Source organism: Thermodesulfobacteriota bacterium, from assembly GCA_040753795.1.
Classification (GTDB): Bacteria; Desulfobacterota; Desulfobacteria; order Desulfobacterales; family Desulfosudaceae; genus JBFMDX01.
The window spans coordinates 1-53560 of sequence record JBFMDX010000026.1 but is presented as its reverse complement, the minus strand read 5'-3'; the positions used below and the strand labels follow the sequence as shown (position 1 = coordinate 53560).

General features: G+C 56.3%; 48 protein-coding genes and 1 riboswitch. Of the genes, 26 read left to right on the top strand and 22 right to left on the bottom strand.

The features are described 5' to 3' along the window. A partial coding sequence (locus AB1724_19175) for an Ig-like domain-containing protein (GenBank protein ID MEW6079938.1) occupies positions 1-1728 on the bottom strand: 1728 nt, incomplete at its 3' end. 40 nt (positions 1729-1768) lie between these two features. Then, on the bottom strand, positions 1769-2659 hold the full coding sequence (locus AB1724_19170) for a transglutaminase domain-containing protein (GenBank protein MEW6079937.1): 891 nt from the start codon (positions 2657-2659) through the stop codon (positions 1769-1771). A gap of 338 nt (positions 2660-2997) precedes the next feature. Then, positions 2998-3077: riboswitch (cyclic di-GMP riboswitch) on the bottom strand. A 529-nt stretch (positions 3078-3606) separates the two neighbouring features. On the opposite strand from AB1724_19170, the gene AB1724_19165 reads away from it, so the two are divergent. Beyond that, on the top strand, positions 3607-4017 hold the full coding sequence (locus AB1724_19165; GenBank protein MEW6079936.1) for a pyridoxamine 5'-phosphate oxidase family protein: 411 nt from the start codon (positions 3607-3609) through the stop codon (positions 4015-4017). Positions 4018-4038: 21 nt separating this feature from the next. Here the strand turns inward: AB1724_19165 and AB1724_19160 are convergent, their stop codons facing one another. Next, positions 4039-4347 carry a hypothetical protein gene (locus AB1724_19160; GenBank protein ID MEW6079935.1) on the bottom strand — a complete coding sequence of 103 codons (309 nt, stop codon included), beginning with the start codon at positions 4345-4347 and terminating at the stop codon, positions 4039-4041. A gap of 189 nt (positions 4348-4536) precedes the next feature. On the opposite strand from AB1724_19160, the gene AB1724_19155 reads away from it, so the two are divergent. Further along, positions 4537-5700 (top strand): glycosyltransferase family 2 protein, encoded by a 1164-nt coding sequence (locus AB1724_19155; GenBank protein ID MEW6079934.1) that lies wholly within the window; start codon positions 4537-4539, stop codon positions 5698-5700. On the opposite strand, the gene AB1724_19150 is transcribed toward AB1724_19155, so the two are convergent. Together AB1724_19150 and AB1724_19145 are read right to left on the bottom strand one after the other, a co-directional pair. Continuing rightward, positions 5687-7369 (bottom strand): hypothetical protein, encoded by a 1683-nt coding sequence (locus tag AB1724_19150; protein ID MEW6079933.1) that lies wholly within the window; start codon positions 7367-7369, stop codon positions 5687-5689. The genes AB1724_19155 and AB1724_19150 overlap by 14 nt on opposite strands. A gap of 75 nt (positions 7370-7444) precedes the next feature. Further along, positions 7445-8146, bottom strand: a complete 702-nt coding sequence (locus AB1724_19145) for a DUF4349 domain-containing protein (GenBank protein ID MEW6079932.1) — start codon at positions 8144-8146, stop codon at positions 7445-7447. An 841-nt stretch (positions 8147-8987) separates the two neighbouring features. Here AB1724_19145 and uvsE point away from each other — a divergent pair. Beyond that, entirely contained in the window at positions 8988-9893 is a 906-nt protein-coding gene (uvsE, locus tag AB1724_19140; GenBank protein ID MEW6079931.1) for a UV DNA damage repair endonuclease UvsE, read from the top strand. Between the two features lie 9 nt (positions 9894-9902). Here the strand turns inward: uvsE and AB1724_19135 are convergent, their stop codons facing one another. The 3 genes from AB1724_19135 to AB1724_19125 all read right to left on the bottom strand — a co-directional run bounded on the left by AB1724_19135 (position 9903) and on the right by AB1724_19125 (position 12388). Then, positions 9903-10334 carry a pyridoxamine 5'-phosphate oxidase family protein gene (locus AB1724_19135; protein MEW6079930.1) on the bottom strand — a complete coding sequence of 144 codons (432 nt, stop codon included), beginning with the start codon at positions 10332-10334 and terminating at the stop codon, positions 9903-9905. Between the two features lie 31 nt (positions 10335-10365). After that, positions 10366-11298, bottom strand: a complete 933-nt coding sequence (locus AB1724_19130) for a hypothetical protein (protein ID MEW6079929.1) — start codon at positions 11296-11298, stop codon at positions 10366-10368. A 121-nt stretch (positions 11299-11419) separates the two neighbouring features. After that, positions 11420-12388: an asparagine synthase-related protein gene (locus AB1724_19125; protein ID MEW6079928.1), complete on the bottom strand. Its 969-nt coding sequence runs from the start codon at positions 12386-12388 to the stop codon at positions 11420-11422. Between the two features lie 218 nt (positions 12389-12606). On the opposite strand from AB1724_19125, the gene AB1724_19120 reads away from it, so the two are divergent. Continuing rightward, complete coding sequence (locus AB1724_19120; GenBank protein ID MEW6079927.1) at positions 12607-14022, top strand: DEAD/DEAH box helicase; 1416 nt, start codon at positions 12607-12609, stop codon at positions 14020-14022. On the opposite strand, the gene AB1724_19115 is transcribed toward AB1724_19120, so the two are convergent. The 3 genes from AB1724_19115 to AB1724_19105 form a co-directional block, all read right to left on the bottom strand. Beyond that, a complete protein-coding gene (locus AB1724_19115) occupies positions 13985-15598 on the bottom strand; it encodes a peptide chain release factor 3 (GenBank protein ID MEW6079926.1) in 1614 nt (537 codons plus the stop codon). The two genes, AB1724_19120 and AB1724_19115, sit on opposite strands and share 38 nt — an antisense overlap. 156 nt (positions 15599-15754) lie before the next feature. After that, positions 15755-16429 (bottom strand): phosphatase PAP2 family protein, encoded by a 675-nt coding sequence (locus AB1724_19110; GenBank protein ID MEW6079925.1) that lies wholly within the window; start codon positions 16427-16429, stop codon positions 15755-15757. Positions 16430-16457: 28 nt separating this feature from the next. Next, complete coding sequence (locus AB1724_19105) at positions 16458-17588, bottom strand: spore photoproduct lyase family protein (protein ID MEW6079924.1); 1131 nt, start codon at positions 17586-17588, stop codon at positions 16458-16460. Between the two features lie 57 nt (positions 17589-17645). On the opposite strand from AB1724_19105, the gene AB1724_19100 reads away from it, so the two are divergent. Then, the gene (locus AB1724_19100; protein MEW6079923.1) at positions 17646-18317 is read left to right on the top strand and encodes an MBL fold metallo-hydrolase; all 672 of its coding nucleotides are present in this window, start codon (positions 17646-17648) and stop codon (positions 18315-18317) included. A gap of 40 nt (positions 18318-18357) precedes the next feature. Here the strand turns inward: AB1724_19100 and AB1724_19095 are convergent, their stop codons facing one another. From AB1724_19095 to AB1724_19060, 8 genes are all read right to left on the bottom strand, one after another. Then, positions 18358-19458, bottom strand: a complete 1101-nt coding sequence (locus AB1724_19095; protein MEW6079922.1) for a GGDEF domain-containing protein — start codon at positions 19456-19458, stop codon at positions 18358-18360. Positions 19459-19537: 79 nt separating this feature from the next. Beyond that, positions 19538-21226, bottom strand: a complete 1689-nt coding sequence (locus AB1724_19090; GenBank protein MEW6079921.1) for a hypothetical protein — start codon at positions 21224-21226, stop codon at positions 19538-19540. 44 nt (positions 21227-21270) lie between these two features. Beyond that, positions 21271-23142: an aldehyde ferredoxin oxidoreductase family protein gene (locus AB1724_19085; protein MEW6079920.1), complete on the bottom strand. Its 1872-nt coding sequence runs from the start codon at positions 23140-23142 to the stop codon at positions 21271-21273. Positions 23143-23226: 84 nt separating this feature from the next. After that, a complete protein-coding gene (locus AB1724_19080) occupies positions 23227-23841 on the bottom strand; it encodes a TetR/AcrR family transcriptional regulator (GenBank protein ID MEW6079919.1) in 615 nt (204 codons plus the stop codon). 179 nt (positions 23842-24020) lie between these two features. After that, the gene (locus AB1724_19075) at positions 24021-24419 is read right to left on the bottom strand and encodes an NINE protein (GenBank protein ID MEW6079918.1); all 399 of its coding nucleotides are present in this window, start codon (positions 24417-24419) and stop codon (positions 24021-24023) included. A gap of 30 nt (positions 24420-24449) precedes the next feature. Continuing rightward, positions 24450-25940, bottom strand: a complete 1491-nt coding sequence (locus tag AB1724_19070; protein ID MEW6079917.1) for a 30S ribosomal protein S1 — start codon at positions 25938-25940, stop codon at positions 24450-24452. A 196-nt stretch (positions 25941-26136) separates the two neighbouring features. Continuing rightward, the gene (locus AB1724_19065) at positions 26137-27117 is read right to left on the bottom strand and encodes a radical SAM protein (GenBank protein ID MEW6079916.1); all 981 of its coding nucleotides are present in this window, start codon (positions 27115-27117) and stop codon (positions 26137-26139) included. A gap of 8 nt (positions 27118-27125) precedes the next feature. Continuing rightward, positions 27126-27683 carry a DUF1566 domain-containing protein gene (locus AB1724_19060; GenBank protein ID MEW6079915.1) on the bottom strand — a complete coding sequence of 186 codons (558 nt, stop codon included), beginning with the start codon at positions 27681-27683 and terminating at the stop codon, positions 27126-27128. Positions 27684-27865: 182 nt separating this feature from the next. On the opposite strand from AB1724_19060, the gene AB1724_19055 reads away from it, so the two are divergent. Then, on the top strand, positions 27866-28261 hold the full coding sequence (locus AB1724_19055; protein MEW6079914.1) for a DUF1284 domain-containing protein: 396 nt from the start codon (positions 27866-27868) through the stop codon (positions 28259-28261). 10 nt (positions 28262-28271) lie between these two features. On the opposite strand, the gene dctP is transcribed toward AB1724_19055, so the two are convergent. After that, complete coding sequence (gene dctP, locus AB1724_19050) at positions 28272-29684, bottom strand: TRAP transporter substrate-binding protein DctP (GenBank protein MEW6079913.1); 1413 nt, start codon at positions 29682-29684, stop codon at positions 28272-28274. 219 nt (positions 29685-29903) lie between these two features. On the opposite strand from dctP, the gene recJ reads away from it, so the two are divergent. The 13 genes from recJ (at position 29904) to AB1724_18985 (ending at position 44572) form a co-directional block, all read left to right on the top strand. Then, entirely contained in the window at positions 29904-31634 is a 1731-nt protein-coding gene (recJ, locus tag AB1724_19045) for a single-stranded-DNA-specific exonuclease RecJ (GenBank protein MEW6079912.1), read from the top strand. A 9-nt stretch (positions 31635-31643) separates the two neighbouring features. Beyond that, entirely contained in the window at positions 31644-32177 is a 534-nt protein-coding gene (locus AB1724_19040; protein MEW6079911.1) for a gamma carbonic anhydrase family protein, read from the top strand. 165 nt (positions 32178-32342) lie between these two features. Next, positions 32343-33665 (top strand): hypothetical protein, encoded by a 1323-nt coding sequence (locus AB1724_19035; GenBank protein MEW6079910.1) that lies wholly within the window; start codon positions 32343-32345, stop codon positions 33663-33665. Next, positions 33655-34791 (top strand): 2-hydroxyacyl-CoA dehydratase family protein, encoded by a 1137-nt coding sequence (locus tag AB1724_19030; GenBank protein MEW6079909.1) that lies wholly within the window; start codon positions 33655-33657, stop codon positions 34789-34791. Before AB1724_19035 ends, AB1724_19030 begins: the two co-directional genes overlap by 11 nt. A 2-nt stretch (positions 34792-34793) precedes the next feature. Beyond that, on the top strand, positions 34794-36197 hold the full coding sequence (locus tag AB1724_19025; protein ID MEW6079908.1) for a 2-hydroxyacyl-CoA dehydratase family protein: 1404 nt from the start codon (positions 34794-34796) through the stop codon (positions 36195-36197). Then, positions 36197-36970 (top strand): AAA family ATPase, encoded by a 774-nt coding sequence (locus AB1724_19020; GenBank protein MEW6079907.1) that lies wholly within the window; start codon positions 36197-36199, stop codon positions 36968-36970. Before AB1724_19025 ends, AB1724_19020 begins: the two co-directional genes overlap by 1 nt. A gap of 222 nt (positions 36971-37192) precedes the next feature. Then, a complete protein-coding gene (locus AB1724_19015; GenBank protein MEW6079906.1) occupies positions 37193-37522 on the top strand; it encodes a hypothetical protein in 330 nt (109 codons plus the stop codon). Between the two features lie 176 nt (positions 37523-37698). Next, complete coding sequence (locus AB1724_19010; protein MEW6079905.1) at positions 37699-38214, top strand: hypothetical protein; 516 nt, start codon at positions 37699-37701, stop codon at positions 38212-38214. 157 nt (positions 38215-38371) lie between these two features. Further along, positions 38372-38806 carry a hypothetical protein gene (locus AB1724_19005; GenBank protein MEW6079904.1) on the top strand — a complete coding sequence of 145 codons (435 nt, stop codon included), beginning with the start codon at positions 38372-38374 and terminating at the stop codon, positions 38804-38806. Positions 38807-38939: 133 nt separating this feature from the next. After that, a complete protein-coding gene (locus tag AB1724_19000) occupies positions 38940-40256 on the top strand; it encodes a GMC family oxidoreductase N-terminal domain-containing protein (GenBank protein ID MEW6079903.1) in 1317 nt (438 codons plus the stop codon). Between the two features lie 156 nt (positions 40257-40412). Continuing rightward, entirely contained in the window at positions 40413-43925 is a 3513-nt protein-coding gene (locus tag AB1724_18995) for a response regulator (GenBank protein ID MEW6079902.1), read from the top strand. After that, positions 43922-44335: a response regulator gene (locus AB1724_18990; protein MEW6079901.1), complete on the top strand. Its 414-nt coding sequence runs from the start codon at positions 43922-43924 to the stop codon at positions 44333-44335. Before AB1724_18995 ends, AB1724_18990 begins: the two co-directional genes overlap by 4 nt. Positions 44336-44419: 84 nt before the next feature. After that, positions 44420-44572 (top strand): rubredoxin-like domain-containing protein, encoded by a 153-nt coding sequence (locus AB1724_18985; GenBank protein MEW6079900.1) that lies wholly within the window; start codon positions 44420-44422, stop codon positions 44570-44572. Between the two features lie 107 nt (positions 44573-44679). On the opposite strand, the gene pal is transcribed toward AB1724_18985, so the two are convergent. Continuing rightward, positions 44680-45603 carry a peptidoglycan-associated lipoprotein Pal gene (gene pal, locus AB1724_18980; protein ID MEW6079899.1) on the bottom strand — a complete coding sequence of 308 codons (924 nt, stop codon included), beginning with the start codon at positions 45601-45603 and terminating at the stop codon, positions 44680-44682. Positions 45604-45997: 394 nt separating this feature from the next. On the opposite strand from pal, the gene AB1724_18975 reads away from it, so the two are divergent. The 5 genes from AB1724_18975 to AB1724_18955 all read left to right on the top strand — a co-directional run bounded on the left by AB1724_18975 (position 45998) and on the right by AB1724_18955 (position 50518). Beyond that, the gene (locus AB1724_18975) at positions 45998-46780 is read left to right on the top strand and encodes a thioredoxin domain-containing protein (GenBank protein MEW6079898.1); all 783 of its coding nucleotides are present in this window, start codon (positions 45998-46000) and stop codon (positions 46778-46780) included. Between the two features lie 13 nt (positions 46781-46793). Further along, on the top strand, positions 46794-47444 hold the full coding sequence (locus AB1724_18970) for a hypothetical protein (GenBank protein MEW6079897.1): 651 nt from the start codon (positions 46794-46796) through the stop codon (positions 47442-47444). A gap of 68 nt (positions 47445-47512) precedes the next feature. Then, entirely contained in the window at positions 47513-49036 is a 1524-nt protein-coding gene (locus AB1724_18965) for a hypothetical protein (protein MEW6079896.1), read from the top strand. Then, the gene (locus AB1724_18960; GenBank protein MEW6079895.1) at positions 49029-49736 is read left to right on the top strand and encodes a TIGR04282 family arsenosugar biosynthesis glycosyltransferase; all 708 of its coding nucleotides are present in this window, start codon (positions 49029-49031) and stop codon (positions 49734-49736) included. The genes AB1724_18965 and AB1724_18960 overlap by 8 nt, the downstream gene beginning before the upstream one ends. Next, on the top strand, positions 49733-50518 hold the full coding sequence (locus tag AB1724_18955) for a DUF3047 domain-containing protein (protein MEW6079894.1): 786 nt from the start codon (positions 49733-49735) through the stop codon (positions 50516-50518). The genes AB1724_18960 and AB1724_18955 overlap by 4 nt, the downstream gene beginning before the upstream one ends. Before the next feature lie 8 nt (positions 50519-50526). Here AB1724_18955 and AB1724_18950 read toward each other — a convergent pair whose 3' ends face one another. After that, complete coding sequence (locus AB1724_18950; protein MEW6079893.1) at positions 50527-51639, bottom strand: FAD-dependent oxidoreductase; 1113 nt, start codon at positions 51637-51639, stop codon at positions 50527-50529. 413 nt (positions 51640-52052) lie between these two features. Between AB1724_18950 and AB1724_18945 the strand changes: the two genes are divergently transcribed. Then, positions 52053-53084, top strand: coding sequence for a 2-hydroxyacyl-CoA dehydratase family protein (locus AB1724_18945; protein MEW6079892.1), 1032 nt, complete (start codon positions 52053-52055; stop codon positions 53082-53084). 5 nt (positions 53085-53089) lie between these two features. Then, positions 53090-53560, top strand: a 471-nt coding sequence (locus AB1724_18940) for a 2-hydroxyacyl-CoA dehydratase family protein (protein MEW6079891.1), incomplete at its 3' end; no start/stop codon positions are given.

Here is a 53560-nt window from a genome sequence, read left to right as displayed (position 1 = left end):
ATCGCCGCTGCCATCCCGGTCCAGATTTCCGAAATGCTCCAATTCCCAGTTATCATCCATGCCGTCGCCGTCGCTGTCATTGCCCGCGGAAATGGTCACCGGCACAATCTGCATGGTGATCAGTTCGTCGTCGGAGGCCCGGAAGGAAAGCATGTAAGAACCGGCCTGACCCGGGGCAGGCATCCATGTGAAGGTTCCGCTGCCGTCGCCATTGTCCGTAAAACTGGCGCCGTCCGGAAGATTTGAGATAGACAGATGCGGCATCAATCCTTCCGGATCGGTGGCCTGGATATCAAATGACAACAACTGACCTTCGACGCCGTTCTGCGCCATCACCAGATCGATAACCGGCGGCTGATTTGCGGAGGCCGTACCAAAAACGACGGTATATCCACCGGTAGAGGCGACGTCAAAGACGTTTATATAGTAATCCCAACCCGCGGACGGCGGGTCTTTTCTTTCTTTTGAGAGCCAGGCATTGGCTGCCTTTATCCGTTTGCCATCACCGCGGATGACTTCCGTGATGGTTTTCTGCCCACTGAACGGGTCCGTTGCCCGGGCATATACGAATTCACTGGCTCCGGGGCTGAAAGAAAAAGTATAGTTATTACCAGACCCCGAAAAAGTGGCGACATCGGAATAATCAATAACGACGGTATCCCATATGGAACTTACGGCCTCGGATTCATATACCCGCAAGGTATCGCCGTCTTTTGCCAGAAAATCACAGTTTGCGTCCCGGCCGGGCAGGTCCACCAGGACGTCCCGGACAAGAAAATGGGTCTGGGGATTGCCGTCGATTATCGAGGTCAATTGTCCGCCAAGCTCATCGGCGTGCGTTACCGTGGCGCTGAATTCGGTGAAGATACCGGACAGGCTGCAGATCATCTGCCAGCGTCCGACCGCGGCCTCATTGGGCGCCACATCCCCGAAAGAAACCAGCAGGCTGTTTTCAGTGGTCACGCCATTGACCTCACTGCCGATAATGGAAAATCCGATCAGGAGGTTGTGCTCATTCTCGATAATTTTCGGCTGGGCGGAATCTATTTCTAAATCATAAGCGGTGTTATGACCCGTATTTTTGACCCGCACCCCGAGGGTAAACGGCACCGACGGCTCTGTTGCAGGAGTAAAAGCATCATCTCCATATACGTTCTGGGATAAGAAATAATCCAGCATCAACAAAGGCAAAGGTTTGACGAAAATATAATCCGGCGAGACTTCGGTGACATGTTCTTCGCCGCCCATGGTATAGGTCAGTCTGGCGCCGACATAATACAGTTTACCCTCGGGATTCTCATCCGCCGAACCCGGCGCGGGAATAATAAGCCAGTGGAGATCGGACGATGAGGCCGGAGCGACATCGTCTACCGGCCAGCAGTCGTCAGAAGAATTATAGGCGTCGATATTGCCGGAATCGGCCCTGATGAAAAAACTGGCCGTGGTGTTGCTGGGGTCATTGGAGGCTTCAACGACATTCCCCTCTTCATCCGTGAAAGAGACAACCACATTGATATCGGTAAGCGCAATGTTCGTCAGGCCGTTGTTGATGCGCATATGGGCGTCAAAGGCCTGACGCTCAAGGGTTAATTCCTGCCGGATTTCAATCTTGACCGTGGCGCAGTAGGAGCCTTCCGCCATGGCCATGGTCGTCCAGGCACCCGTTACACAGAAAACAGCGGCTATCAGAAAGGAAACCCCTTGTTTCAATCGATTGATCGTACTCATCCCTTCCCCCATGATGGTGGTTTTATCGTAAGAAGTCCTCTTACATATCCATTTTAACGGTCAGGCCTTCTCCCCGTACATGAAAGCGGTTGGAGCCCTGCATATCATTTGCCACGGCATCGCTTATAATTCTCATGGCGACATAATTTTCGGCATTTTTCATGAAAACCCGGTTTTGCGGGTCCGCCAGATACCATCGACGACTATGATAAAACTCGGCCCAGTTATGAAATTCGGAAGCCGAAAGAACGGCGTTACCGGGACAAACATATCCCCCGACTCTTCGGGTCGGAATCTTCGCCGCCCGGCACAAGGCCGTGAACAGATCCATATACTCGGTGCAGTCCCCCTTTTTAGCGGTCAGGGCATAAAGCGCACCTCTCTCATTGCGCACATAACCATCGCTCTGGATGTTATCGGCAACCCACTTGAACACATTTTCCGCCGTACGGAGGGCGCGCCAGTTTTTAAACGCTCGCGCCTGTGACGCAATCGCCGGCTGATCGCATTCAACATACTTCTCCGGCTGTAAAAAAAGGTCGCGGTCTTTCCTGCTGACGGCCCGCCGGACGGGCTTGTCCGCAAACAGCAGGTCGGCCTTGATGGTGATTATTTTCGTCGCAAAAGGAGGATATTCGCTGAAGGAAAACGTCAGGATCTGATTGCCAAGGGTGTCGACTACCAGTTCATGAGGATATGAGGTTTCGATCGCCGTGCATAACTGGGCGGATGTCTGCTTTACCGGCGCGTAGACCGACAGAACGCCGTCTTTGATCACCTGATTGGTGATATTCTGAACGGTGAAACTGTACCGGATTTGTTTAGGGAGTGTATACGAATCGGCTTGTTTCGTAAGATAAAACCATACGAATAGCCCAATTCCCAGCAGCAGGCCAAGCGCCAGCGCGTATCGCGGCCACTTCTTTTTCATAGACCGATTCTTACAAAACAAACGGCGATTTTAAAATTAATGCGCTGATATAAAAGGAAATATCAGAACCCCCGCCTTCTCCACAAACTTCTACCCGGCTTGATACGATAAAATCGTATCACCAAAAAATCTTCATCCCTGAAGTTACAACATTGTTAAATACGGCTGTGTTTCGCAGACTGCGGACCGGTTTTAAACCGGCGTACAGGCATCTGGCTGAAAAAGTTATCGCGAAGATGGAATGATAATTTTTTTCAAGTTCCGCCTGCCCCTTCCCCAAACAAAAAAACCGGGTCATCTTATTTAAGAAAGACAATCCGGCTTGATATTTCTGCCCTCATGGCGGCCCGGCTGCCTTTCCAGTGAAAGACCCGTTGCTTTCCGTCCCCCGGTTACCCGGGGTTTGGCTTTAGCATGAGATTGATTTTGATTGAGCTTTGTACTACGTCATTTTTATCAATGTCAACAAGAATCTTGTGATATCGGATAGGATTGTTGAGAGGCTCAAGGCAACAGAGAGCCACCAAGAAAGGCCTGACACAATATTAATGTCAAGCCTCTTTATTATCTTGTCAGTGAAATTCCGTGTGGGACTTTTGTGGGACTTTTATTCCAAAATCTGCCAAAATGGCACAAAATCGGAAAATATGTAGGACATAGAAACCATGTACCTACAGTAAGTTACAAAAAATTTAGGGGGTTAGGAAGCTCAGAGGTAGTTTCTGAAAATCCCTGTGTCGGCGGTTCAATTCCGTCCCTCGGCACCAAATAAAAGCATGTCAGATTGGGGGGTTATCCGGTTCACCGGGCAACCCCTTTTTCGTGGGGAAGTGCCTGTTAAGACGCTTGTAAAGAGTTGACAGCACCTGTCGGCATTGTGTTATAGCTATCAAACGGAACGAAAAATTTCTCTACCCATTTCTTAATCAGCAGAAGGAGGTCAGGTTATGGCAAAAATGACGGAGCGTATGCGTAAACTGTTTGAAACCGTTCCCACGGCGGTTCTTTCAACGGCAACGGGTGACGGTATGCCCAATGCCGTGCCGGTGGGAGCAAAAAAAGTGATCGATGATGAAACCATCCTGATATCCGATCAGTTTTTCAACAAGACCCTGGCCAACCTGAAAGCCAACCCCAGGGCGGCGGTCTCTTTCTGGGAAGGTCATGAAGGGTATCAGTTGAAAGGCACGGTTACCATAGAAACCAGCGGCCCACGGTACGAGGAAATCGCCCGCTGGATCGAGGATCTGGGCAATAAGGTCGGCGTCCCGCTGAAGTCAAAAGGCGTGGTCATCCTGAAGATTGATGAAATTTACGGTCTGGCTCCCGGACCCGGCGCCGGTAAAAAACTGGCTTGAAAATTCAGATAAAGTCGGCCATCATCCGGTCGCGGAGGCCGGATCAATCTTCAGCAGCACATGGCCTTCCTTGTCCAGCATGAAGATCATAAAACCGTTGACGGCGGCGTCCCCTGCCAGGGCTTCGAACAGAACCGCCTGGACTTCATATTTTTTCCCCTTTTCCCGGGGAAGGTTGATCAAACAGTCTTGGGCCGCGTCTTTATCATAAAAAGCCGGTATATAAAAAACGTTTGAAGGCGCATCCCGGTATCCCGCGTATCCTTCACTGTTACCGGCACTCTCTATGGCCACATACACCCAGTCTTCTTTTTTCGGCTGTTCCGCCATCTTGTCATTCTCCTGCTGATAAAAAATATTTTGACATGAAAATATCCGGTTGCCGCGAAAAAATCCACCTCAAAAACCGGCGGCCGGGAATCATTGCCGAAATGCCAGGCGCTATCCCCCCAACCCGCCAAAAACATTGACACCCCGGGCCGGTCTTGTTAGAAAAAGACAATCATAACAGAGATGCTGATGCCGCCATCCGACAATAAAATTGAACTCTCCATTGTCATGCCCTGCCTCAATGAAGCCGAAACCATTGCCGGCTGCGTCGAGCAGGCCCGGCGATACCTGTCGGAAACAGGTATCAACGGAGAAATTGTCGTCGCCGATAACGGCAGCACCGACCAATCCCGGGCCATCGCGGCGGCAGCCGGCGCCCGGGTAGTGGAGATAACGGAAAAAGGTTACGGCAGCGCCCTGGCGGGCGGCATTACCGCGGCCGTCGGCGAATGGGTCATCATGGGCGACGCCGACGGAAGCTACGACTTTTCCGGGCTGACCCCGTTTATCGACAAGCTGCGCCAGGGATTCGACCTGGTCATCGGTAACCGCTTCGAGGGAGGGATCTTCCCCCAGGCCATGCCATTCCTCCACAAATACCTGGGCAACCCCGTGCTGACCGGCATCGGCCGGCTCTTCTTCAAGGCGCCGGTGGGTGACTTTCACTGTGGCCTGAGAGGGTTCCGCAAGGCGGCCATCGCGGCCCTGGACCTGCGCACCACCGGAATGGAATTTGCCAGCGAAATGATCATCAAGGCCAGGCTGCAAAACCTGCGCATCGTGGAAGTGCCCACGACGCTCTCCCCGGACGGGCGAAGCCGGAAACCGCACCTGCGAACCTGGCGTGACGGCTGGCGGCATCTGCGGTTCATGCTGATCTACAGCCCCAAATGGCTTTTCTTCTATCCCGGCCTGTCGCTGCTTGCCGTTGGTCTGGCGCTGGGAGCCTGGCTCCTGCCCGGTCCCCGCACCGTGGCCGGGGTGACCCTGGACATCCACACCCTGCTCTACTGCTCGGCCGCGGTGTTTATCGGATTCCAATCGATCCTGTTCGCCGCCTTCTATAAAATCTTCGCCCTGACGGAGAATCTCCAGCCCCCGGACCCGGTCTTTAACCGCCTGTTCACCGTCTTTACCCTGGAACGCGGGCTCATCGCCGGCTGTCTTCTTTTTCTCCTGGGCCTGGCCGGATCCCTTTACGCCGTGGGTGTCTGGGAAAGCGTTTCCTTTGGCAACCTGGATCCCCAGCAGACCCTGCGGCTGGTCGTTCCCTCGGTCCTGGCCATGATCCTGGGATGCCAGATCGTCCTGTCCAGCTTTTTCTTAAGCATTCTGGGGATCAATCGGAAATAAGGCGATAGATGCTCTTCATCCCGTCCGCATACAACAGCTGAAAATCCGGCATTCCCGCCAGTTGTCCGGACAGACCGTCATTCAGGATGTTCTTATCAATGATCAGATAGGCGACCCCGATGTCGCGCAGGCAGGCCAGACTGGCCGGATCCGGGAAACGCTTCATTTTCTCCTTCACCTCCAGATACCCCGCCGGCCGAAAGGTCGACATACCGTTAACCAGCGGCTTGCCATGATCCAGGGCATGGATCATGCCGACCACAATCGGCAGATAATTGTAATCCACCCGCAGGTCTTCGGCAGCCATGGGGAGCATCAGGGCGGGACCGGCCGGCTGTGTCTTGAGAAAATCGGACCAGGCCGCCGAGAACGAGTCATCCGGGACCGGACGAATCTGCGTAACGGGCAGGACTTCCAGGATGCTTAGCAGCATGATCAGCGGCAGCAGCAGTTTTCCCCGGTTCTCTTTTAAATGATAAATCTTTTCAAGAGTAAAACCGATCAGGCCGACCAGAAAAATCTGAACAAAACCGCCGAATCGGAAGGCGTTTCGCAGCTGTTTGAATCCCGGATAAAATTGCTGAAGCAGCTCCAGTAAATTCCGGCCGGCGATCTCGATATTGCCCGCCATGCTCAGGATCATCGCCAGAACGGCGCCCAGGGCGCAGAACAGGACCCATCGAGGGGCCCGGTTCCGGCCAAACCAAAGGCCGCCAAGTGCCAGGAGCAGCAGGCCGGTCCCCGGATACATGGGACGGACCGCGTCCCTGGACCCCAGCCACGGCATGGCACCGGCGCCCCGGAATAACGGCGACAGGGCCAGGTAATCGGCCGGCCGGCAGCTGTTCATATGAAAAATCGCGGAACCATGGCTGAACCGGGATGTAATCAGATACTGGGGAAGCAGGACCGGCAGGGTTAGAAGAACGGCCAGGCCGATACCAGCGAGCAGATAAAAAACGGCCCGGCCGGAAATCATCTTTCGATTAAAAAAACAGACCGCCCCCAGAACGGCAAAGACCGACAGAAATAGACCGTAGTAACTGCAGCACAGCGCCAGGATCGCGGCCCACAATCCCATCAGCAGGGCCTGCTTCAGTTCCGGCTGACGGCTGAATTGATATAGCCGGGCAAAAAAATAAAATACGGGAAAGAGAACGATCAACTGGCAGACGCCCAGTTCAGTAGCCGCGTAGGGCAGCGCCACGGCGAACAGGCCGGTCAGCATGGCTGGCAGACCACTGACGCCGAGGACGCGGGACAGGCTGAAGGCGGCCAGACCGTTTAAGGACAGGCACACCAGGAGCATGAGGTTGTAAACCGGCAGCGGATCTCCGGAAAGAATCAGCCCGGCCGCCAGAAAGAGACCCTGGGGAAGCATGGTCTCGCAAAAAGCAAACGTCCCCCTGGTCGGATAAAAGATCGGCGCGTCCCAGTAGCCTTGGAACAGATGCCCGGCCCGGTCGGCGTCCCAGAGCAGGGACCAGAGGCCGAACAGCGGAATGGTGGTGGTCCGCTCGGTGCCGATGGGCAGGCAGGTGCGACTGTAAAGCAGCAGGGGCCAGGTGAGGATAACGGCAAAAACGAAAAACAGGAAAACCGGCAGCACTGCATTTAAACCGTTCTTGCCTCTATCCACTCCCCGCTCCCCGACAAATAAAACAGACATAAAAATATCGTGAAAAAATATCCCGGCTACCCGTTATATTCCCAATCAAACCACGGCGTGTATCACCGGGGATTCTTACCGGATGACGAACAGCTTCTCGATGCCCCACCACAGCCCCTTGAACAGGTACCCCAGAGGCCCGAGAATCTTCTGCCGCTGAAAGGTGACATTCACGGTGGCGTAATCGACCTGCCCTTTGAGCGATTTGATTTTTCCCTCCATGGCGTCGATATCGGACTGTACCCGGTTAAGTTCCGTTTCAATGGCGACAATATCCTTGACGTCAACGGCCTTGGCAAGGAGCTGCCGCAAACGGTCGCGAAGCTCGATCCGGTTCTTCAGACGGGCTTCCACGTCGATAAACTGCTCCGTCACATCCTCGCCGGCCATGGTCCGGTCCTTGACCTTGCCCAGAGACTCGACGGCGCCGACGGCGTTTTTAAGCCGGTCCGCCGGAACCCGCAGCCGGAGGGATGCGGATTCTTCGCCGCTGTCGGACTTGTATTCCACGTATCCGGAAAATTCCTCGGCGATGGCCACGGCCTTGTTCACGGCTTCGGCGATATCATAGACCTCAACGGTCAGAGAGGCCCGCCAGATCATCATCCGGTCAGCCCGGAAGTCCGCCGCCTGTTCCGGGGCCATTGCCCGGGTCATGGACTCCGCCCGCGCGGCCGCCGGCGCCGTTCCGAACATTTGTCTTTTGGCACATCCGGTAAAAACAAAACCAAGACATACGCAGATTACGACCGCAAACGTAACATTAAAATTCTTCATCAAAATCCTCCGTAAAAAGTCAGGCCCGGGGCTCGGGGATCCATATCGGCGGCAACCAAAGCAGCCAGGGCTTCCACCGAATTTCGTAAAGATGGTTAATAGAAACGCGCCCGCCCTGGCTGTCTTCTTTGCGTTGCATGGTTCTGTGTCCCAAAAAATTATTCAAGTGGACAGACAGTGCGTTTTCATCTCCGTTCCCAAAAACTTACTCATAATATCTCCTAACTACAAGTAATTTTTACGAGGGCGCTCTGTCTGGGAAGCTCAGGCGCCGCATGAGGCCGGGCATGATGGAGAGGATCGGCCGGGATGATTTTAGGAGCGACATTGATCGTTTCCGGGGAATAATTCAGAAAAGGGCTGAGCGCATACCGATTTCAAATCAAAGATGATCTCAAGGCGGCCAGGAGGAGGCGACGCAGGCGTATTGGCAATACGCCGAGGAGCCGACGACGCAGCCAACGAAGAGAGCGCTTTGATTTGGAATCGGTATAGAGGATTTCTCGCTGTCCGAGGGCGCAGCCCGAGTTCGAGAAATCCAGCGAAGGACTTGGCTGAATCCCGGAAACGATCCGTCGCGACAAAATTATCCCCGGCCGATCCTCATTCCAGACTCCGGGTTCCGCTCCCTCTTCGGGGTTCACGGGCTTAAACAGAGAGATAATAATGAAAATATAGCCCGGGGATGACAAGTTGTATTATGATGTTCCAGTGGCTATCTATTGTTTCTGAAAACCGCCTTTTGGCCCGATGTCGGCGTTGTGCTCGAAATGGCCCGGGCAAACGGCTTTTATGAAAGCCTCAAAAAGTTCAAGCCTGAAAACAAAGGACAGACACCTCCATGATCAGACTCGGCCTGTGCTGCATATTCAAGGACCAGCCCATCTCCTTCAGGCGGACGACCGCCCGTTTCCTGTCCGGCCTTCCCGCCCGGGACCGGCGACGCCGCCTGTCGGACATATGCCTGTCCAACGCGGACAGCCTGAAAAAGTCCCTGGAATACTGCCATGCCGCGGGCATCGGTGATTTCCGCGTCAACAGCCAGATCCTGCCGTTAAAGACGCATCCGGATGTCGGGTACGATATCGCCGACCTGCCGGACGCGGAGCAAATCGTCAAGGCCTTCAAATCCTGCGGTACGTTCGCAAAAATACACCATATCCGGACCACCTTTCACCCTGACCAGTTCATTATTTTGTCCTCACCCGATCCAACGGTGGTGGCCCGTTCCATCGCCGACCTGAACTACCAGGCCCAAGTTGCCGGCTGGGTCCACGCCGACGTGATCAACATCCATGCCGGCGGGGTTTACGGGGACAAGACGTCCGCCCTGGCCCGCCTCATGAATACCATCCGCGGGCTGGCCCCGGCCGTGAGAAAACGGCTGACCCTTGAAAACGACGACATCAGCTATTCACCGGCGGATCTGCTGCCGGTCTGCGAAAAAATGAAAATTCCCCTGGTGTACGACGTCCATCACCACCGCTGCCTGCCGGACGGCCTGACCGTTGAGGAAGCGACCGGCCGGGCAATCCGCACCTGGAACCGGGAGCCCCTGTTTCACGTCTCGTCCCCCAAAAACGGCTGGCGGTCCGCGGACATCCGCCCGCACCATGACTTCATCAACTGGAAAGATTTTCCGGCAAGCTGGCTGGCCCTGGACCTGACCGTGGAGGTGGAGGCCAAGGCCAAGGAACTGGCGGTATTAAAACTCAAAAAAGACTTGCGAAAGAGATATCCGGGCTGAAAAAAGCTTTCAGATTTCCGATCCGCCGATGGCTTCATAGTGGGCGTCCGTCAATCCGTCCAGAAAGACCACCTGACCGGCCGCGACGCAAATAACAGCCGCGTCCGGATGACGGATAAACTTCTCCAGGGAGGGATGCGCGGCCAGAAGCAGGCCGACGGCCTCCTCCCGTTCCGCCGCTGCCGTGACTTCCCGGGCCGTTCCCACAATGGTCAGGGCCTGGGGCCGGGACGTGCCCCGGGAATCGATCAGCAGGCTCACCCGGGGGTTATTGATAATGTTGAAAAACTTGCGGGTATTCCGCAGGGTTACCATGTAAATCCGGCGGCAGGTCTCATCAGAGGCATAGGACATCAGGGAACAGTAAGGCGCGCCATCGGCGGCCGTGGCCAGGACGCAGTGCCGGCCAACCTGAATCATGTTTTTAATATCTTCCCGCATCAATGCCTCCCGTCGCGTCGGATCGATTCGCTTACCAGGTCCATTCCACAATGCCCAGGCGGACCCGCCATCCGTCCAGCCTGGCGCTGACCGAATCGATCGTCATCAGGTCCGCCGAGAACGGGATGGCGTTTTCCGCCATCAGGGTGGTGACCAGGGCGTTGCCATTCAGACTGCCACGGATGTGGACATCGTCTTCCACCCGGCCGGTTCCGTACCCCAGGGCCAGGGACGAGGCCAGGCCCGGCTTCCAGCGATACCGCATACCGGCCATCAGGGACATGAGCCAGCCGGTATCTTCCAGTTCGGCCTTGCCATGGTAGGACGCCTCGGCCTGCCCGTTGACCAGGGGAGTGGTCACGGAACCGTCCAGGTCGACATCGATGTCCAGACCGCCTTTATAAAACAGCGGACCGCCGGAAACCGCTCCGAAAAAGGACAGCGGATTTTCCGAGCGGGTTTCATACCGAACGCCGACCTGGAGCGGGACATAATAATCCAGATACTGGTCCACCCGCAGCCGCATCTGGCCACTGATATCGACAAAAGGAATATCCCAGGCGTCCATGTATTCGGGAAAGACGGCGATATCGTCCTGATCATAGCTCTGGTCATAATCATCTCCCCCCAGCGTGCCCGGGGAACCGGTCGAACCACCCAGCGACACAAAAGGCTCCCACCCGCCCCATTGCTGAGGACGGGCCGCCCGGAATTCGACACCGATCAGCAACAGTTGCTGGAACAGCTCAAGGTCTTCGTACCCCCGAAGCCAGCCGCCGAGGACGTCATTGACCTCGTCAAAGATCTCCTCGCCGCCGCCCGTGTCGGTCAGATACTGATATTCGATAAACGGCGCCACGGTGAACAGCGTTTCTTTTTCATCCGCCGCGGTAATCACCGGCTGCCAGATCAACGCGGAAAGGATCAGCGTCATTGTCACCATCAATCGCTTTTGTTTTATCATGTCAATCCATCCAAAATAAATGATCTGTTCCGCTGTCTCAAAAAAATCACTTCCATAAAGAACAGCTTGTTCCATATCAAATGCCGGGGAGTAACATAAAAAAATATCTGCCCCTTTCGTCCTAAACCGCCTCAATAGTTGAGGTGGGTTTGGACGTAATGTTATAGGTCACGCTGACCACTTCCGGTATGTCTCTGGTGATTCTGGCGGCGATACGTTCCAGAACCGGATAAGGCAGCCGGGTCGGTCTGGCCTTGCGCGCGTCCAGGCTGTCCCAGCAGCGGATTTCAATCTGGTTGCCGAAAACGCGGCGGTTGTCCCGCATGCCGGTGACCCGGTCTTCGTGCAGAATGGCCAGGCATTGAAACGCCTTTACATCCTTGAGGGCCGCTTCGGCAATGGCGGTCGCTTTTCTGACCAGGGCGATGCGGGCGGGCGTGGCTTCGCCGATGACGCGGGCCGCCAGGGCCGGACCGGGAAAGGGCATCCGGGTGAAAATGCTTTCCGGCAGGCCCAGGCCGCGTCCGACTTTGCGCACGCCGTCCTTGCGCAACTCGATGATGGGCTCCAGTATTTTGTAACCAAAGACCTTCTGCGGATCAATGCCCAGTTGGGCGAAAACGTTATGCTGCCGCTTGATGCCCGCCACGGTTTCATCCACATCAGTCAGAATGGTGCCCTGCAACAGATATCGGGCCTTGCTTTTGACCACCAGCTTGCCGAAGACTTTCTTGTAAAAGGTCTGGGTAATGGCCTCTCTCTTATCTTCCGGATCGGTAACCCCCTTGAGGGCCGCGAAAAACGCTTTTGACGCGTCGATGACCTCGACCGGGATATCCATCTTCTTGAACGCGGCCACGACTTTGGCCGGTTCGCCTTCCCGCATGATGCCGTTGTCGATAAAAACAGTTTTCAGGTTCTTCCCCAGGGCCCGGTGTCCCAGGGCGGTGACGACCGAAGAATCGACCCCCCCGGACAGGGCGTTGATGGCCAGACCGTCGCCGACCGCTTCCTGAATCTCCCGGACTTTGTCGGCGATAAACCGGTTCACGTTCATATTATTTGCTTTGATTTCTTTGATGCTGGCCATGGCGGTTCCTCTCCAAAGATATGATGGTTGATAAGAGAATGTGCCTTAAAATTTCTGCAATAGTAGCATAATACAAAATGACCGCACCAGATAAAACGGCTCCGTTGCCAAAATAAAAGACGCTGATTTCAATATTATGCTATAATTAAATAATAGAGAGAAAAGCAGGTGTAAGATTAAGATAAACCTACAGGCGAATGAATCGAGGTTTTCAGGCAATGACCGAGGAACAGAACAACGACAGTGCATCTCCGGCGGAAGAACCTGATTCGACGGATCAGCCCGCCGAGGCGGATTCCGATTCCGATGCCGACCCGTGGCGGCTTTCACAATTCAAGGTTCCGGCCGAGCCGGGGAAAACCCGTTTTCATGATTTTGATCTTCCCGAAACCCTGATGCATGCCATTTATGACCTGGGATTTGCCTACTGTACACCTATCCAGGCCGCCATTCTGCCCAGCACCCTGGACGGGCAGGACGCTTTCGGCCGGGCCCAGACCGGAACCGGCAAGACGGCCGCCTTTCTGATTACTATCCTGACCCGACTGCGAAACAACCCCATCCCGGGTAAACGAAAACCGGGAACTCCCCGGGCCCTGATCCTGGCCCCCACCCGGGAACTGGTTGTGCAGATTTCCGAAGAGGCGCGGCAACTGGCGAAATATGAACGGATCAACATCTTCCCGGTGTTCGGCGGCATGGATTTTAAACAGCAGCGGAAGCAACTCACCGGGCAGCCGGCGGACATCATCGTGGCCACGCCGGGCCGGTTGCTGGATTTTTTCCAGCGCCGCCTGCTGATGCTCGACAGGGTGGAAATCCTGGTCATCGACGAAGCCGACCGGATGCTGGACATGGGGTTCATTCCCGACGTCCGCCGGATCATCTACGCCACCCCCCGGAAAGACATCCGCCAGACCATGCTGTTCAGCGCCACGCTGACCGACGCCGTCACCCGGCTGGCCGCCAACTGGACCCGCGACCCGGTCCAGGTGTCCATCGAACCGGAGCAGGTGGCGGTCGACTCCGTCGACCAGATCGTATACATCGTCACCAGCGACAACAAATTCGCCCTGCTGTACAATATCATCGTCCAGCAGGATCTGAAGCGGGTACTGGTTTTCTGCAACCGCAAGGACACGGTCGTGCGGCTGGCCGACAGACTGAAGCGGCATGGACTGAAATGCGAAACACTTACCGGCGACGTGCCCCAGGAAAAGCGATCCCGGCGGCTGGCGGAATTCAAGTCCGGCCGGATCCGCGTGCTGGTGGCCACCGATGTCGTGGCCCGGGGCATCCACATCGAGGACATGGACCACGTCATCAACTTCAACCTGCCCCAGGATCCGGAGGACTATGTCCACCGCATCGGCCGGACCGGCCGGGCCGGGTCGGCCGGCACATCGATCAGTTTCGCCGACGAACGGGAGTCCTTTTATATTGTCGATATCGAGGATTTCATGGCCCGCCCCCTGCCCTGCATCGAGCCGGATGAAAACTGGCTGGAGCTGCCCGAACCCAACGCCCCTAAAAAACGGGCCGGGCGAAAGCGAAGGTCCCGGGGCCGCGGCGCCGACGCCGAAAAGCGCGGCGGTCCTAATCAGCGTCCGGCAGGTGAATCTCCCGGGTCTTGAAAAACTTTAGTTCCGGCCACTGCTTGATCAGATAATCCATCTGCCATTCGCTCCGGGAGAGGCAGGTGAGGTTGCCCTCCAGGTCCAGGGCCAGGTCGGAGCGACGCTCACTTTCAAAATCGGCCAGCCGGGACTTGTCGTCGCTTTCCACCCAGCGGGCGGTGGTGTACTCCACCGCCTCATAATCGGCGTCCACGCCATATTCGTCCTTAAGGCGGGCCATGGTGACGTCGAACTGCAACAGGCCCACCGCCCCCAGGATGATATCGTTGCCGATCAGGGGCCGGAACATCTGCACCGCCCCCTCCTCCACCAGCTGGGTGATTCCCTTGCGCAGCTGTTTGGCCTTGAGGGGGGATTTGAGCCGTACGCGGCGGAAAAGCTCCGGGGCGAATTTCGGTATCCCCGTAAACGTCAGCGGCTCCTTTTCCGTGAAGGTGTCGCCGATCATGATGGTGCCGTGGTTATGAATGCCGATGATGTCGCCGGGCCAGGCCTCCTCCACCAGGGAACGGCTGCGGGCCATGAAGGTGATGGGGTTGGCGATGCACAGGTCCTTGCCGGTTCGATGATGACGCACCCACATGCCCCGCTGGAAACGACCGGAACAAACGCGCAGAAAGGCGATGCGATCCCGGTGGGCCGGGTCCATGTTGGCCTGGACCTTGAAGACAAAGCCGGAAAAAGCCTTTTCGTCGGGATGGACGGTGCGGGAGTGAGTCGGGCGCGGCAGGGGTCCGGGGGCCACCTCCACGAAGGTATCCAATAGTTCCTGAACGCCGAAATTGTTGATGGCGCTGCCGAAGAACACCGGCGTCTGGCTGCCCTTGAGAAAGTCTTCCATGTTAAACGGGTCGGTGGCGCCCTCCAGCAGGGCGACATCTTCCCGCAGTTCTTCGGCCTGACTTCCCAGGATCTCGTCCAGGCGGGGATCGGCCAGGTCGTCGATGCGCAATCCTCCGCCGGCGACGGGTTTCTGGCCGGCGTCATACAGGGTCAGCGTTTTTTCATAGAGGTTATAAATCCCCCGGAAACTGGCGCCCATGCCGATGGGCCAGGTCAGGGGGGCGCACTCGATCTGCAGGGTTTCCTCGATGTCCGCCATGATGTCCAGGGGCTTTATGCCCTCCCGGTCCAGCTTATTGATGAAGGTCAGGATCGGCGTGTTGCGCATGCGGCAGACCGCCATCAGTTTCCGGGTCTGGGTCTCCACGCCCTTGCCGCTGTCGATGACCATGACGGCGCTGTCCACGGCCGTCAGCACCCGGTAGGTGTCTTCGGAGAAATCCTGGTGACCGGGCGTGTCCAGCAAGTTGAGGGCAAAATCCCGGTAATCAAACTGCATCACCGAACTGGTTACGGAAATGCCCCTCTCCCGCTCGATCTGCATCCAGTCGCTGGTGGCGTAGCGGTTGGCCTTGCGGGCCTTGATGGTGCCGGCCATCTGGATGGCGCCCCCGAATAAAAGCAGCTTCTCGGTCAGGGTGGTCTTACCCGCGTCCGGATGGCTGATAATGCCGAAGGTCCGCCGGCGGCCGATTTCCTGGAGGCTGTTTTTATCCGTCAGATTTTCCATTTATTATTTTTCTCTTCTATATCTATTGCTGAAGGGGAACGGCTCGCCGTTCCCCTGGGTTCCGCGATCATAAATGACCAGATTTCACAGCCAGCGGTTTTGGGATGGTTTTTAATGCGTTACGGGCGCGGTGTCAAGCCATATCATGCGGCCGTGTCATCCGACCTGACGCCGCCAGGGGATATTCTGCAAGAGGAAAAGGGTTCTGAACTGTTTCATGGAGAAAAAGGAGCAGAGCCAGGCCACCAGAAATCCGGCGATGACATCCATAATATAATGCTGTTTGAGCAGCACCACCGAAACGGCGACAATGACAGCCATGGCCATCGTCGTCCAGCCGATGATACGGCCCTTTCGCAGACAGTAAAACGCCACGAAAAAGGAGGCGCCCAAATGCATGGAGGGGAACAGGTTGTAGGGCTGGTCCAGCCAGAAATAAAAACTGACCAGGGCCGTGATCCAGTCCCCGGTCATGACCACCTCCGGCCGGAAATTCATCCGCACCGGGAAGATCAGAAAAATGGCGAAACAGATCAGGGTCATGTTGAGGAAACGACGGCACATGTCCCAGAAATCGGGCATGTTGTCGAGAACAAGGAACAGGATGATGATCAGCACGAAAACAAAGGAGTAGCCGATGATCATCGAGGGAACAAAGGGGATATCCTTCTCGAACCACAGGGAGACATCATAATACCGGTCCCGGCAGGCGTTGAAGCGGTTGATGCCCAGATAACCGCCGGTATAGAAAGCGACCAGCAGGCTCAAAAACAGGGATTTTAAGGTGACCGAATAGGGTTGCGCCGAAGAAAAATTTTTTCCGTCTTTCATGAGCTTGCCTCTATTGATTCTTTTTTTATTATACCCTGTCCCGATCAAGCCCGCAATGCTCGACCGCGCTTCTGTCCAGCATGGCGGCGAGGCCGCCCTTCTGCCTCGGGGTAAACCCCAGGCACTGCCGCCAGACATCGTCGTCCTCCATGCAGAAGTAGACGGTTACATCCGTGGAGAATCGTCTGATCTCGGATATGACGGACCGGTACAGATCCACGCGGAGGGGTTTGAAATACCGCACCTTGCGGTCGATCCCGGTAATAAATTCGCCGTAAACGATCCGGGACTCCGGGAAACGCTCCTGGATCATGGGCTTTAAGGCCGGCATGAAGCGGAAGGACCCCAGGCTGATCCAGACGATGTTGTCGGCGGAAACGGCCGAGAACAGCCGCCGGATGACTTGGGCGTAGTCCTCCCGGCAGCCGTCGTAGATAACCAGGGGATCAAAATGAAAAGCCAGGGGATAGCCCATGGCCTGGCAGGCGGCCGCGGCCCGCAAGCGATCCTCCAGGGAAGCCGAACCGCGCTCCTGGCCGGAGATGACCGCTTCCGTGTTAAGCGACCAGGCGGCGATGGTTTTGCGGTTGTGGTCCGCGCCCCGGAGCGGCTCGATATTGACGGTCTTGGTTTTAATCTCCAGCACGGCCGCGTCCTGGCCGGCGAACAGCGATACCAGGCGCCGGTTCAGATCGGTACACTCGTTCCAGATGGCGCTGTCGGTAAACTCTCCGGTCCCCAGGCGGGTGATCCGGCCGGGCCGGTCAAACAGGTCTTTGAGTTCCGCCGTCATGTCCGCCTGATTGACATAATATTGAAGCAGGGGGGGATGGAAATAGGCCTGCAGGATGCAGTAGGAACAGTCCATGGTGCAGAAGCGGCCGATATTCAGGATCCGGTAACCACAGCAGCGGTAATGCTTTGTTCCGGGGCATTTGCGGATAAACGGCGCCTTGTTGACCGTCAGGAACAAAGTTTGCTTGCCCGCGGCCACCACATCGCCGGCCGCGGCAACGGCCGCAAACACCTCCCGGGGAGAGGCCACCGCCACCTTGTCCGCGCCGACCCGGTCTTTCACGACTGCCGTCTCCGGATAATCCGCGGCCGCCGGATCTATGTACAGGGTAGTTATCCTCATCGGTTTTGTCGACTGTCCCATGCTAAGGGCTGTCCTATTGACAACCCGAGACCGTCATATTAAGCATGGAAACGTAAGATGTCAAAACAAAGGGAGGCGCCGGCGGAGGCCATGAAAATCACCATCATTTACGACAATATCACCCGGGACCGGCGCCTGGGGGCGGACTGGGGCTTTGCCTGTCTGGTGGAAGCATCCGGCAGAAAGATCCTGTTCGACACCGGCGCCAACGGCAACATTCTCATCAACAACATGAAATATTTGAACATCCGTCCGGCGGAGATTACCGATATCTTCATCTCCCACGACCACTGGGACCACATCGGCGGACTGCCGGCCGTTATTGGCCTGACCCGTTGTTCCTGTTTCATTCCTGAAACGTTTTTACCGCAGCAGGACCTCCCGACGGTCCAGGTCGGCCGATCCCCGCAGCAACTCCATGACGGCATCTGGTCAACCGGCACCCTGGCCGGGATCGAGCAATCCCTGGTTCTCAAGCAGGGGGAGCAGGTTGCTGTCGTAGCGGGATGTTCCCATCCCGGCGTGGAGGCGATTCTGAAGGCGGCCGGCTCTGCCGGGAAGGTTTCAGCCCTGATCGGCGGTCTGCACGGGTTTGATAATTTCGAGGTTCTGGACGGACTGTCGCTGGTCTGCCCCACCCACTGCACCCAGCACATCAATGAAATACGCCGACGCTACTCCACGATCTACGTTGATGGCGGCGCAGGCAGCATACTGAATATCGGATAAACCGGCCGGGCCAGGTGTTTCCGGACCCACCGTGGGTTCATCAGGCCCGGAACACGACCCGGTTTTTTCCGTTCCGTTTGGCGTCGTAAAGGGCCGCGTCCGCCCGGGCTACCAGGGCGTCAATGGTATCCCCGGCCTGATAAGCACTGACCCCGATGGAGACCGTCAGCCGGAAATCCGGAGCGATTTCAGGGAAAGACAGCGTTTCCGTTACTTCCCGCAGGCGGTCAACGCACCGATTGTCGCCGCTGTCCTCCCGGTAAGCGAAGTTGGCAAACACCACCAGGAACTCTTCTCCGCCGTAACGGCCCAGATAATCCTCGGCCCGAATGTTCTCCTTGACGGTCTGCGCGAATTCCCTTAGCACCTGATCCCCGACCTGGTGGCCATAGGTGTCGTTTACTCCCTTGAAATCATCCAGATCCAGCATACAGACGCTAAACGGAATCCCCGACCGGTCGGCCAGGGATTTTTCACGGGAGAGCATTTTAAACAGCTCCCGCCGGTTAAGCGTTCCCGTCAACTCGTCCCGGATGGCCAGTTGCCGGATCTTGCTTCTCAACAGTTCCAGGTAATTGCCCATGACGGCCGTCCAGACCAGGGCTGTCATCAGAATGATCAGCCGCATGACCTCCGTTTTTATGACGATGGCGGCGGGATGATAACGGTGCAGCAGAACGATCAGAACCGTATACAACACAACGGTTTCCAGCAGGAGAAAAACAAAGCCCCGGGGCCGATGGTGAAAGGCGCCGAAGTAAAAAATATGGATATAAAGGATCAGGCAGGCTCCCCGGATGGAGTCGATGGCATAATAACAGACGACGGTGGTGATGATGATGCCGACGAACTGCTGGATAAAAATCAGCCCGGGATCCCTGAACCGGCGGTTAATGCCGGTGTGCATAAGGATAAACAGGCAGATATAGAAAGCGACAAAAGGCAGTACCTGAAACAGGAAAATCGCGGCCCAGTTGAGGTCGCGGGTAAAGCCCAGCAGGTGGGCCGGAAAAGCGACACAAAAAAACGCCAGCACATAACCGCTGAAAGCGATGATCAGCCTTCGGATGCGGACGGCCTGTTCATTTCCATCATGAATGATTATAGTGGGAATTTTTACCGTTCCGGGTCTGTTTGTCATCCCCTCCCCACGAAGCGCACCATAAGGGCACCTTAAGGATTACGCGGTCATATACGGCGGCTCTTTGGGTCCCGACCGGTTACCGGGGATTGCTGACGATTTTCTCCAGAATCACCCGGGTGACCATATAGGTCGGCCGGATTCCTTCCGACCCCATCTCACCGGCGGCTAAAGTCTGGCCGCTGATCAACGGATTATCCGAGGCGTAATAGGCGTAACGGGTCTTCACGCTCCGGGGAATATATCCCTTGATAATGGCGGCGTTGATGGCCCGCTGGTAGTGGGCCCCCTCCATCTCCAGGCCGATCGTATGCCAGGTTTCCTGAAACCGCTGCAGCAGGTCGCGGTTCTGCAGGGAAGTGCCCAGGACGGTGATCATGGGCCCGGTGTACACATCGATACCCGGTTCAAAGTCCGCCGCCGTCAGATCGTTTTTGCAGAAATAGTTGTCCGACGTGCCCTCGATTACATGGGCGGTGGCCAGCATGATATCGCCCTTTTTCCCGGGCAGGATCCCGGCCTTGCCCATGATGGAGATGGATTTCACGTTCAAACGGCGGGGCGGATTGCCGGTGGCCGGATCGAGAAGACAATCCAGCACTTCGTAAGCCTGGGCGCCGAAGGCATAATCCATGACCAGAAGCACGGGCGGGGGGTTGCCCATCTGTGTAAAGTCGATCCGGTGATCCGGATGCTGAGGCACGTCGGCGATCATGGCCGTGTCGATGATCTGGCAGTCGACCTGACTGCCGGAACCGTCCTTGACTTCAAACAGGCCGTGTTCGCGACCGTAGGCCAGAATCTCGGCGCCATGTTCCCGGATGCAGCTGATAAAGGCATAGAGGTTGTCCTCGGAAGCCGGAATAGCGGCGCAGGTAGTGGCCGCGGCATACCCGTAAATCAGGTTGACGACGCTGTGCATGTTGGCGCTGATGATATGCAGCGGACGATCCTGCAGTCCGAACTCGTTGATCTTTGACCGGATACCCGCTGCCCAGCGTTCGCCGTTGCGCTGATGGGCGATGATATTCATCAAGGAAGGCGTAAAGTTGACGAACAGCATTTTTTCCGGCGCCTTCTTCTCCTCATGCACCCGTTTTCCCAGGTGATAAACAATGGAAAAAAGGCCGTTATTGCTGCGATAGGCCGCCCGGCTCTTTTCCAGGCGCTCATAAGCCTGACGCGTTTCCGAATAGGGGCGGCCCACGATCAGGCTCAAATTCCAGATGGCTCTTTCCAGCTCGTGTTCGCTTAAATCTTCCGGGCACTCGACATGTTTCTGCAAATCACGCCATTCATTGGTGATATTACCGGTCTGCTCCGCCACCCGCGCCTCGATCTTTCTGGCCTCGATATTCAAAAACGTCAGGTGCGTCAGCGTGTCGTATATTTCACTCAATCCGCGCGTGACGACAAAGCACATCTCCGAATCACTGATGCGGTAACAGGTCCGTCGCCGCTTCGGCGGCACGATCTCTTCAAAGACATTGTCCCCGAAACGATCCTCCTCGGTCAGGGTGATCCGGGTACACTCTTCGATGCCCCGCGGCAGGCGATCGATCACATACTCCAGACCGTTGAGCTCGACCACGCGGGAATCGGTCATGCTCCCGTAAATCTCGGGGCTTAACGTCAACAGGTATTCCGCCAGTTGACCGCCCATTCGGCCGGAAGGACGGAAAAATCCGCGCAGGGCCAGGGCCTTGGCCATGGTCTGAAAGGAACTGATAGCAAAGCGGGCTTTCTGGGAACGGGTCAAATCCTGCATCGAATGGCGTCTCCATCCTGACCGGTTATCGGAATTTTTCCGGACTACGTCGTGATATTCAGATTTTTCAACGTCTCGCGGGTGGGGATGCCGTTTTCGTCAAAACCCCGGAGCCGGTAATATTTGTCCAGCATTTCATCCAGCGGCACCGTCCTGGCCTGGGGGTCTGATTTCCGGCCTTCCCGGAGCAGCCGCAGCGGCAGGGTGTCGTCTTTCCGGGAAATCCCCTCCCGGGTATTCATGTAGCGTTCCAGAACATGAATCCGGTCCCCGGCCTTAAGAAACTCGCTGTTGGACATCTTGATGCCGGTTACCGAAGACCAGAGTTTGGTGTAAACGCCAAAATCGATGAACTTGATGGCGATGACCGGCAGGTTCTGCATCAGGAAAGCCAGGACCACATCCAGGGAGTATTTGGACATGGGCGGTTCCAGCAGATAGGCGAACATGGTGAACTGACAGGTCTGCAGGGAATTGATGCAGCAGGTCAGGCTTTCAAAAAATTTGGTAAACTCCGGTTTGGCGTATGTCCGGCGCGGGTCCAGAAGTTTGAAATACACCTCCTGGGCGATGAGATAAGCCGACAGATGACAGGCGCCGCGGTTGGCGACGGCGTAGGCCAGGCCCTGACCGTATGAGCCGCGGGGGTCGTAGGCCGCCATTTCCATGCCTTTGACCTGCATGGCGAACTCGGCGCCGCCGTATTTTTTCGCCAGGGCTTTGCAACCCAGCGCCATTTCCGCCCCGAACCCCCGGCAGTGGGCGATATCCAGAAGGGCCTGCTCCACGCCCTCGGCCGATCCGAACCGCAGGGGGCTCTGTACCAACCCCTTTTCCGCAGCCTCCATAACCCAGGCGATGGTGCCGCCGGCGGAAATGGTGTCCATGCCCGTTTCATTGCAGACGCGATTGAATTCGGCCACCTGGTTGGCGTCAAATATGCCGATGTTGGAACCCAGCAGGCCGACCGTCTCGAATTCGGGAACAGGGAGTTCCTTGCCGTTGAAGATCCCCTTCTGCCCGCAGAGAATGGAACAGGGTTTGCAGGTGCTGTGCCGGGTCTGATGCTCCTGGCTGATCTTCTCACCGGACAGATTCACCGCCAGGTCGCTGTGGCCGTCGGAAAAATTATTGATCGGCAGAATATTGGCCTTGTTGCTCAAGTTGACGTTGGCCCGGGTGCCGTAATTGGTATACACGGCGGAGGTCATATTGTTGCCGGCAATGTACTTGGCAGCCGTTTTCTTGGCTTTCTCAAACCCCGCCTCATCCACCGGCTTGATCCGATAGTCACCGCCGATGGCCACGATGGCCTTCAGGTTTTTGGCGCCCATGACCGCGCCCATGCCGCCGCGTCCGAGAAAGCGGTGCCCCGAAGCGATATTGGCATAACGGACCTTGTTCTCGCCGGCCGGACCGATCACCAGGGCGGCCGATTGTTTATTGTCCACCAGCTCCTGCTGGGCGGTGACAGTATCTTTGCCCCAGAGGCTGTCCGCTTCCTTGAAGGTAACGTTCTGGGCCGTAATCTCCAGATAAACCGGACGGTCGGCCTTGCCCTTGATCAGCAGCCCGTCCCACCCGGCCGTTTTTAACTGCATGCCGAAAGGGCCGCCGCAGGAAGACGACGTCATGATGCCCGTCTGCGGGGACTTGGTAATAGCGTCAAACCTTCCCGTGCAGGGGGCGCCGGTGCCCAGAAGCACGCCCGGCATAAAGGCCAGAATATTTTCATCGCCCAGGGGATCAACCCCGGCCGGCATGCGGTCGAAGATCAGTTTCAACCCCAGGCCTTTTGCGCCCAGATACATCCTCCGCAACTCCTGGGGCACCGTATAAATGTCTACCTTGCGGGAGGACAAATCCACTTCGAGAACCTTGTTGGACGGACCTGCCATATTTTTCTTGGTTTTCATCGCGCCACCTCGTAAAAATTACTTTAGAAAAAGCGAACCGCCGACGGATGGGCAAACGGCCGTCGGCGTCCCCGCCCATCCATATTATCCGGCCAGAAGGGTCAGCCCTCCTTCACCCTTGATAATAGCCAGGGCCAGCCGATGCATGTATGTTCTTTTTTCATCATCATTCAAACCCGGATAGTGAAGAAACGTCAGGACCACCCCGGAAACCGATGCGAAAAACGCCTGGGAGGCCAGGGCGTCGGTAACGATCCCCTTGCTCTTCAACTTCATATTAAACATATTGAGAAAATATTCGGATACCATGTTGAATTTTTTATTGGCCTCCGGGTCAATGGCGCTGCTGGTCAGAAAATAACACATCATCTGAAAAACGGTTTCATTGTAAAAAAAATAATCCACCACCGCGATGGCCAGATCTTCCAGCGTTATGGAGCCGGACCCAAGTACCGTGTCGAGTTCTTTTTCAATGGCGTTAATGCCCTGAATCAGCGCTTCCACGATGATATCGTCCCGACTGGGAAAATACCGGTAAATCGTGGCCGCGGAAATGCCGGCCACGGCCGCGATATCCCGCATGCCAACCGCGTGAAATCCTTTTTCCTTAAACAAGTTGACAGTGGCATCCAGAATAATGGATTTGCGGATCTCGCGTTCCCCTTCCCGCAATCCCTTGAAGGAAGACTGTTCCGGCATGTCTCTTTCTCCCGGCGCGTATTCGCCTGTTTGGATTAACAACAAAAACCCCCGTCGCCTGATATCTAATTATTTTTATTAACACATCCGGTTCCGGCCGACAACTTTTTTTGAAAATCGCCCGGAACGATTGCATAAACCGGTCGGCGGGAATCAGAGCCGGGTAAAGGCGCCGGCCCCTACCGGGTGCGGTTGACCTCATCCACCTGACCGTTTAAGGTGCAGAAATCATATAAGTATCCGATCAAAAACAGGCCGCCGGTAAAAAAATAGATAATGCCGGTAATCCACTTTCCCATATACATTCGATGTACCCCGAACAGACCCAGAAAGGTCAGCAGGATCCAGGCCAGATTATAGTCTATGGGACCGGACTGATAACGCCTGTCCGCCCGGCGGTCCATGGAAGGGATCAGAAACAGGTCGATCAGCCAGCCGATCAGAAACAGCCCGAAGGTACAAAAATAAATCGTACCGGTGATGGGCCTGCCGTAATAAAAACGATGGGACCCGGTAAATCCGAACAGCCAGAGGATATAGCCGATGGATTTCAGATGGGTGTCGTTATGGGAAGTCATTTGCCGCCTCGTTTGTTTTTATTTAAGAAATCATTTCCTGGTTTTCATGGCCGCCTGAAGCTTCTCTCCCAGGGACCCCAGGCCGGATGTCTTTTCCTTTTCTCCGCCGGAAAAGGTTTTCCAGTCGGCCGCGTCCGTTCCGTCGGCCGGCGCCAGCGTGATCTTTCTCTCCTGAAGGTCCAGGGCATCGATCCGGACCATGACGGGGTCATCGATCTTCAGCCGGTCGATGGCCTGGGGGTCGGCGGCGGTCTCGATTCTCGACCGGTGCAGAAGCCCGGTAATACCCGGCGCCAGATTGATAAAATAACCGAATTCGGCCTTGCGTTCGACTTTTCCGGAGACAATCTGCCCGGCGGTTAACCGGTTGGCGATGGTCAGCCAGGGATCGCCCTCGGCTTCCCGGATGCTCAGGGACAGTCGCCGGTTGATGGGATCCACAGTGGTTATCGTTACGGACACGGTATCGCCGGGTTTGGCCACGTCCTCGGCCTTGACCACCCGCCGGGTATAGCTCATCTCACTGATATGGACCAGGCCTTCGATACCCGGTTCCAGTTCGACAAAAGCGCCGAAGGGCGCGCAGCGTGTTACCTTGCCGGTCACCTTGTCGCCCGGTTTGTACTTTTCGGTGACGGATGTCCAGGGATCGCCGGCCGCCTGCTTGACGGACAGCGATATTTTAAGGCCACCGGTTTTACTGCCGGTTTTCTCGATGGTCAGAATCTTGACCGGCAGGGACTGTCCGACGGTGACCGCTTCGGACGGGTCAGCCACCCGCGACCAGCCCAGTTCGGAAATGTGAGCCATGCCTTCGACGCCGGGCGCCAGCTCCACGAAGGCCCCGAAGGGCATGAGCCGGACCACCTTACCGGTGAGGACGTCTCCGGTATTGATCCGGGACAGAAACTTTTCCTGTTCTTCGGCCCGCAGCCGTTCAAGCAACCGGCGGCGGTTGACGACCAGGTTGCGGCCCCTTGATTCCACGCGCTCGATCAGGAACTCCAGGACGGCGCCCACATACGTTTCCGGCTTATCTACATAATGAAGGTCCATCTGGCTGACCGGGCAGAAGGCGATATGGCCCATCACCTGGACCCGGAACCCCCCCTTGCAGACTTCCACGACCTTGCCCTCCACCGGGATACGGTTCTGCCGGGCCTCAATCAGCATATCGGCGTTGCCGCTGATGGCAATGGTTTTGGACAGACGGATCTCGCCGTCTCCGGCATGGACCACGTAAAGATCCAGGCGGTCACCTACCTTGCAGGCGAGTTCACCGTTCTCATCCAGGAGCTCTATCCTTTCCACCACGCCGTCTTCCTTCCCGCCGATATGGATATAGACGCTGTCCTGGCCGATGGCGATCACTTCGCTGGAGACCTTGTCTCCCACCCGCACCTCGGAACCCGTGTCCGAAATATAGGATTCCAGAAGCGAAGCGAACTCGGGGGAAGGGCCTTCCTCCCGGTCCAGGTCGTCTTCGTCATCGTCAGGGATATCGTTCTTTCGAGTTGCCATCCTTATTCTCCGCGATTTCAAATGTTACCCTTCATAAAACAAAAGGGTTCAAGGGGTCGAGGCTTGTTCCGCTCCTTGGCTCCTCGACCCTTTGACCCCTTCTTTTACCAGTATCTCTCAATCCCTGCAAGAGAGTTCCTTCCACCCTGGACCTTAAACCTTGTACCCTGCACCTCGGACCTTACACCCTGTATCTTTAGCCTTCAAACGGATGCTTCTTCCTGAAATCCGGCCGGTAGTTCCGGTGACTTTCCATTTCCTGGAACCAGCCGTTTTCAATCCCCAGCTTTTCGGCCCGATCGCTGACGGTCTCGTACTCCTCCGGCCGGAGCGTCCGGTTCAGGGGAGCGCCGAATCGCATGGCATCGGCTGAAGGGTGGTACTGGGACATCAGCGAAATATGAACGTCGGGCGACAGTTGGCCGGCGATCCACTCCAGCACGGACAGAGAGTTTTCCACGCAACCCGGCAGGACCAGGTGACGGATGATCATGCCCCGAGCGGCCGTGCCGGCAGACGGATCGATCTCCAGGACGCTGCCCGTCTGCCGGTACATCTCTTTGACGGATTCGGCCGCCATTTGTGGATAATCTTTTGCCCTGGAATATATCGCGGCCGGGGAGGCATCCATATATTTGATGTCCGGCAGATAAACCTCCATGACGCCGTCAAGCAGCCGGATAACCTCCGCCTTTTCATAGCCGCCGCAGTTATAGACCAGCGGAACGGTCAAGCCCTTGTCCAGGGCGATCTCCAGGGCGGCGATAATATAGGGCAGCACATGGGTGGGCGTGACAAAATTGATGTTATGGCAGCCCATGGCCTGGAGCAGGCGCATGATCTCGGCCAGGTCCGCCACGGAGACAAAGGCTTCTCCGGGGTTCAGGGCGTTGTCGCTGATCTGGTCGTTCTGGCAGAAGACACAGCCCAGGTTGCAGTGGGCAAAGAATATCGTGCCCGAGCCCCGGCTGCCTGATATGACCGGTTCCTCTCCCCGGTGAACGCAATAACTCGCCACCGGCACCCGGTCACCGGAAAGGGCGCAGAACCCCTCTTCCCCGGCCAACCGATCGACGCCGCATTCCCGCGGACAGAGGTCGCAGTGTTTCAGCCGTTGCCACAGACCGGGCAGAATTTCCGATACGATCCGTTTTTTCCCCGCAGCGGACAGGCTCATGAGGCCCCTTATTCCCCGGGCCGCACCGCAAAGGCCCGGTTGCCATTGCGGTCGTCGCGGCGGTCGTAGAGTTCAAAACCGTTATAAAAAAAATTGAAACTCCAGGCGGTGGAAAAATCCTTTGTTTCCCCTGACCAGACAAACCAGCCGCTGGTCTGCAGGAGAGGCGTCATATTGCGGGAACCGCTGCCTTGGCTGTAGAGCGTCAGCAGTTCCTCCCGGGAAGGCATCCGCCACCCGCCGCCGCCGACGGACAACCCTTCCGTCCAGGCTTTGGCCTGGTTCCAGTCCATGCGCTGGTCAGGACCGGCCAGCCATTCCAGCCGGGTGGCGGCGTCATAGACAATGCCGTTTTCAAGTTGTCGGTAGGCGCCGGGAGGATTAGTCTCGTTAAGTCCTCCCGGGGCCGGTTCAACCCGGGACTTCACTTTCCCGCCGTCGTCCGGCCGGCCGGCTCCCGCGCCCGTTTTGATTGTCTGGGGGCCACCGCCCGGCGTTTCACCCGGGCCGGGAGACGCGATCAGCGCCAGCGCCAGCGCCCAGACTAAGACCGGCCGTTGTTTCATGTTTCGCTGTTCCACGAATACCTTCAATCGATTACGGACATATGGATTCTTTGTTGAATATACCAGACCGGCGCTCGTCCCTCAATATTTACGTAAAGGAGGAATCAGCTTGTTCTTTTGCCTGAACTGAACAATAATTTGTTTACCGTAATCCAGATATCTTCCGGGAGGTAATAGACAGGATGGAAAATCATATCAGGCTGCGGCCCCACCATATTCTGTGTATCCGTTTCCTCGGCTTCGAGCCGCCGGATCGCGGCGGAGTGTTTGACCGCGTCTACCGGGAAACCATCGCCATGCTGATCGCCGGCGGAGAGGAACGGATCGAAGTCACCCGCGGAGCGGACGCCGTCTGCGCGCATTGCTCTCATCTTGAAAACGGCCGGTGCGTCAATCCTTTGGGGGATGAAGAAAAGGTCGGCCGCTGGGACGCCAGGATCCTGGAAGGCCTCGGTCTGGATTACGGCGACCGAATGACCTCCGGGGAACTGGCGGCGCTCATCCGTAATAAAACCCCCTTGGCGTTCTGCTCGGAGCGCTGCCCCTGGAAAACGATCTGCAAGGTGTTTGAACGGTAAATAGCGCCTATTACCTGCTCTTCCGGAACGCTTCCAGCGCCCTGAGGATATCGATCATGAAATCTTCGGGAAAAAGCTTGCCGGCCAGCACCTTGCGGACCCTGATGCCCGCTTCCTCAACGGCCTTCTGATCCTCCGCGGAAAGTGTCATGGCGGTCATGCCGGCTTTTGTTTCAAAGGCCTTGAGCGCCTCCTGATCGTATTTTCTGATCTGGTCCCTCCAGACCGGTTCAAACGAATTGACATCATAAACCAGGATCTCCTGGATATTGTCGGCAAACGTGTCGGACACGCCCAGATTTTTCTGCAGTCTTTTTTTGGCCTGAATGCCGATGATGACGGCCGCCGGTGAATAGAGCAGCGGCGGCTTGAGATAGTACCGGGCGTACTGGTAGGTCTGCATGCCGAGCATCCAGGCCGTGGGCGCCAGGTTGGTATCGCATGTCCCGGAACTCAGCGCGGAAATGACTTCCGGCACGGCCACCGGCGTCGCGCTGATGCCAAGTTCATTAAACAGCGTCGATTCGACCGTTCCCCAGCAGGTAAGGGTTTTCTGGTTTTTCAAATCCGCCAGACCGGATATCAGGTTTTTCGAAAACAGATAAAACTGACCGGTATCGATGAACGCGGCCAGGACATACCCTTTTTTCTCAAAGCCGGCGTCGATCCGCTTTCTGAATTTTTCGTAAATGTAATCGACTTCCTCATAGTCGCGGAACAGTCCCGGCAGCAGGAACACGGCGATCTCCGGTGAGGCCTCCAGCAGGCCCAGGGTCGTGCAGCCGCAGACTTCAATCTGGTCGGACCCGATTTTTTCCAAAATCTCCTGGTCCTCGCCCATGACGCCCCCGCCATACACTTTCATGGTAATCCTGCCGCCGCTCAATTCCTTCCATCTGGGGATCAGGATCTTTTCCGGCACGTTCAGCCAGGGCGTGCCCTGGGGCGCGAGGGTGCCGACCCTGAAAACCAGCTGGTTCCCCTCCTTCACCGCCGAGGCCATGGCTTTCCAGGCTGCTTTCTGCACTTCTTCCATTTTCAGGTGAGGGTATAGGCTTTCATCAATACGCCCGGCCATTTCCTTCAGGATATACCGGGACGTCACCTGCCGGTCCATCAGGGACAGAATCGTCTCTTCAACCATGGCCTTCATACCGGCCTTGTCGATGGCGCCCGCGTCAAGCTGCTTCTTGAGCTTTTGCTGTTTCTGTTTCAGCAACGGGTCAAACGGTTTCCCGGTCCACAGCGCCTCCATGGTTTCCCGGACCGTGACCTGGCTTTCCTGTTGAGCGACATCGGCCGCCATTACGTAGGCCGGTTGCCGGACAAGGAAAATGGCGGCGATCAGGCAGGACAGCATCCCTAATCGAAATATCCCGGGAAAAATGAAACGAAGGATAAAAACCTGATTGTTTCCTGACATAATGGCCCCTCCCCGATGACAGTCGCCCGGCGCCTGTCATCCCCCCTGATCAAATAAAAGAATGGATACTCATTATCATTAGCAAGACCGGCCCATTATGTCAATATGGCCCTAACCGGGACAGGTAGCGCTGCCCCTTGAACCCTGCGCCCTAAACCTTAAACCTTATTTTAACATATCCATATTGCCCGGCCGGAACGGCAGTGCTATAAATAAATAATGAAAAGAGAAATCCGGATTAAGCAGCCGTCGCCGCAAACCGTTGACGAATTAAGCCGCTCCCTGAATATCACTCCCGTCACCGCCGCCCTGCTGGTCAACCGGGGCATCACCACGCTCAAGGCGGCCCGGGCTTTTTTGAAAGATTCCCTGCCGGACATCACCCCCCCGTCCGTGCTCAAGGACATCGATACCGCCGTTCGGAGAATCACTGACGCTATCGTAAAAAAAGAAAAAGTCCTGGTTTTCGGCGACTATGACGCCGACGGCATCACCGCCACCGCCCTGATGGTGGATTTCCTCCGGGCCGCCGGGGCCGATGTGTCGTACTACATCCCCCACCGCATCATGGAAGGATACGGACTCAAGGCCGATCTTGTCACCAGCGGCGCCATCAGGCCCGACACCGGCCTGATCATCACCGTGGACTGCGGCTCCAGCAACCTTGAAGCGGCCCTGGCCTGCCGCCGGGCGGGTATCGATCTGGTGGTCACCGACCACCATCGCATCGCGCCGCCTTTCCCGGACGCCCTGGCGGTGGTGAACCCGTCACGAGAAGATAATTCCGGGGGGCTGACCATGCTGGCCGGCGTCGGCGTCGCCTTTTACCTGGTCATCGCCCTGCGATCCTTTCTCCGGGAGCAGGGTTTCTGGAAAGGATCGGCCGAACCGAACCTGAAACAATACTGCGATCTGGTGGCCGTCGGTACCGTGGCGGATATCGTGCCCCTGGTCGGCGAAAACCGCGTCTTCACCAAAGCCGGTCTGGAACTGATCAACGGCCAGCCCCGTCCCGGTATCCAGGCCCTGCTGGAGGCCGCCAAAATAAAAAAGCGGCCCCTGGTCGCCGAAGACATCGCCTATGTCATCGCGCCGCGAATCAACGCCGCCGGCCGGATCGACCACGGCAAGGTGGCTCTGGAGCTGCTCATGGCCACTGACGCCGACCAGGCGAAAAAGATGGCCGACATATTGAACCGTTTAAACACCAAGCGCCAGCTCTTTGAAGAGGATGTGGCCGACGAAATCGAACGGGCCATCACCGCCGACCCGGCCCTGCTCCGGGGGAAAAAGTCCCTGGTGCTGGCCCATCGCCAGTGGCATCCGGGCATCATCGGCATTGTCGCCTCCCGGGCAGTGCGGAAATATCATCTGCCGGTGGCCCTGATCGCCATCAACGGCGAAATGGGCGTGGGATCGTCCAGAAGCATTCCGGGCATTAACCTCTATGACACCATGGCCCAATGCGCCGACCTTTTTGAAGATTTCGGCGGCCATGCCCGGGCGGCCGGGTTCAAGATCAGAAGCGCCAACATCCCCCGTTTTGAAAAACAGTTTGAATTCATTATCCAGCGCAACTCGCGGCCGGAGGACTTTGTCCCGGTGATGGAGGTGGACGGCATCCTGCCCCTGGACCGGATCACGGAGCAGCAGCTCCGGGAAATCGAATCCCTGCAGCCGTTCGGGGAGCAGAACCCGGAACCCCTGTTCCTGGCGGAAAACGTCGCCGTGAACTCTTCCTTTATGATCAACGGCCGCCACCGGAAAATGACTCTCTGCCAGAGACAGGGGAATAGCGGATCGACGGTCAACGCCATGCGTTTCAACATACCGGAGGACCAGCAGGAAACCGGTCACTTCCGACGCGTTGTTTTCCGGGCCCGGCGGGACACATGGAACGGCAGGAACGCGCCGCAGATTATTATCGAGCACGCCGAAATTACCGGTTGAGGGGTAAACATGCCATTATATGAGTTTGAGGGGAAACGGCCGTCCGTAGGCCCGGGGACATGGGTCGCGCCCGGGGCGCAAATCATCGGCGCGGTCACCATCGGCGCCAACTGCTACATCGGGTTTAACGCCGTCATCCGGGCCGACTTCGGGGTCATTACCATCGGCGATGAAACCGCCGTGGAGGAAGGGGTGATCATTCATGAGGCCGAGCGGGTCACCATCGGCAGCCGGGTCATTATCGGCCACATGGCCATGATCCATGACGCCGTCATCGAAGACTGCGCCCTGATCGGCATGCAGTCCATGATCTGCGACCAGGCCCGAATCTGCCAGTGGGCCATGGTGGCGGAAAAATCCCTGGTCATGAAACGCCAGACCATACCGGCCAATGAAATCTTCGCCGGCATTCCGGCTAAAAAGATCGGCACGGTCACCGACCGGCACCGGGAGCGGCTCGCCCTGGGCCAGCAGTTATATGCCGGACTACCCGCGTTATATGCCGGATCATTCAAAGAGATTCCACCGGGACAGGCATCTTGATAAAAACCTATTGGGTGATGTTTTCTCTTGACAACTACCGACGGGTAAGAATAATTTTTAAAAAAATCAGTATTCTTTCTCATTTTTTTTTGGCCGCTTGGTCACCGCCGGTGACCTGATGGCCAAGGTCAGATTTAAAACGCCCAGAAAGCCACATAACTAATTATGAATACAGAAAAAAAGCAGACGGCAGGAACCCCTTCGGAAAACCCCGAAGAATTGAAAAAGGAGATGGACCGTCTGCTGGGGGAACTGGCGGTCAACCTGATGGGCGACCCCAAGGCGCAGCAGACCCTGCAGGCCGTGGCCGGTGCCGTCATGTCGGCCTGGTCGGGCGGCAGTGTTCTCAAAAAAATCATTTCCTGGATGGCCTTGAAAACCATGCCGGCCCTGCCTCCGGGAGACAAAAGCGGTCTGGCGGACATGGCCGCGACCCTGGGCCGGTTTCTGGTCCTGCGGTGGAGGCTGCGCACCCGGGAAATTCGGGAGAACCCGACCGAAGCCGCCGACAATCAGTCCGCCTTTGTGAAATCCCTGCTGGACAACATCGACCTGTCCCAATGGAAGACCCTGCTGGAGACCTCAAAAGAGGGCCGCATCGAAGCCGCCCGCCGGCTCAATGAAATTCTGCCGCAATACCAGGGCAAAATACTGGTGGTCCTGGCCGCCCTGCCCACTGTCATCAGCCTTGCCGCCAATACCCTGAACCTGAACCTTGCCTCCCAGATAAAAGTTCTACCGCCGGAGATGTTGTTTGAAATTGCCAGTGGTCTTAACGGCAAAATCGACTGGAAAGAAGTGGGCCGGATGCTCAACGATTATTATGAACTGGGCAGGAGAGTTCATATCGGCAGCAGCCTGGGCGGGGACGGCGTCACGCCGGCCTTGCAAACCCTTACCGGAGACATGCTTAAAGAGATCGTCAGCGAAATCGATCCCCAGCGCTACGCGGAAGCCGTGGCCGGAAAAGCGGGGGACAGGGAGGCGATTAAAAACGCCGTTTCGGACATGATGCATGCCTTCCCCGAGTTTGGCAGAAAGATGCTCACCGCCGCGGCCCTCTCGGAAAACGCCCGGATCCGGGCCATGAAGAACCGGCTGCGGGTGCTGGCGGACCTGCCCGGCCGTGACCTGGATGAGGTGGTCGCCGAAGTTGCCGGGGCCTTTGACGAACAGGAACTGGCTGACCTGATCTCCCTGGTGCTGGAAATAACCAACCATGTTACCGCCGGCGACCCGGAACGCATCCCCGGAACCGTATCGGCCCTGGCCGCTACCATTGACACCGAAGAAGTCCGGACTCTGGCGGAAAGCGATCTGATCCGGGACATCTGCAAGGCGGCCAGGCCCGTGGCCCTGATCCTGCTGCCGCCCCTGATCAATGGTCTGTGCGATCTGCTGACACCTGATTCTGAAGACAACGCTGAAGATTTGCGATCGGCCCTGGCCCGGCTGGCCGGTATTCTGGGAGACGCCAATGCTGAATAATAAGTTCAGAGAAATATATTCGACCATTGAAAATGATTACGTAAGGAATTTCAAAAAAAACGGCGGCAAGGTCATCGGCTACTGCTATTCCCGGGTGCCGGTCGCGGAAGTCTACCATGCCGCCGGCATCCTCGGTATCCGGCTTCGCGCCAACGAGATCACGGCCACCACCCTGGGTGACGCCTATTTCGGTCCGGTGGTTTGCAGCTTTCCCAAAAGCCTTCTGCAGATGGCCGGGGAAGAGAAATACCGGTTCCTGGACGGCGCGGTCACCTCTTCGGTTTGCGACACCATGCGACGACTGGACGAGTGCTGGCGAAAAGCCGCCCGGGAGGGCGAGGCCGTTATCCCTCCCTTTTTTAAATATTTCGCGGTGCCCCATAAATCATACGACTTCAGCCTGGAATGGTTCAGCGAAGAGTTGCGCCTCCACATCCGCGAACTGGAAGCCCATTTCGGCGTCCGGGTCACAAAAGAAGCGCTGAACGATTCCATCAGGCTCTATAATCACGGCCGCCGCCTGCTGAAGAAACTGGATGAAATCCGCAGCCGGCCCGATGTTCCCATTTCCGGCGCGGATGCCCTGTCGGTTTTTGTGGCGGCGGTATCCATGCCCATGGAGCAGTTCGTCGAAATGGCCGAAGCGCTCCTGGCCGAACTGGAACAGAGCGACCGGCCGGTGCCGGGCAAGCGGCTGTTTATCGTCGGCAGCGTCAACGACGACCGGGGACTGATCGACAGCATCGAGCAGACCGGCGCCGTGGTCGTGGGCGACATGATGTCCTTCGGGTCAAAATATTACGACAACATGATCGCCGAGGACAGCGACGACCCGGTGGACGAAATCGCCAAGTCCTACCTGCTCAGCCTGAAACATCCGCGTATGTTCGGAAGGTTCAGGGAAAGAAGCGATTATCTGGCGGACAAAGTGAAACAGGCCCGTGCCCAGGGCGTTATTTTCCAGAACATCCGCTTCTGCGATCTGCACGGCTGCGAAAACAGCCTCTACGCCGAGGACCTGACGGCTATGGGCATTCCCTGCCTGAGACTGGAGCGTGAATACGGACCGCTGGTGGAAACCGAGCGGGTCAAGATGCGGGCCCAGGCTTTTGTCGAGAGGATATAACTGTGAAAAAAGAATTAATGGCGTTTAACTATGACTGGCAGCTTCTGGTCACGTTCCAGAACCTCAAGGCCCTGCTGGAAAACACCACCCCCGGAGAAAAGGAGGCGATTTTCAGTATTCTGCCGCGGCGGGCCAACACCTTTGCCATGTTAAAGCAGATCGGCAATGCCATGCTCTATCTGATCGACGCCACCTGCCTGTGGCTGGACGACCTGACCTATGCCCGGGAAAAGGGGAAAAAGGCGGTGCTGACCACCTACTGCTACCCGGTGGGCATTCTCAAGGCCTTTGACTGCGTGCCGATCAACGCCGAGGTTCTGGCCGCCTACGGCGGGCTGATCTTCAACCGGGGGGTGATCGAATATCTGGATCACTGCGTGGAACTGGGCATGACCGAGACTTCCTGCTCCGGCCAGCGCGGCTCCATGGGCGCCTTCATGGCCGGACTGGGCACCACGCCCGACTTCTGCCTGGCCAATACCGCCGGCATCTGCGACTCCAATGCCAACGCCTTTCATTTTTATACCTCCAAGAAGAACATCCCCATGTACATGCACGACTCGCCCCCGGACCTGACCGGAGAACGGGCCGTCCGCTACAACCGGCAGGACTTCCGCCGGATGCTCGTTTTTCTGGAAAAACAGACCGGCAAAAAGGTGGACTGGGACAAACTGGCCGAACTGATTCACGAAATTCAGCGGCAGGATGATCTGATCAATGAAATCCAGCAGCTCATGACCTGCGTGCCCAATCCGGTGCCGCCGCTGGTTCAGCCCATCATCTACCTGCTCAAGTTCGGATTCAACGGCGTGGCCTCGGCCACCCGGGTGCTGGAGGAGATGCTGCGGGTATCAATGGAAAACCACGCCAAAGGGATCGCCGGCACCCTCTCCGGAAAAGAGCGGGCCCGCTGCATGCCCAGCTATATCGAACACTACACCATGGATTTCCGCTTTTTTAATTTCTTCAACGAACTGGATATCAGCATGATGGGCTGCATGCTCAACTATTTCTTTCCCAGCGGCGCGCCTTACGCCGCCGGCCGGGAAGACCAGTGTTACAAAATGGACGCCTCCTCGGAAGAGGCCATCATCGACAGCCTGGCCGATCAGCTCTCGCGCATGCCCATGATCAAGCAGATCCGCGGCCCCTATGACGCGCCGGCCATGTGGCTGGAGGACACGCTTTCGGCCTGCAAGCTCTACAAGGCGGACTGCACCATTTACGTCGGTACTCTGGGCTGCCGCAACACCTGGGGCATGGTCAAACCTTTTTTACGGGACCTGGAAGCCGCCGGCTACCCTTCCTACGCCCTGTTCGCCGACGCCTTTGACGACCGGGCCCGGAGCTGGGAGTCCTGCAAAAGTGCCATGCGGGAATTTCTCGAGGTAAGGAAGATTATTTAATGAAAAAACCTGAACATACAAAGATACTGGCTTTATGCGGCAAAGGCGGCGTGGGCAAGACCTCGTTGAGCGCCGCCATTATCAAGCTGCTGCGTGACCGCAACGCCGGCCGGGTCCTGGCCATTGACGCCGATCCGGCCGTGGGACTGGCCATGGCCCTGGGCATGACGGTTACCAAGACCATCGACGACATCCGCTCTTCCCTGATCAAAAACGTGAAAAACACCGAGAGTACCGTCGATAAAAAAGAACTGCTCTCCCTGATCGACTATGAGGTCCTTGACGCCATCGCGGAAAACGGCAACCTGGGTTTTCTGGCCATCGGCCGGCCGGAGACCGAGGGCTGCTACTGCCGGGTCAACAATTTTTTAAAAGACGTCATCAAATCCACGGCCTACCATTTTGATTACGTGGTCATCGACGGCGAGGCGGGTATCGAGCAGGTCAACCGCCGGGTCATGGAGGAGGTGGATTACCTGGTCCTGGCCTCGGACGCCTCGGCCAAGGGGCTGAACGTGGTGCGGGAGATCCGGGATGTGGCCGGCAAAAGGACCGTGAAGTACAAGAAGGCCTTCCTTATTTTAAACCGGATCAGGAGCGCCGAGGAAGCGGACAAGATCATCGGCCGCACGGACATCGAACTGGCCGGCTGGATTCCGGATGATGACACCATCCGGGAGTATGACATCGAGGGCAGGAGCATTCTGGAATTACCCGACTGCCCTGCCCTTCAAGCCGTGGGCCGGGCGCTGGACCGGATTGTCGGGGAGTAAATTTGTCATCGTCCGGCTTGACTTTTTCATAGGCGGCTTGACCGGACAATCCCGATAAAAATGGCTCGTCTTGTTTCGTCACCCCGGCGAAGGCCGGGGTCCAGTATAAAAATGCAACATGCGCCTGGAGGTGTTTTTTCGCTCCTGTCGCTTCAAAACCACTCCCGGCAGTTTAATACTAAAACACTACATCATTAACCAAACTACTTGAAGGTGTTAAACGTGAAAAAAATACTTATTACCATTATGATCATTCTATTTTGGATAGGCTATGCAATAGGTAGCGATTATGTTTTGCCAAAAGGTAGCGCTATTTTTTCAAACGAATTTCAGATCGCACATCTTGAGGAAATTGAAAAAGATGCCATTGATGGATACATTCGCGATCAATTGTCATCTGGAAACATTTTTTTCAATGATATAGATTTAACTGTTATAATTATTGATTCCTGCACATTCTGTAAAAAAGGCGTTGTTAAGATAAAAACTACAGATGGAAAAGTTACAGGGTGGATTTTTAAAGAAAGTCTCAAAACGATAAAGAAAAAATAAGACACAGGTGACATAGGAAACGCGTTACCCGTAACCGAAGGCAAGAGGGTTGATGGGAGCTATTGAAAGGAGGCGCGCCGGAAGTGTTTTGTAGCTCCAGATTGCTTTCGGGATTCAGCAACGGCCTTCGCTGAATTTCTCGAACTCGGGCTTCGCCCTCAAACAACGAGAAATTCTTGACGCTCAGGCCATTGCTGAATTTTTACCCGAAAGCGATCCATGTCGCTTCAAAACCACCTCCGGCGCCGGCAGCCGTCCCGGACAGTAACGGCTTTTTGCTGAGGCGCAAACGGAAAAACTCACCTAATAATTATGTTAGAAATATGAATAAAATATTACTGCTAATATTCCTACCACTTTTTCTTGTCGGCTGCTTCAGTTTTAGTTCTAAATACGATCCTGACGGAATAGGTTATAATATGAAATTCCCTTATAGGGCCGACAATGAAAAAGCATTAAAACTAATCGAAAATATAGCTAAAATTAAAATTGGTGACGATATAACTCATGTAAATACCTTTTTAGGATGTCCGGATATAGAGTTATTTAACAATAAAGATTTATTCACAAAATATGAAAAAATATCTAAAACTTTCGTATATTATCTAGAACGTAGTGATGATATTGAAAAATCATATAGAATCTATTTTAATCCCAAAGATGAAGTTATTGGAATTTTAAAGATCAATTAACATATCAAGATTGGCACTTGCGCCCGGGTGACACGGGCAACTCGTTGCCCGTGCCCGAAGGGCAAGAGGTCTGGAGAATCGACCACTTCATGTGCTCCACGCTCCGTTTGATAGAATGATCAGGAGATCTTCCTTAATTGTATAGGATTAAAACTTTATGGCCCTGTCGCTCTCCGAAAAGACGGATTTGTTCAATAGATTTAAAGACAAGGATGTGGACAGGCTGCGTGAATTGTCCATCATTTTCAAAGCTCATGGGAATTACGAGAAAGCCCGGCTGGCCGACCTGCTGATTAAAATCAAAAGCCAGGATATTGACGGGTTAAAAGCCCTGATAAAAGAACTGTCCCGATCCGGAGAATTGATGGAATCGGTTTATGCGGATTCCCTTTTACAGGAAAAGTTATCGATAAGCGCAGCGGAGAAAAAGCAGGTAAAAGAGCAAAAAGCCAGGGACAGGCTGGAGAAGCAAGAGAATAAGACCATACCGTCATTCGGCGTTTCAGAAGAAATTTATGAGGCCATGGCAAAGAGGATTTCGCTGAACGCGCAAAGACATAGAGACAGGATAGATGGGAAAGCAGACGAATAGACCGAACGCTTTCGGGTTTCAGCGCTTTATGAAGCAGCCCCTTGAGCTTTGAGCCTTGGCCCCTTGAGCCCTGGACCTTGTCCCTTGAACCCTGCACCTTAAACCTTAAACCCTTAACAAAAAAGGTATAGACATGAATAACCGGAACCTGTCCGCCGACGTCGTCGTCGTGGGCTCCGGCCCCGGCGGGGCCACCATCGCCAGGGACCTGACCCTGGCCGGCAAGAAAGTCATCATCGTGGAATGGGGCAAGGACAACAAGCCCCGGGGCAACATGCACACCTTCATCAAGGCCATGGGCGGATACTTCACCAGCCTGGGAAAAGGATTGATGGTCACGCCCGATCTGCTGATGATGGTGCGGGCCGTGACCGTGGGCGGCACCACCATGTTTTATACCGCCTCGGCCTGGGATCCGCCCTACGAAAAACTGGCCGCTTTTGGCGTGAACCTGCCGAAAGATGAAACGGAAAAAATAAAAAAAGAACTCAAGGTCGGCCCCCTGCCCGATGACCGCATCGGCCCGGCCGCCAGAGCCATCATGACTTCGGCCCGGGACCTGGGCTATGACTGGAAAAAACTCAACAAATTCATCGATCCGTCCAAAGCCAGAATCGGCTGCATGGACACCTTCTGCGGGGACAAGAGCCAGGCCAAATGGGAGGCCTACCAGTGGGTCATGGACGCGGTCAACCGCGGCGCCCGCCTGCTGCCGCAAACCCTGTGCGAGGAAGTCATCGTCAGCAACGGCACAACCGAAGGGGTCCGGGTCAGCGACCGGTCCGGCCGGGAATATGAAATCGGCGCCAAAGTCGTGGTAATCTGCGCCGGCGGCGTGGGATCCCCCACCCTGCTACAGCGCTCCGGCATCGAAGACGCCGGCCGAAAGTTCTTCTTTGACCCCTTCGTGCTGACCAACGGCTACATCGACGGAAAAACCGAGCCAGGCAAAGAGCTGGCCATGGCGGCCGGCATGCACCTGGAAGAAGACGGTATCATGATGACCGACATGACCAATCCCTGGTTCCAGTCCATTGCTTTCAATATTCTCGCCGGCCGGCCCGGTAAGGCCTTCAAGAGCAAGGGACAGGTCAGCATCATGACCAAGGCCCGGGACGTCATGGACGGCGTCATCGACGTGGACGGCCGCATCAGCAAGCCGCTGACCGCCCAGGACCGGGAAAAGCTCAACCGTGGCAAGATCATGGCCCGCAAAATCCTGAAAAACATGGGCGCCAGAGATATCTGGAACGGCGCCCTGGGCGCGGCCCATCCCGGCGGCACCTGCCGCATCGGCCACATCGTCGACAGCGATCTTCAGACCCGGTACAAAAACCTGTTCGTGTCCGACGGCAGCGTCATTCCCTTCGAGTTCGGCCTGCCGCCGGTGCTAACCATTCTGACCATGTCCCGACGCCTATCAGGACATTTGCTGAAAAACATACTGTAATAAGCAAACCCTCAGGAATGTCTTGGAATCGTAATAATAATATGTTATAATTAAATAATTTTTTGATGAGGGTCAACAGCTCCTGCTTTTACAAACAACAGCGCCTATTCAGATTGTTTCCGACCCGGGTGGGTTGCGCCGATTGAAGAAAAAGACATGAGTCTGAAAAAAAAGACTTTTCTAATCATCTTCCTGGCCGTGCTGGTCGCCCATCTCGCGTACTTAGCTGTTTTCAAATTCATAATCTATAAGAGCCTTGTCGAGGTCGAAAATTCGTATGCCTCATGCGCCATGAATCATTTCCTGGCGCTGGTCGACATTGAGATCAAACACCTGGATAAATTCGTTCACGACTGGTCGTCATGGGATGATACCTATGAATTCGTCCAGGACCGCAACCAGAAATACGCCGCCATTAATTTGACCCTGACCACATTTGCCGATCAGAGTCTTAACCTCGTTCATATATATGACGAGAAAAGCAGCCTTGTCTGGGGAAAGACATACCGGCTGGAAACCGAAGAAGAAATCCCCTTTGATCTGTCGAAGGAACTGACTGCTTTCGTTTTTTCGAAACTTGTCGAACAGACAAATCCTGATGCGTATGCCAGTGGGATCATCCAGACCAGCCTGGGACCGATGCTGATTGCATCACACCCCATCCTGAATTCCCAAAACATGGGGCCCAGTCGTGGCGCCATGGTCATGGGCCGGTTCTTAACGGCGGATTCCATCCGTTCGCTGGCCGAGCATATCGGTATGAAGATCGAGTCATGGCCGTCAAAAAACGGTAAGATACCGGAGACCGTGACCGGATGCATGCCGCTGCTGGACGATCCTGCCGCCGTCAAGGTGGTGCCCGCCTCACCCGACGCCATCGAAACCTATGCAATATTGAAAGATATAGACAATCAGCCGGCGATCTTCCTCAAGGCTTCTCTGCCGCGTCCGATCAGCCAGCGGGGCATAAAGGCATATCAGGTCAGCATGACTCACCTGCTGATAACCGGATTGCTGATTCTAATCTGTGTCCCCTGGTTACTGGGAAGGTACATTTTAACCCCCATCACCCGCCTGACTGAAAAGGCGGTGCAGATCGGCGTTTCCTCGAATCATTCGGAAATTCCGGGCACCGAACGGAATGATGAGATAGGCGCTCTGGCAAGAGAAATGAATAAAATGGTGGGACGCCTCTCCAACAGCGAAGAACGTTACCGTATCCTGGCGGAAAACGCCCGTGACGTCATCTGGTCCTTCGGCCTTGACCTGAAGTACACCTACGTAAGTCCCTCCGTGCTGCTCCTGCGGGGATACACCGCGGAAGAAGCGATGCGGCAGAGCTTCGAGGAATTGCTGGCGCCGGAATCGGCCAAACGAGCCAGGGAAGTTCTTGAAAGAGAGCTGTCCCAGGAACTCAAAGGACAGCGTCATCCCCCCGGGTGGTCGGTCACCACCGAACTGGAGATGACCCGCAAAGACGGGTCAACCGTCTGGACGGAGGCCACCGCCAGCATTTATTACGATAAGAACGGCAATCTCAAAGGCGTCATGGGAATCACCCGGGATATTTCCGAACGCCGTCGGGCGGAAGACAGGCTGCGCGAATCGAACCTGTCCCTGGAGAGGCTGACGGTCCTGGCCACGGAAATGGCTGCCCAGGCCCAGACGGCCAATGAGGCCAAAAGCGCTTTTCTGGCCAACATGAGCCATGAGATTCGTACGCCCTTGAACGGCGTCATCGCCATGACCGATCTGCTGCTGGACACCGACCTGTCCCCCCGGCAACGGCAGTTTGCCGCTATCGTCAAGTCAAGCGGCGAATCCCTCCTGTCGCTGATCAACGACATTCTGGACTTTTCCAAAATCGAGGCCCACAAACTGGAACTGGAGGTCATCGATTTTGACCTGCGCATGGTCATGGAAGACATGATGGAGATGATCTCAGCCAAAGCAAAAGGGAAAGGCCTTGATCTGGAGTGCCGGATCGATCCGGAGGTACCTTCCTGGCTTCAGGGCGACCCGGGACGCCTGCGGCAGATCATTCTCAATCTGACCGACAATGCCATAAAGTTTACCGGCAGCGGTAAAATTGCCATCCGGGCGGCACTCGCATCCGAAGACGAACGGCAGGTGATGATCCGCTTCACCGTGACCGACACCGGTATCGGTATCTCAAAAGAAAGGATCAGCGACCTGTTCAGCCCCTTTGTTCAGGCGGACAGTTCAACCACGCGCCGATACGGCGGCACGGGCCTGGGCCTGTCCATCTCCAAACAGTTGACCGAACTGATGGGCGGAGAAATCGGCGCGGAAAGCGAGGAAGGCGGGGGGTCTGTTTTCTGGTTTACGTCCGTCTTTCGAAAACAGCCGGCAGCCAGCATCCAGCAGATGGCGCCTTATCATGACCTGAAAGGAGTTAAGGTGCTGGCGGTGGATGATCATGAGCCGAGCCTGCTGCAGGTAACGACGTTTGTCAAATCATGGGGGTGCCGGTTTGAAACATCTTCCGACGGGAAAAGCGCCCTGTCACTTCTCAGGCAGGCGGTTCGGGACAAAGACCCCTTCTCCGTTGCCATTGTTGATTTTTCCATGCCGGGGATGAACGGCAAGGAACTGGGGCAAAAAATAAAAGCGGATGAAGAACTGCGCGACACCGTTCTGATCCTAATGACCTCAATGGGGCAACGGGGCGACGCCGCCGAGTTAAAGCTGATCGGTTTTTCCGGGTATCTGACCAAACCCTTCCGCAAGCCGCAGCTGCAGGCCTGCCTGGAAATGGTCCTGTCCGGCAAAGCGGCCGGAGAGAAAGGCCAGCTGGTTACCCGGCACTCCATAAGGGAGTCACTGAAAAAGCGGATCCGCATCCTGGTGGTTGAGGATAATTTCACCAACCGGGAGGTGGCCCTGGCGGTTCTGAACAAACTCGGTTTTCAAGCCGATGCCGTAACCGGCGGGAATGACGCGCTCAAAGAGCTCCGGCGCATCCCTTATGACCTTGTCCTGATGGACTGCCAGATGTCCGATATGGACGGGTATGAAACCACCCGGCTGATACGGAATCGGCGGACAGGGGTGGTCAACCCTGCTGTCCCCGTCATCGCCATGACAGCCTGCGCCATGGAGGGAGATCGGCGGAAATGCCTTGAAGCAGGGATGGATGATTATCTGACAAAGCCCATCCAGCCGGATAAAATGGCGGATAGATTAGCCCGGTGGTTGAGCGGGAAAGGCCAGACGGACCCGGCCGATGAGGTTCCCGCCGTTATTGCCGACAAAGACCAGGCGCAGGATCAGACGAGCATCTTTGATGCCGATAATCTGCTCAGGCGGATGAATGCGGACAAGGCTTCCGTTCGGCCTGTGATAGCGGGTTTCCTGGTTGACCTTTCCCGTTATGCCGCGGCGATTAAAAGCCATCTGCTCAACGGCGACGGATCCTCCGTCCAGCGTCAGGCCCATACCATCAAAGGCGCGGCGGCCAATGTCGGCTGTTACCGTCTTCAGCAAGCGGCTTTGGCGGTGGAAACGGCTTGCATGTCCGGAGATTTGAAGCGAGTGACCGATCTCATGAACGCGTTGGAAGAACAGATTGCGCTGGTAAAGAATACCATGGAACAGACCGGTTGGTATGACAAGTCAACGACGGAAAAAGAGGAGAGCAACGCATGAAAACGCTTATCGTAGAGGATGATTTAACCAGTCGGCTGATGCTTCAAAAAATATTGAACCCCTATGGCGAGTGTCATATGGCCATGAACGGGAAAGAAGCCGTCGACGCCTTTATCATCGCCAGGATGGAAAAAGAGCCTTACGACCTCATCTGTCTAGACTTCATGATGCCTGAAATGGACGGGCCGGAAGCGTTGAGGCGGATCCGGAAGTTGGAAAGAGAATACGGCATAGAAGAAAATGACGGGGTAAAAATTCTCATGGTCACCATCGTGGGGAAGCCCGCCCAGGTCATCGACGCCCATCGCGCCGGCGCCACGGCCCATATGGTCAAACCCATCGACCAGGCCCTGCTGCTGCGGCACCTGGCCGAGTTCGGGTTGCTTTCGCCAGGATCTGAAAACGCATGAACCACGGGACCGTCCCGCTGAAGATATAGGTACTCATAACCAGGGGAGCAGCTTTTCCCCCATTATCCTTTAAGGAGGAACGCCATGACCAGCTGGAAATGCACCAACTGCGGTTACACACTTGAAAAAGAAGAACCACCCGAGGAGTGTCCCTCCTGCAAACAGAAATGCGAATTTGTCGACAACACCTGCTATACGCCGGACTGCCAGATCGAAGGCACCGACAAGCGCATCTAAAAAAAGGGGCCGCTGAGAATCGAAATCTTCAGCGGCCCCATGCTGTTGCCTTATTCATTCCCGGGGTAATACCTCCTCCCGGTTTTCAGGCGAAATAATATCCGGGCTTACTTAAGAACAAAGTGAGCGCGTCTGTTCTTGGACCAGGCGTCTTCGGTGTGACCCGCATCAACCGGCCGTTCCTCGCCAAAACTGATCGTGGTCAGGCGGGTCAAATCCGTCCCCAGGTTGACTAGGAAATCTCTGGCGCTGGTGGCTCTTCTCTCGCCCAGGGCGATGTTGTATTCGTTGGTGCCCCGTTCGTCGCAATGGCCTTCAATGGTCACCGCGGCATCGGGATTCTTATCCAGCCAGGCGGCCTTCTTCTTCAGAATGCTCTGCGCATCAGCGGAAAGATCGGATTTATCAAAAGCAAAATAGATGTCTTCTTTCTCAAAAGCCAGTCTTTCCTGATCCACGGGCTCTTCCACCGCCGCAGGCTGCGGAGCGGCCGGCGCGGCTTCAGCCTTCTTTTCGCAGCCGCCCATGTAAAAGGATATGCCCACGGTGCCCAGCCAGCTGCATTCCGGGTAGGTCTGGACACTACGGACATCAGCAAACAACGCCACATTCTTATGAACAAAACATTTCACACCGCCGCCCACGTTGGTGGCGAACTCACTGGTATCATTGTCGCCGGTGATCTTATCCAGATCATAGACGAAGACGCCGGCACCGGCGGCCAGGTAGGGAACTACCTTCTTGTCCGTCATGAAATGATACAGCGCGTTTAACTGGGCAAAGTGCACATCCCCGTCCGCTGAATCGCCGTCACGGTCCAGGGGCCTGTTGTTCGCCTCGGTATCGGCATAATAGTAGCTGGCTTCCAGGCCGAAATTCTCGGTGATATTGTAGCCGAGGCCGAGCCCGCCGGCCATGTCATCTTCCAGATCCAGATCCGAATCGAATCCAAAATGACCGACACCGGGTGACAGCGTAAACGACCCGGCCCGATGTTCGGCCGCCGCATTGCCCGCCACTGACAAAACCATACATACAACCGCAACCAACAATAAATAACCCTGACGCTTCATGTTTCCCCCTTGATGTTTGTTAATTGATTATTTTAGCCTTTGATCTATATAACTTTTTTCATTATGCATAATGTGTGTCTCATTTAAAACTGGGCATAAATAACAGAATATTTATCAAAATACAACAAGATTTTCGCTTTGACCGCAATAAAATTGACGCCCGGCGCCGAAATTGTTATGGTTGCCGATCATAGTCACGGAGGGTGAACCCCTTCCGGCGGAGGTCATGGGACCTTTTGCGGGACACTTTCCACCTGTCTTTTATTGCTGCAAATTTATATATTATAATAAACAGTTATGGTTTTGGCTGGTCAATTAGTCCTCATTATATTAATACACGGAGAAGCACAACATGAATAAATGGAACCTGGCACTCGCGACAGTTCTGGCTGGATTGTTTTTTTTCCCCCGAATCCCGGATGCGGCCCAGGATGTGGCCGTGGGCACCGTTACCATTGACAAGGAAACCCTGAAAGCAGCCATCGTCCAAGTGCTCAAGGATGATCCCAAGCTGGTTTATGACGCCATGAACGCCTATCAGCAGCAAATGGCCGGGAACAGTCAACAGCAGCTTGAAAACAGTTTTAAGAACCCGCTGTCGATACCGGTCCGGCCGGAGAACCCGTCCAAGGGGCCGGAGAAAGCGCCGGTCACCGTTATTGCCTTCATGGATTTTCAGTGCCCGTATTGTGCCCGAACCGTCGAAACCATGTACAGCCTTATGGATAAGTATCCCGGAAAGCTGCGGCTGGTGTATAAAAACAACCCGCTGCCAAATCATGCCGCCGCCCTTGACGCCGCCAAGGCCGCCCTGGCCGCCCACCGCCAGGGCCGGTTCTGGGAATTCCGGGATATGCTTTATGCCGATATGAGCAAGCTTAACGAAGCGGGTTATGTCCAGCTGGCTAAAAACCTGGGGTTGAACCTGGACACCTTTAATGCCGACCGCAAATCCGAAGCCGTGGCCAAAGTGATCACGGCGGACCAGGGAGAGGCCACGAGCAACAACTTAAAAAGCGTGCCCTTCTTTGTCATCAACGGCATCATGGTCAAGGGAGCCAAGGATATCGCTTATTTCAGCACGGTCATCGACCGTCTGCTGGCGCAACCGGTGCCGGGATCGACAAAACAATAAAGGAAGCGCGGGAATGAATCCGTCCGATCCGAAAACCGCCAACACGCCGGGCAACCCTTACGCCGACAGCGTCACGTTTTCATCCGGACTGATGATCCTTTGCGGCATGCTGTCCGTTGTCTTTTCCTTCTGGACGGCCCTGGTCACGTCCTCGGGTATCGAAACCTGCATTTATCTTCTTCATTATGCCGACGGCTACAGGCCGGCCGTTTTCACCATCGAAAACATCGTTTTTGTCGAAGGGGATAACGCCACGAAACACAGAACCGCCGACAAATACTGGGTTGAGGGCGACATCGATGGTAAAAAAGAGAAATTCGGGCTGGGCAAATATGTTCCCGGCGTGGTTCAGAACCGGGCCGACCTTGAGAAAAAAGTATCGATAGGACAAAAGCTGCCGGTCCTGTACAACCCGGACATTACTGACAGCCTGGAAATCCGGGTTCGATATCCGGAACCGGACTTCAAACAATATGTTCAACGCATGCAATGGGCCATGATCAGGGAAACCTACCTGCCCTGGAGCGTTTCCATCTGCCTTTGCCTCCTTTTCGGAGCCGTAGCCAGGAAGCCCAAAATGGCCGTGGGTTTCTTCGTCCTGTCCTTTATAATTATACTTTTCGGCGTGATTCCGACGGCGATCAACCTGGCAAACCGTCTATAGCTTCGATATTGAAAACAGCCAAAAAGCCCTGCCCCTTCTATCATCCGGTCCATGAGGAGAAAAAACACATGAAAATCGACCACACTTTTCCCCCGGGGAAACATTACCGGGCATCGATCCTGCTCTTGTCCATTGCCCTGATCATGGGCGCCTGCTCTTCGGGAATAAAACCGTCCCGTGTACCGATGGATGATAAAACAGCCCGGTACGACCGCTTCCTCCAGGCCCTGGATAAGGAGACGACCGAGGCCGGGGTCAATAATGCCGCCGTCGGCCGCCTGGACGGATTGGCCTTTCTCCGTGCCGACCGGTTCCTGTGCGGCCTGAAGGACCGCGTCTCAACGGCGGCGGAAAAAGACCTCTGGATTGACTGGATGCGAGCTGAAGATGCCGCTGCCCGCTGCGGCGAGATTCTCTGCCTGCCGGCGGAATCCCGGGAAAGGCTGTCCCGCCTGGCCGGGGTTCCGCCCGCGGCCGACGAACTGGCCGATTATGCCGAGACAGCCGCCGCCGCCCTGCTCGCGGCCCGGCGCAAACAGCCCGATTTTCATGAGGCAGTGACCGCGGCCATGGAATGCCCGCAAGTATATGAAACCTGGATGCGGGCCGTCGGCGCCTATCCCCTGACGGCCCTGCCGGTAGTCTACCTGACCCGGAAGGCCCACCGCCGGATGAGCGACTGGCTTTCCAAACCGCCCGGCCCCATCCCGCCGGGCAGTGAAAGCGTCTGCTATCTGCCGGAAAAAGCGCCGGTTCTGAGCGAAGAAGAAATCGGCCGGATTCTTTCGGCGTCATCAGATAACGCCCTGGCCGTGCCCCGGCCGGATACCGTTGCCCGCCGCATGCTGGCCGAGAACTTCGCGCCGACCATCACCCAGGAGATCAGCGGCGATTCCGACCGCTTCGGCACGATCCAATGGCGGGACAAAAACATCCGGGTGGATGAGGAACGATCGGCGATATACTGGTATTGCACCAACGCCTTTTACCGGGGCAAACCGGTTCTCCAGATCAACTACGCCGTCTGGTACGCGGCCAGGCAGGGGCCGAAATCCCCCTGGCTGGAACGCGGCCCCCTGGACGGGCTGACCGTGCGTGTCACCCTGGACGGCAGCGGCCGGCCGGTGATGGCGGACATCATGAACAACTGCGGGTGTTATCATTTCTTTGTACCGGCCGAGGGAACAATCAAGCGCATCAAGCCCCAGTCCTTTGCCATCGACGCTTTCTCTCCCATGACCCTGCCCTCGTCTTTTCCGGAAAACCGGCTGAATGTCCATGTCAACGCCGACTGGCATCAGGTGGTCGGCCTCACGGCCGACCCGGTTCCGGCGGACGGCACGATTTGTTCCCTGGTTCCCTATGAGACCCTGGAAATGCTCCCGACGGACAACGGCGGTCACGCCAGCCTTTTCAACACGAGCGGCATTGCCAAAGAATCCACCCGGATCGAGCCGTACATTCTTTTCTCCATGGGCATTCCCAAGGTGGGCAGCATGCGCCAGCGGGGTCACCATGCCCTGACCCTGGTGGGCCGGTCCTATTTTTCCGATCCGGATTTAATGGATAAAAATTTTGAATATAATGAATGATGATGAATTCGTAAAAAGCGATAAAGACGACGCCATAGTTCTTTTTGTCAAAACGCCGGTCAAGGGGGCGGTCAAGACCCGTCTGGCCGCGTCCCTGGGAGACGCGGAGGCCCTGGCTCTTTATCAATGCTTTGTAGCGGATGCGCTGGCCATGCTCACGTCAACCGGACGGGCGGCGCGGATCTACTTTTATCCCGCCGGGGACAGGGAGCTTGCGCGCGCCTGGCTGGGCGGAGATTGGCCGCTTTTGGCCCAGACAGGAGAGTCCCTGGGAGAAAGGATGAAGAACGCCCTGACGGAAACCTTTGCCGCTGGATTTTCCCGAGCGCTGGTTGTCGGCAGCGATCTGCCGGACCTGCCGGCAGCCATAATCCATGAAACCTTTGACCTGCTGCGGGATCACGCGGCGGTCATCGGCCCGGCCCGGGACGGCGGGTATTACCTGATCGGGTTTACGGCCGCGGGTTTTCTGCCCGAGGTGTTTGACGGCATCACCTGGGGAACGGGAACAGTACTGTCGGAAACGCTGCGGCAATTTGACGCGCGCGGAATTACCCCGCGGATGCTGCCGGTCTGGCGGGATATGGACACCATCGACGACCTGAAAGCGCTTGAGTCGGACAGCCGTGAATGCGCCGGCCCGGCCGCTCATACCCGGAAGCGGCTGCGGAACATGATCAGCAATCGGAGGAACTCATGACCAAATCGGACCAGATCCGGTTCTTTAGCGAACGGTTACCGGCCACCTTTGTGGCGGTTCTTTTTCTCGTTCTGTCAGGACCGGCCGCTGTCACGGCCGGGGATGTTCTGGCCGTGGGAAATTTTTCAAACACCGCCGTTACCGCTGAAGGCCTCCCGGAAGGGTGGCAGCCGCTGACCTTCCGCAAAATCAAGGATCATACAGACTATGATATTGTTCAGGACAGCGGCCTGTCCGTTATCCGGGCCGACAGCAACGCCTCGGCCTCCGGCCTCATCCGCAAAATCCGCATCGACCCCATGATTTATCCCCTTATCCAGTGGCGCTGGAAAATCAGCAATGTATACGAAAACGGCGATGTCACCCGGAAAGGCGGGGATGATTACCCGGCCCGGATCTATATCGCCTTTGAATACGATCCCGGCCAGGCGGGTATTCTGGAAAAAGCCCAGTTTGAAGGCGCTCGGCTGATATATGGCGAATATCCCCCAGGCAGCGCCGTCAATTATATTTGGGAAAGCCGGGCGCCGCTGGACACCCGGGTACCCAACCCCTTTACCGACCGGGTCATGATGATCGTGGTGGAAAGCGGCCCTGACCGGACGGACACCTGGATCACGGCAGAGCGGAATATCTATCAGGACTACCTGGACTGTTTCGGCCGGCAGCCGCCCCTGATCACCGGCGTGGCGATTATGACCGATTCGGACAACACCGGCGAAGCCGCCACCGCGTATTACGGCGACATCATTTTTAAATCAGGGCCAACGGCAAATCCTTAATCCGTCCCCTACTCCATTGCCTGGAACCGTCTCATGAAGCGCCGGTCGATGTAATCCTTGAGCAGGAAGGCCGCGCGGCCTTCGAACGTCAGCCATCCTTTTTTCAGCACCCCGCGGTAATCGCCCAGGTTTAAAATCAGCAGGTAACCGTCCTGGGGCCGGAAAGGCCGCAGGGGCCCTCCCTCCAAAGCGGCCAGAAGATTGTGAAGAAGCAACGGGTTCTGCCGCACGGCATAGACGCCGACCTTGTCCAGGGGCCGGGGCTCGAAATAAATGCAATCGCCGCCGCCAAAAATTTCCGGATGGGTCGGCGACTGCAAATATTGATTGACCAGGAGACCGCCGTCGGGTCCGCCCGGCAGGCCGGAAGCGACGGCAACGGGCGATGGTTTCACGCCCGGCGCAACAAAAATAACATCCGCCGTAATGGTTCTGCCCGACTCAAGGGTGACGGCCCCGGTCTGGATGGCCGTGACGAACCCGCTTTCGTCAATAACGATGCCGCGTCCGGTCAGGGAACGGTAAACCCGGGAACGGACGCTTTCCGGAAACCGCCCCAGAAAAGACCGGCCGGCGCAGACGGTAATGGCCGGCAGGTTTATTCCCGACGTCAGGGCCAGGTGATGGACATTGCCCGCGATCTCCGCGGCCGCCGGTCCGCCGCCGGCAACCACCACGCCCGCCGGCCTGCGGACGCCGATGTCCAGAAGGCGCTGCCGCGCTTCCAGCAGTTGTTCGATGGGCTTGACCGGATAAACGCCGCCCTCGTCCCTTGTCACCAGGTCCCGGGGCACATGACTGCCCAGGTTGCAGGAGAGCACGTCATAAGCGATCTGGCCGCCGGAGGTGAGACGAACGGTCTTTCCCCGGGGATCGATCGTCTCCACCGCGTCGCAGAGAAAGGTTCCGCCTTTTTTTTCAGTTACCCGGCGGATGGCAAAACGAATCTCCTCCGGGGTATAGACGCCGGCCAGCATGCCCGGCCCCATACCCGAATAGTAGTGATAGGCTGCCGGACCGATCACAGTCACCCGGTGCCCCCGCCGGACAAATTCATCAAGCCGCTCCAGGGTCATCAGGTGGGCGTGACCGCCGCCGGCTAAAACCAGATGTTTGCCCATATTTTATCCTTTCCAATCATTTCGGGAAAAGGCTGAAATCGAATGGCGAAATATCGGTGTGGCGGTTCACCGGTTGTTTTTTTAATGGAACTTACTCTATAAAATAATTTGACATTAGAGAACAGAGATTGTAAAGATTTTCCCTTTTTGCACTCCGATGTCCAGATTGATTTTTTAGCCGAAATCCACCCGCGGAATGGAATTTCCGGTTTTTTATGCTGTTCGTAACCGATTCCGATGGGAAATATCAGGCTGATGAAAAATAAAGCCGAGGGGATACACCTGCTGGACGCCTCGCGCTTTTAAGCGGATTCTGCTTGACGGCAACGACCGGTGTGAGGTAAAGAAATAGTTCGGTCAGTCGTTCAACTTATTTTGATGCTGAAAACCCAAATCTGCCGGAAACGTTGACAATGGAAACCATCGCCTATTTTGACACCTCCCACGACATGCCCGAGGAGGTCATCGCCGCCGCCGGTTTTGCACCGTACAAGATCCTCGGGGACGTGCGCGCCGCCAACGACCCGGCCGACCGCTATCTGCCGGCCTTTTTCTGCCCGGCCGCGCGCAGCATCATGACCGAGGCACTGGCCCGGTCCGGGCAATGGGCCGGGATCGTCGTCGCCCAGGGGTGCAACGCCACCAACCGTCATTATGACGTGTGGAAGCGGCATGTGCCCACGCCGTTCCTGCACTGGTTCAACACGCCGCTGAAGGACGACGAAGCGGCCGTCCGGTTCATGAAATCCGAACTGTGGCGGCTGATGGACGCCATCCAGCGCCAGTTCGGCATCCTTGTCACCGGCGAGATGCTGGCCCGGGCCAACCAGGAATCCAACCGCCTCAAGGAGCGGCTCCGGGTTTTTTCCGGCCTCCGGGCGGAAAAGGACATGACCAACCGGGAATACCTCTCGGTCATGATCAAAAGCATGACCCTGCCCAGAGCCGAGGCCATCAAAGAAGTAGATGCCGCCATCGACACGATCAGCCAAAGAGGGCCTTTCCCCGGGGACAAGGTGAAGGCCCTGCTGACCGGGTCGGACGTCACCTACCCGGAACTGATGGACCAGATCGACGAGGCCGGTTTCCGGGTGGTCCGGGACGACCTCTCCCTGGGCGAGCGATATTTCGCCAGCCGGATTCCCGATGAGGGCGACCCAGTGGAATCGCTGGCGCGGTACTACCTGTCCATACCCAGGCCCGCCACCAAGGTGGGCCTGCGCCAGCGGCTGGCATACCTGGAAGCGGCCCTGGCGCAGTCCGGCATCAGGGCCGTCATTTCCCAGAACCTCAAGTTCTGCGAGCCCTATGCCTATGACGCCGTGCTGGTGAACAACGCCCTGAAAAGCAGGGGGTACCGGGTCCTCCATGTGGAACGGGAGTATACGGCTACCCCGGACAACCCGCTGGCCACCCGGCTGGCCGCCTTCGCTGAGATGGGATGAACATCATGAACGCTGAACAACCGACAACTCCCGCCATGGACCCGAACGCCCCTGTCCGGGTCGAGACCCTGCCCCACGCCGGAGACCTCCGCTGGCCCATGACCTGGTATTTTCTCACGGGCAAGCTTTACAGCCTGCTGCCGTGGAAAAAGACCGCCTGGACCTGCGCCGGTTTCCCCATCGAACTGCTGCTGGGGCTCGACATTTTCCCGCTGCACCCGGAGAACATGGCCACCGTGGCCGCGGCCCAGAAGCAGTCCCGGCGGCTGATCGAGCACGCCGAAAGCATGGGGTATTCCCGGGACCTCTGCTCCTACTGCAAAACCAACATCGGCGCGGTGGACACCGCCGCGCCCCTGAAACACGGCGGCATCGCCCGGCCGGATATCATCACCTGCACCAATACCATCTGCGACACCCACTGGAAGTGGTTTCAGATCCAGGCGGAAAAGCTGGACGTGCCCCTGTTCGTGTTC

Bases quoted from the DNA above. Each gene is read 5' to 3' on its own strand.
- AB1724_19170 (MEW6079937.1), bottom strand. From the start codon at position 2,659: ATGAAAAAGAAGTGGCCGCGATACGCGCTGGCGCTTGGCCTGCTGCTG.
- AB1724_19165 (MEW6079936.1), top strand. From the start codon at position 3,607: ATGGCAAAAATGACGGAGCGTATGCGTAAACTGTTTGAAACCGTTCCC.
- AB1724_19160 (MEW6079935.1), bottom strand. From the start codon at position 4,347: ATGGCGGAACAGCCGAAAAAAGAAGACTGGGTGTATGTGGCCATAGAG.
- AB1724_19155 (MEW6079934.1), top strand. From the start codon at position 4,537: ATGCCGCCATCCGACAATAAAATTGAACTCTCCATTGTCATGCCCTGC.
- AB1724_19150 (MEW6079933.1), bottom strand. From the start codon at position 7,369: ATGTCTGTTTTATTTGTCGGGGAGCGGGGAGTGGATAGAGGCAAGAAC.
- AB1724_19145 (MEW6079932.1), bottom strand. From the start codon at position 8,146: ATGAAGAATTTTAATGTTACGTTTGCGGTCGTAATCTGCGTATGTCTT.
- uvsE (MEW6079931.1), top strand. From the start codon at position 8,988: ATGATCAGACTCGGCCTGTGCTGCATATTCAAGGACCAGCCCATCTCC.
- AB1724_19135 (MEW6079930.1), bottom strand. From the start codon at position 10,334: ATGCGGGAAGATATTAAAAACATGATTCAGGTTGGCCGGCACTGCGTC.
- AB1724_19130 (MEW6079929.1), bottom strand. From the start codon at position 11,298: ATGATAAAACAAAAGCGATTGATGGTGACAATGACGCTGATCCTTTCC.
- AB1724_19125 (MEW6079928.1), bottom strand. From the start codon at position 12,388: ATGGCCAGCATCAAAGAAATCAAAGCAAATAATATGAACGTGAACCGG.
- AB1724_19120 (MEW6079927.1), top strand. From the start codon at position 12,607: ATGACCGAGGAACAGAACAACGACAGTGCATCTCCGGCGGAAGAACCT.
- AB1724_19115 (MEW6079926.1), bottom strand. From the start codon at position 15,598: ATGGAAAATCTGACGGATAAAAACAGCCTCCAGGAAATCGGCCGCCGG.
- AB1724_19110 (MEW6079925.1), bottom strand. From the start codon at position 16,429: ATGAAAGACGGAAAAAATTTTTCTTCGGCGCAACCCTATTCGGTCACC.
- AB1724_19105 (MEW6079924.1), bottom strand. From the start codon at position 17,588: ATGGGACAGTCGACAAAACCGATGAGGATAACTACCCTGTACATAGAT.
- AB1724_19100 (MEW6079923.1), top strand. From the start codon at position 17,646: ATGTCAAAACAAAGGGAGGCGCCGGCGGAGGCCATGAAAATCACCATC.
- AB1724_19095 (MEW6079922.1), bottom strand. From the start codon at position 19,458: ATGACAAACAGACCCGGAACGGTAAAAATTCCCACTATAATCATTCAT.
- AB1724_19090 (MEW6079921.1), bottom strand. From the start codon at position 21,226: ATGCAGGATTTGACCCGTTCCCAGAAAGCCCGCTTTGCTATCAGTTCC.
- AB1724_19085 (MEW6079920.1), bottom strand. From the start codon at position 23,142: ATGAAAACCAAGAAAAATATGGCAGGTCCGTCCAACAAGGTTCTCGAA.
- AB1724_19080 (MEW6079919.1), bottom strand. From the start codon at position 23,841: ATGCCGGAACAGTCTTCCTTCAAGGGATTGCGGGAAGGGGAACGCGAG.
- AB1724_19075 (MEW6079918.1), bottom strand. From the start codon at position 24,419: ATGACTTCCCATAACGACACCCATCTGAAATCCATCGGCTATATCCTC.
- AB1724_19070 (MEW6079917.1), bottom strand. From the start codon at position 25,940: ATGGCAACTCGAAAGAACGATATCCCTGACGATGACGAAGACGACCTG.
- AB1724_19065 (MEW6079916.1), bottom strand. From the start codon at position 27,117: ATGAGCCTGTCCGCTGCGGGGAAAAAACGGATCGTATCGGAAATTCTG.
- AB1724_19060 (MEW6079915.1), bottom strand. From the start codon at position 27,683: ATGAAACAACGGCCGGTCTTAGTCTGGGCGCTGGCGCTGGCGCTGATC.
- AB1724_19055 (MEW6079914.1), top strand. From the start codon at position 27,866: ATGGAAAATCATATCAGGCTGCGGCCCCACCATATTCTGTGTATCCGT.
- dctP (MEW6079913.1), bottom strand. From the start codon at position 29,684: ATGTCAGGAAACAATCAGGTTTTTATCCTTCGTTTCATTTTTCCCGGG.
- recJ (MEW6079912.1), top strand. From the start codon at position 29,904: ATGAAAAGAGAAATCCGGATTAAGCAGCCGTCGCCGCAAACCGTTGAC.
- AB1724_19040 (MEW6079911.1), top strand. From the start codon at position 31,644: ATGCCATTATATGAGTTTGAGGGGAAACGGCCGTCCGTAGGCCCGGGG.
- AB1724_19035 (MEW6079910.1), top strand. From the start codon at position 32,343: ATGAATACAGAAAAAAAGCAGACGGCAGGAACCCCTTCGGAAAACCCC.
- AB1724_19030 (MEW6079909.1), top strand. From the start codon at position 33,655: ATGCTGAATAATAAGTTCAGAGAAATATATTCGACCATTGAAAATGAT.
- AB1724_19020 (MEW6079907.1), top strand. From the start codon at position 36,197: ATGAAAAAACCTGAACATACAAAGATACTGGCTTTATGCGGCAAAGGC.
- AB1724_19005 (MEW6079904.1), top strand. From the start codon at position 38,372: ATGGCCCTGTCGCTCTCCGAAAAGACGGATTTGTTCAATAGATTTAAA.
- AB1724_19000 (MEW6079903.1), top strand. From the start codon at position 38,940: ATGAATAACCGGAACCTGTCCGCCGACGTCGTCGTCGTGGGCTCCGGC.
- AB1724_18995 (MEW6079902.1), top strand. From the start codon at position 40,413: ATGAGTCTGAAAAAAAAGACTTTTCTAATCATCTTCCTGGCCGTGCTG.
- AB1724_18990 (MEW6079901.1), top strand. From the start codon at position 43,922: ATGAAAACGCTTATCGTAGAGGATGATTTAACCAGTCGGCTGATGCTT.
- AB1724_18985 (MEW6079900.1), top strand. From the start codon at position 44,420: ATGACCAGCTGGAAATGCACCAACTGCGGTTACACACTTGAAAAAGAA.
- pal (MEW6079899.1), bottom strand. From the start codon at position 45,603: ATGGTTTTGTCAGTGGCGGGCAATGCGGCGGCCGAACATCGGGCCGGG.
- AB1724_18975 (MEW6079898.1), top strand. From the start codon at position 45,998: ATGAATAAATGGAACCTGGCACTCGCGACAGTTCTGGCTGGATTGTTT.
- AB1724_18970 (MEW6079897.1), top strand. From the start codon at position 46,794: ATGAATCCGTCCGATCCGAAAACCGCCAACACGCCGGGCAACCCTTAC.
- AB1724_18965 (MEW6079896.1), top strand. From the start codon at position 47,513: ATGAAAATCGACCACACTTTTCCCCCGGGGAAACATTACCGGGCATCG.
- AB1724_18960 (MEW6079895.1), top strand. From the start codon at position 49,029: ATGAATGATGATGAATTCGTAAAAAGCGATAAAGACGACGCCATAGTT.
- AB1724_18955 (MEW6079894.1), top strand. From the start codon at position 49,733: ATGACCAAATCGGACCAGATCCGGTTCTTTAGCGAACGGTTACCGGCC.
- AB1724_18950 (MEW6079893.1), bottom strand. From the start codon at position 51,639: ATGGGCAAACATCTGGTTTTAGCCGGCGGCGGTCACGCCCACCTGATG.
- AB1724_18945 (MEW6079892.1), top strand. From the start codon at position 52,053: ATGGAAACCATCGCCTATTTTGACACCTCCCACGACATGCCCGAGGAG.